The sequence below is a fragment of the Pseudomonas sp. IzPS59 genome (assembly GCF_014863505.1).
GTDB lineage: Bacteria > Pseudomonadota > Gammaproteobacteria > Pseudomonadales > Pseudomonadaceae > Aquipseudomonas > Aquipseudomonas kribbensis.
Window position 1 is genome coordinate 685,532 of record NZ_CP062251.1, and the last position, 57,671, is coordinate 743,202.

Consider the following 57,671-nt stretch of genomic DNA (forward strand, 5'->3'; position numbering starts at 1 on the left):
TCGCCGGGAATCATCAGTTCGCTCCTTGCAGGACTTTGTAATAGAGGGCCGTCGGGCGATAGGTGCCGTTCGGGTCGCAGGCGTAGTCGGGGATTTCCCCGGCGCGGGTGTAACCCAGGGCCTTGTAGAAATCTTCGGCCGGGGAGCCGGCCTCGGTGTCGAGGTAGAGCATGCCGCGCTTGTACTGGCGGGCCGTCAGTTCCAGCGCTTCCATCAACTGCTGGCCGAGGCCGCGCCGGCGGGCCTGTTCGCGCACCAGCAGTTTCTGCACTTCGGCGCGGTTCAGGCCGTTGGCCTTCTGGCACAGGCCCAGTTGCACACTGGCCTGCACTTGTTCGTCCTTGACCACCACCCACAGCAAGACGTTGCCCTTGTTCAGGTTGTCCTGCACTTCATCGAAATAGGCGCGGGCCTGAGCCGCATCGAGATCGGCCATGAAGCCGACGCTGGCGCCATAACCCACGGCGTCCAGCAGCAGCTCGATCAGGCCCTGACGATAGTGCGCAAAACTTTCGGCATTGACGCGTCGCAGTTGGGCGGGGTTCATCGGTGTCACTCCTTGTTGGCGGGCGGCGGCTCCGCGCCAGGATTGAGGGTCAGTTGCATAAACGTCAGGTCGAGCCAGCGGCCGAACTTGGTGCCGACCTGCGGCATCTGCCCGGTGGTGATGAAACCGGCGCGCTCGTGCAGGCGGATCGACGCCGCGTTGCCGCTTTCGATGGCGGCGACCATGACGTGCTTGCCACAGGTTTTCGCGCGTTCGATCAGCGCGGTCATCAATTGCGGGCCGAGACCGTTGCCGCGCTGGTCGCTGCGCACGTAGACCGAATGCTCGACGGTGTGACGGAAACCGTCGAACGGCCGCCAGTCACCGAACGAAGCGTAGCCGAGGGCGTTGTTGTCGGCGTCGACGATCACCAGGATCGGATAACCCTGAGCCTGGCGGGCGCTGAACCACGCCTGACGGTTGCCCAGATCGACGGCGGATTCATTCCAGATCGCCGTGGTGTTGAGCACGGCGTCGTTGTAGATGTCGCGGATCGCCGGCAGGTCGGCGTGCAGGGCATCACGGATGGTGTAAGTCATGGCGCGGCCTCAGACGATCGGTTGGTGGACGGTGACCAGTTTGGTGCCGTCGGGGAACGTCGCTTCGACCTGGATCTCCGGGATCATTTCCGGGATGCCTTCCATCACTTGATCGCGGGTCAGCAGGGTGGTGCCGTAATGCATCAGTTCGGCCACGGTCTGGCCGTCACGGGCACCTTCGAGCAGCGCCGCCGAGATGTAGGCCATGGCTTCCGGGTAGTTGAGCTTCACGCCACGGGCCAGTCGCCGCTCGGCAACCAGGCCGGCGGTGAAGATCAGCAGCTTGTCTTTTTCGCGTGGGGTCAGGTCCATCGTTTGAAATCCATTGTCGGCAGTTGAAGAAAATCAGGTGTTCCAGATTCGAGGAGGCAGGGCTTCGCGGCCAAGCAGCGCAGGCCTGAGCAATCGCCAGAGTTCGATCAGCCACGCCCGCGCCAGCAACGCTTCATTGGCCAGGCAACGGGCAACCAAAAGTCCGGGCAATTGCGTCAGATCCCCGCGCACTTCATGGCCCAGCGAGCGGCAGCGCTCCAGCAGTTCGGCATCGATTTCGCCGGTCACCAGCAACGTTGCAAACACCGGATGGCCGTCCAGTCCGATCGGCGAATCAAGCAAACCATCGTTGCCGACGATGCGCTGGCGCTCATGCCAGAGCAACCGGCCATCGCGACGAATATCCAGATGCGCCTGGAAATGCCCGAGGTCGAAACGCTCGCCACTGGCCGGGCGCCCGAGGGCCACCACGTCCCAGTAGAACAGCCGCGCATCGCCTTCAAGGTCGATCGAGGTCGAGAGTTCCGCCTGGGCGGCGCTGTAGACGATGGTTTCCTGGGGCAGCCACTCCAGTGTCGCGCCGGCGGCGACATGCAGGTTCAGCGACTGATAGGCGGGGCCCGCCGCGCGATACCACTTGGCGGCACCGGGGCTGGTGATTTGTGCCCAAGCGCCCGGTTCGACGCGGGCGCTGATGTTCAGCCGGTCACCGCCGGCAATGCCGCCCGGCGGGTGGACGATGATGTGCTGGCAGACCTCGGGCCCTTCGGCGTACAGATGCTTTTGCACCCGCAGCGGTCCGAGGTGTCGGCGACGGACAGGGCGCGTGCAATCGCCGAAGCGGGCGTAGGCCAGCTCAAGCTCCGCGTGCCAGCTCGGGGTAAACAGGGCAGTCGCTAAAGGTAGATTCATATTTTCTGATTATCGTTAGGACGCTACAGATTAGACCGTAACTTCAAATAGTCACCAGCCCGCGCACTCCTTCGGCTTCCATATTTTCTCCACGGCCCTGCTGCACGATCTCGCCCCGGGACATCACCAGGTACTGATCGGCCAGTTCGGCGGCGAAATCGTAGAACTGTTCCACCAGCAGAATCGCCATGTCGCCCCGGGCCGCGAGCTTCTTGATCACCGCGCCGATTTCCTTGATCACCGACGGCTGGATGCCTTCGGTGGGCTCGTCGAGGATCAGCAGGCGCGGACGACTGGCCAGTGCACGACCGATGGCCAGCTGTTGTTGCTGACCGCCGGACAGGTCGCCGCCGCGCCGCTGTTTCATTTGCAGCAGCACCGGGAACAGCTCGTAGATGAACGCCGGAACCTCTTTGGCTTCGCTGCCGGGGAAACGCGACAGGCCCATCAGCAGGTTTTCTTCCACGGTCAGCCGGCCGAAAATCTCCCGGCCCTGGGGCACGTAGGCGATCCCGGCGTGCACCCGTTGATGCGGCTTGTACGTGGTGATCGGTTTACCTTCCCAGTTCACCGCGCCTTCCTTGGCCGGTAGCAGGCCCATCAGGCATTTGAGCAGCGTGGTCTTGCCCACGCCGTTGCGGCCGAGCAGGCAGGTGACTTCGCCGACCTTCACGTCAAAGCTCAGGCCGCGCAGGATGTGGCTACCGCCGTAGTACTGGTGCAGCTTGTCGACTTGCAGCATGTTGGTATTCCTCTTCAGCGCCCGAGATAGACTTCGATCACGCGCTCGTTGTCCTGCACCTGTTCCAGCGATCCCTCGGCCAGCACGCTGCCCTGATGCAACACGGTGACGTGGTCGGCAATCGAGCCGACGAAGCCCATGTCGTGTTCCACTACCATCAGCGAATGCTTGCCCGCGAGCGACTTGAACAGCTCGGCGGTGAACTCGGTTTCCGCGTCGGTCATACCCGCCACCGGTTCGTCGAGCAGCAGCAGTTGCGGGTCCTGCATCAGCAGCATGCCGATCTCCAGAAACTGTTTCTGCCCGTGGGACAGCAGCCCGGCGGGGCGATTGACCGAGGTGGTCAGGCGAATGGTGTCGAGCACTTCGCTGATCCGGTCCTTTTGTTCTCCAGTCAGACGCGCCCGCAGGCTGGCCCACACCGACTTGTCGGTTTTCTGCGCCAGCTCCAGGTTCTCGAACACGCTCAGCGCTTCGAACACCGTCGGTTTCTGGAACTTGCGACCGATGCCGGCCTGGGCGATCTGCACTTCGCTCATCTGCGTCAGGTCGAGGGTTTCGCCGAACCACGCCTTGCCGTGGCTCGGCCGGGTCTTGCCGGTGATCACGTCCATCAGCGTGGTCTTGCCCGCGCCGTTGGGGCCGATGATGCAGCGCAGTTCGCCGACGTCGATGTACAGGTTCAGAGCGTTCAGCGCCCGGAAACCGTCGAAGCTGACGCTGATGTCTTCCAGGGTCAGGATCGTACCGTGACGGGTGTTCAGCCCAGGCTCCACGCGCTGGCCGAGACCGAGGGCATCACGGCTGGTGCCGGCATCCTTGTTCGGTTCCAGCGGTGGGAAGAAGGCCGGTTCCAGCATGAATTCAGCGCTCGCCGTGACTCTCATGATTCACCTCGTTTCTTCAGCAGACCGATCACGCCTTTGGGCAGGTACAACGTCACGACGATGAACAGCGCGCCGAGGAAGAACAGCCAATACTCGGGGAACGCCACGGTGAACCAGCTCTTCATGCCGTTGACCACACCGGCGCCGAGCAGCGGGCCGATCAGCGTGCCGCGCCCGCCAAGGGCCACCCACACGGCAGCTTCGATCGAGTTGGTCGGCGACATTTCACTCGGGTTGATGATCCCCACTTGCGGCACGTACAGCGCACCGGCCAGACCACACAACACCGCGCTCAACACCCAGACGAACAGCTTGAAGCCGCGCGGGTCGTAGCCGCAGAACATCAGGCGATTTTCCGCATCGCGCAGCGCGGTCAGCACCCGGCCGAACTTGCTGCGGGCCAGCCGCCAGCCGATGAACAGACTCGCCACCAGCAACAGCACCGTCGCCAGAAACAGCACCGCGCGGGTGCCGGGTTCGGTGATGCCAAAACCGAGGATCGTGCGGAAATTGGTGAAGCCGTTGTTGCCGCCGAACCCGGTCTCGTTGCGGAAAAACAGCAGCATGCCGGCGAAGGTCAGGGCCTGGGTCATGATCGAGAAATACACGCCTTTGATCCGCGAACGGAAGGCGAAGAAGCCGAACACCAGCGCCAGCAACCCCGGCGCCAGCACCACCAGGCACATGGCCCAGAGGAAGTTGCCGGTGCCGCTCCAGTACCACGGCAACTCGGTCCACGACAGGAACGTCATGAACGCCGGCAAGCCGTCACCGGCGGCCTGACGCATCAGGTACATGCCCATCGCATAACCGCCGAGGGCGAAGAACAGACCGTGACCCAGCGACAGCAAACCGGCGTAACCCCAGACCAGATCCAGCGCCAGGGCGACGATGGCGTAGCAGAGAATCTTGCCGACCAGCGTCAGGGTATAGGCCGAAACGTGCAGCGCACTGTCCGAAGGCAACAGCGACAGCAGCGGCAGGGCGATCAGTAGCGCGAGAACGACGGCACCGACAGCGAAGGTGACTTTGGGGCCGGCCTTTTGTGTGGCCGTAAGCATCAATGGCTGGTTCATCAGTCGATCACCCGTCCTTTCAGTGCGAAGAGGCCTTGCGGACGTTTCTGGATGAACAGAATGATCAGCGCGAGGATCAGGATCTTGCCGAGCACCGCACCGATCTGCGGCTCGAGAATCTTGTTGGCGATGCCCAGGCCGAAGGCGGCGAACACGCTGCCGGCCAGTTGCCCGACGCCACCGAGCACCACCACCAGGAACGAGTCGATGATGTAGCTCTGGCCCAGATCCGGGCCGACGTTGCCGATCTGGCTCAGCGCCACGCCACCGAGCCCGGCAATGCCCGAGCCGAGGCCGAAGGCGAGCATGTCGACACGCCCGGTGGGCACGCCGCAGCAGGCGGCCATGTTGCGGTTCTGGGTAACCGCACGCACGTTCAGACCGAGGCGGGTCTTGTTCAGCAGCAGCCAGGTCAGCACCACTACAAACAGGGCGAAGGCGATGATCACGATGCGGTTATATGGCAGCACCAGATTCGGCAACACTTGAATCCCGCCGGACAACCAAGCGGGGTTCGCCACTTCAACGTTCTGCGCACCGAACACTAACCGGACAAGCTGAATCAGCATCAGGCTGATGCCCCAGGTGGCGAGCAGGGTTTCCAGTGGGCGGCCGTAGAGGTGACGGATCACCGTGCGCTCCAGGGCCATGCCGATGGCGGCGGTGACGAAGAACGCCACCGGCAGCGCGATCAATGGATAGAACTCGATGGCCTGTGGTGCGTAGCGCTGGAACATCAACTGCACGACATAAGTGGAGTAGGCGCCGAGCATCAGCATCTCGCCGTGGGCCATGTTGATCACACCCAGCAAGCCGAAGGTGATCGCCAGTCCCAGGGCTGCAAGCAGCAGAATCGAACCGAGGGACATGCCGCTGAAGGCCTGGCCGAGCAGTTCGCCGATCAGCAGTTTGCGTTTGACCTGGGCGAGGCTGGTTTCGGCGGCGGTGCGCACGTTGGCATCGGTTTCGACACCGGACTCGAGCAGGCCTTCGAGGCGAGTGCGGGCCAGCGGGTCGCCGGTTTCACCGAGCAGACGCACGGCCGCGAGACGCACCGCCGGGTCCGCGTCGACCAGTTGCAGATTGGCCAGTGCCAGGCTCAGGGCGGCGTGGACGCTTTCGTCTTTTTCGCCAGCCAGTTGCCGGTCGAGGAATTTCAGCTGCGCCGGTTTGGCGCTTTTCTGCAATTGCTGCGCGGCAGTCAGACGGGTTTTGGCGTCGGCGGCGAGCAATTGGTGGCTGGCCAGTGCGGTGTCGATCAGACCCCGCAGGCGATTGTTCAGGCGCAGGGTCTTGGTTTGGCCATCGAGGGTCAGTTCGCCTTGTTGCAGGGCGTTGATCAGTTCGATGCGGGCCGGGTCGGGCTGCGCGGCCCAGGCTTCCAGCAGTTTTGCCTGTTGCGTCGGGTTGGCGGCGACGAAGTCTTCGGCGTCGCTGGCGTGGGCGGCCATCGGCAGCAAAAATGCGAGGGCCAGGATCAAGCGGTAAAGGGCAGTGGGCATGGAGAGTCGCCTTGCTTGGATGTCGATCGTTCCCACGCACAGCGCGGGAACGATCAGGTTGAGCGGGTTAACTCAGTTGCTCTTCACCGCATACTCCGGCTTCTTGTCATTACCCGGAATGAACGGGCTCCACGGCTGCGCACGAATCGGCCCTTCGGTCTGCCACACCACGTTGAACTGACCGTCGGCCTGGATCTCGCCGATCATCACCGGTTTGTGCAGGTGGTGATTGGTCTTGTCCATGGTCAGGGTGTAGCCGGACGGCGCAGCGAAAGTCTGGCCGCCTAGCGCTTCGCGGACCTTGTCGACGTCGGTGGATTTGGCTTTCTCCGCCGCCTGCGCCCACATGTGGATGCCGACGTAAGTGGCTTCCATCGGGTCGTTGGTCACGGCCTTGTCGGCACCCGGCAGGTTGTGTTTCTTCGCGTAGGCTTTCCAGTCATCGACGAACTTCTTGTTCACCGGGTTCTCCACCGACTCGAAGTAGTTCCATGCCGCGAGGTTGCCCACCAGAGGTTTGGTGTCGATGCCACGCAGCTCTTCTTCGCCCACCGAGAACGCCACCACCGGTACGTCGGTGGCCTTCAGGCCCTGGTTGGCCAGCTCTTTGTAGAACGGCACGTTGGAGTCGCCATTCACGGTGGAGATCACCGCAGTCTTGCCGCCGGCCGAGAATTTTTTGATGTTGGCGACGATGGTTTGATAGTCGCTGTGGCCGAACGGGGTGTAGACCTCTTCGATGTCTTTATCCGCTACGCCTTTGGAATGCAGGAACGAACGCAGGATCTTGTTGGTGGTGCGCGGATAGACGTAGTCGGTGCCGAGCAGGAAGTAGCGCTTGGCGCCGCCGCCTTCTTCGCTCATCAGGTATTCAACCGCCGGGATCGCTTGCTGGTTCGGCGCGGCGCCGGTGTAGAACACGTTCGGCGACATCTCTTCGCCTTCATATTGCACCGGGTAGAACAGCAGACCGTTGAGTTCTTCGAACACCGGCAGCACCGATTTGCGCGACACCGAAGTCCAGCAGCCGAACACCACGGCGACCTTGTCCTGGGTCAGCAGCTGCCGGCCTTTTTCCGCGAACAGCGGCCAGTTCGACGCCGGGTCGACCACCACCGGCTCCAGCATCTTGCCGTTCACCCCGCCCTTGGCGTTGATCTCGTCGATGGTCATCAACGCCATGTCCTTGAGCGATGTTTCGGAGATCGCCATGGTGCCGGACAACGAATGCAGAATCCCGACCTTGATGGTCTCGGCGGCCTGTACCGTCCAGGTCATGCCCATCGCGGCAATGGATGCCGTGAGTGTGAAAGCCTTGATCAAACTGCGACGCTTCATTGTGCGATCTCCACGAACGTTAAAGTTTTTTATGGTTGGCAGATGCGAACGACTGAAGGCTGTTTTGCAAGGGCTGTGCCCGGTCGGCTTCGGGCAGGGAAATGTCGGTTTAGAGCGGTCGCGTGCAGAGACGGCGCACCATGAAGGGACGTGTTGCAGGCAAGGGTGCAGCGGGGTGCGCCAGTTTGGGGCGCAACCCCGAGGGTTCAGCGGCGGCGCATCAGACCGATGAAAAACAGCCCGCCGAGGGCCGCGGTGGCGACGCCGATGGGCAGGTCTTCGGGAGCGATCAGCGTGCGTGCGGCGACATCGACCCACACCAGAAACACACTGCCGAGCAACACGCACACCGGCAGCAGACGCCGATGTTCCGCACCGATCAGACGCCGGGCGATGTGCGGCACCATCAGCCCGACAAAACCGATGGAGCCGCTGATCGACACCAGCACCCCGGTCATCAGCGAAGCAATCACGAACACCCGCAGACGCACCGCCCGGGCGTTCAGGCCGAGGGTGACGGCGGTCTGTTCGCCGGCCATCAAGGCGTTCAATGGGCGGGCCATGCCCAGCAGCAAAATCAACCCGAGCAAGACGCTGAACGCCGGCACCGCCAACAACTCCCAACGCGCCAGACCGAGGCCGCCGAGCATCCAGAACATCACCGCCGAGCTCGCCCGGTGATCGCCCATGAACAGCAGCAGATTGGCGACCGCCATCATCACGAACGACACCGCCACACCGCACAGCAGCAGACGATCACTGTCCAGCCGACCCTGACGGTTGGCGATGCCCAGCACCAGAAACATGCTCGACAACGCGCCGATGAACGCGGCGATCGGCAAGGTCAGCAGGCCGACGATTTCACCGACGTGCAGCACTACGATCACTGCACCGAGGGTGGCGCCGGAGGTGACGCCGAGCAGATGAGGATCGGCCAGCGGATTGCGCGTCACCGCTTGCAGCACCGCACCGATCAACGCCAGCCCGGCGCCGACCAGCGCACCGAGCAACATGCGCGGCACGCGGATCAGCCAGACGATGTGTTCCTGGCCGGCGCTCCAGTCCGGTACGCCGAGGCCGAACAACTTGTGCAGCAGAATCCGCCACACCACGTCCACCGGCACCCGCGCCGGGCCGAAGCCCAGCGACACCACGCACGACACCAGCAGCACCGCGCCGAGGGCGATCAGCAGCCAGGCGTAACGACGATTGATCATTCGCCGTGGAACCCTTTGGCCAGGGTTTCAACCGCCAGCACGTTGTCGATCCCTGGCGTGGCCTGTACGTAGGGAATGACGATGAAACGCTGGTTCTTGATCGCATCCACCGATTGCAGCGCCTTGTTCTTCAGCAGGAATTCAATCTTCTGCTCGGCGGTGATTTCGCTGTAGTCGACGATCACGATCACCTGCGGATTGCGCTCGACCACGGTTTCCCAGTTGACCCGGGTCCAGCTCGCTTCAACATCATCGAGAACGTTGCGCCCGCCGGCGGCGTCGATCAGCGCCTGCGGCATGCCGAGGCGGCCGGAGGTCATGGCGCGGTCTTCGCCGCTGTCGTACAGGAACACGCGCGGTTTTTCGGCGGGCAGGTCTTTGCGGATTTCCGCGACCTGATTTTGCATGTCGGCGATCAGCGCGTTGGCGCGGTCCTGCACGTCGAAGATCTTTCCGAGGTTGCGCAGGTCGTTGTAGGTGTCGTCCAGTGTGGCGGCCGGGCGCTTCATCACGAAGGCGCAGGATTCGGTCAGTTCATAGACATTGATGCCCAGCGGTTGCAGGGTTTGCGGGGTGAGGTCACCGCCGACGCGCATGCCGTAATCCCAGCCGGCGAAGAAGAAATCGACGTTGGCGTTGAGCAACGTTTCCACCGACGGGTACTTGGCTGCCAGCTCCGGCAGGCCATCGAGCAGCGACTGCATTTCCGGTGTCACCGACTTCCAGCCACTGACGCCGCTGTAGCCGGCCATCTTCGACTTGAGGCCGAGGGCGAGCATCATCTGGGTCATGTTGATGTCGTGGCTGACCGCGTGTTTCGGCGCTTCCTTGAAGGTCACTTCGCGGTTGCAGCTGTGGATCGTCAGCGGGTACTTCGTGGCTTCGGCGAAGGCGTGGGTGGTGCCCAGCAGCAGAGCAAGGCAAAGCAGGGAGCGCACAGTCATGGTCGGGTTATCCAGGTGATTCGCGGGTAGCCGTGGAGGGGGTGTGGATCGATCAATGCTTCGACGCCGAACACGTCGCGCAGCAATTCAACAGTGAGCACTTCTTGCGGCGTGCCGCTGGCGACGATGCGACCGTGGTTGATCACATACAACCGGTCGCAGAACGCGGCGGCCAGGTTCAGGTCGTGGATGCTCGCCAACGTGCCGATCTGCAAACGCTTGACCAGTTGCAGCAGTTCCAGTTGATAACGCGGGTCGAGGTGGTTGGTCGGCTCGTCGAGGATCAGCAGTTGCGGTTGCTGGGTCAGGGCGCGGGCCAGAATCACCCGCTGTTTTTCACCGCCGGACAGCGTGGCGAACGCGTGATCTTCGAAGCCATCGAGGCCCACGGATTTGAGGGCCTGAGTGGCGAGATTGCGGTCTTCCAGCGTGTCGCCGTCGAACAGGCCTTTGTGCGGCGTGCGGCCCATGGCGACCACTTCTTCGACGGTCAGGCCGAAGGCGTCGGGGAATTCCTGCAGGACCACGGCGATGCGTTGCGCGCACCAGCGCGAGGATTGCTTCCAGACATTGTGGTGCTCGAGTCTGACCTCACCGTGCTCCGGCTGACTGAAGCGGTAGGCGCAGCGCAACAGGCTGGTCTTGCCGCTGCCATTGGGCCCGATCAGCCCGACGAACTCACCGGCGGCCACGTGCAACGAAGCGTCACGCAGCTGGAACTGGTGATGGCAGTGGGCGTGGCCCAGGGGTGTCCAGGCGAGATCGGTGAGGGACAGCGAGGTCATTTCGTTCCTGTTCTAGAAGGTGTAGTCAGCCGTGACAAAGAACGAACGAGGCTCACCCAGAATCCACTGCTGGCCCTCATTGTATTGGCTTTGCGCGTAGGTCCGGTCAAACAGATTGTTCACCTGCAGACCCAGCGTGGTGTTGCGCAGGGCTTTCCACGACAGCGTCGCATCGACCACGGTGTAGCTCGGCAGCTCGTTACGGTTGGCCATATCGGCGTAGCGCGCATCGACATAACGCACACCGGCACCGGCCTTAAGGTCGTCGGTCAGCGTTTTGCTCAGCCACAGGTTGGTGGTGCGGCGTGGCACGTCCACCGGACGATTGCCATTGCGCGACACCGGCACGCCACCGACCACTTCTTCAAAATCGTCGTACTTGGCTTTGACGATGGCGGCGTTGGCTTGCAGTTGCCAGGCGTTCGGCAGTTGCAGATCGAGGCTGGCTTCCAGGCCGTTCGACGATTGCTGGCCGACCTGCTGCTTGAGCGTCGGGTTGCCCGGATCGTCGGTCAGCAGCTTCTTCTTCACGATGCGATACGCCGCCAGGGTGAACTCGCCACGCTGATCCCAGAACAGCTGCTTCAGGCCGATCTCGGTTTGCCGCGCGGTGGACAGGTCGTATTGCTGCTGGCTCGGGCTCAGGGAAATCAGCCCGCCGATGCCATCGGTGCTGGTGGCGACCTGGCCGTAGAACGAAGTGTCCTGGGTCAGCGCGAACACCAGGCCGGCCTTCCAGTTGTTGCCGGTCAGGGTCTTGTCGCTCTGGCTGTCGTCGACCAGATTGGTGCGATCCACGTGCACGTAGTCGCGTCGCACACCGGTCACCAGCGACCAGCGCTCGCTCAGTTGCGTGCGGTTTTCGGCGAATACCGACATCTGTCTGGTGGTGCTGTCGAACTGATCGCGATACGGGTTGGCGCTTTCGAAGTAACCCGGTTGCGGGTGATACAGATCCAGCGGCTGGCCGTTCGGCAATACGTCGTTGAATGGCGAGTTGCTGTCGAGCTGGAAGCGGATACGGTTGTAATCAACGCCGGTCACGGTCTGGCTGTCGAGGCCGAACAGCGAATGCTTGAAGGTGAAGGTCTGGCGGTCGCCGACCTGTTCCTGCTTGTGGCCGATGCCGAAGTAGCCGCTGCGGCTGAGTTGTTGGCTGCCGGCGTCGAAGTTGTAGTTCTCGGCGTTCTGCCAGCGGCGCTGGGCCTTGAGGTAGTACAGCTCGTTGCTGGCGCTGACCGCGTCGTTGATCCGCCAGTCCGTGGTCAGGCGCGTCCATTGATCGTTGTAGTGCTGCTTGTCGTCGCGCACGTTGTAGTTCTTGCTGCGCAGGCTGTCCTTCAACTGGCCGTTGATCAGTGGTGTGCCGAAGTAGTTCTGCGGGCGCTGGTCGCCGTAATCGTGGGCGAGGGTGAAGGTCAGATCATCGGTGGCCTGCCAGCGCAGGGCGGCACTGATGAAGTCGCTGGACGAATCACCGCGATCGACCCAGCCGTTGCTGCGCAGTCGATTGAGGTTGAGGCGATAGCTCAGGGTGTCGGTCAGCGAACCGCCGCTGTCGAACGCCTGCTGCTGGCGGTCGAATGAACCGTAACCGACGCGAACATGGTTTTCGATCTCGCCTTCGAACGGCTTTTTCGGGATCACGTTCACCACCGCGCCGGTCGCACCTTCGCCGTACAGCACCGAGGCCGGGCCGCGCAGCACGTCGACGCGCTCCACCGACCAGGTGTCGACCGGGAACGTCACGGTGCCCATGCCGGTGTACATGCGGTTGCCGTCATACAACTGCATCACCGAACTCTGCCCGGTAAATCCCCGGGCCTGCAACGAAGTGCCGCCATCGCCCGGCGTGCCGGTGCGGCTGATGCCGGTGCTGCGCGACACCGCGTCCTGCACGCTGCGATCACCACGGGCGCGGACCTGCTCACCGCTGAGGCTTTCGACGCTGGCCGGAGTTTCCATGGCGTTGAGGTTCAGACGCGAGCCGGCGCTGGTCGGCGTGGTCAGGCTGACGGTCTGGTCGTCATTGGCCAGGGCGGTGATGGTGCCGGTGGGCAACGTCAGCGGCACGCCGTCGGCATGGGCGCTGTTGTTCAGGGCGAACAGACAGAGGCTGGACAAGAGGTACTTGTTCATCGGGCGGTGAATCACTTCTTCAAATGAAAAGCCCGCAGGCTCATGACCATGCATGGCTGCGGGCAGAGCAGCAATCAGTGTTATACAGTAACACTAAAAATTGCCGGAGTTTAAGCCCCGGCAGTTTAAAGATCTGTCTAGGTCGCGCATCTCGCCTGTTTCATGATGAAGTTGAGGCAGATTCAGTTTGCCGGCCCAGACGCGACAACAGCAGCCGATCCAGCAACCACACCACCACCAGCGAAGCCCCCACCAGCGGAAACACCACCGCCAGCACCAGCATGATCGCCACCCCGGTTTTCCACTTCGGCAAATCGTGGCGCAGCGGTGGCACGCCGAACTTGCCCTGCGGGCGACGCTTCCACCAGATCACCACGCCGCTGACGGCGCTGAGCAGGATCATCAGGCAGATCAGCAGCACGATGATCTGGTTGAAGGTGCCGAACATCTTGCCTTCATGGAGCATCACGCCGATTTCCGTTGCCCGGGCCACGGCGCCGTAGTGCTCGAATCGCACATCGGCCAACACCTTGCCGGTGTACTGATCGACATGCAGCGTGGCGTCGTTGCGCGGGTCGTCGGCGAACACGGCGATGGTGAACACGCCGGTGGCGGTGGTCGGCATCGTGATGCTGTAGCCCGGCTCGACCTTGCGCTCGATGGCGATGTTCTGCACATCCTGCAGGCTGATGATCGGCGCGGCAGGGCCGTGCTGCATGCCGCCGTGGGCCATGTGTTCGGCGTGGTCGCCGGACATCGGCATCGGGGTATTTTCCATGGCCCACGGTACGGTCTGGCGGGCGGCGTTGTTGAGGCTGCCGGCCTCGACGTCGGAGGTCGGCACGTTATTCCACATCGCCGCCGGGAACACGTTCCACACCTGGGCGTACTGCTTGCCCCAGAAGCCGGTCCAGGTCATGCCGCTGAGCAGCATCACCAGCAGCAGCGCCGCGCCCCAGAATCCGGTAACGGCATGCAGATCACGCCACAGCACGCGACTGCGACTGTTCAGACGTGGCCACAGAATCCCGGCCGCCTGACCGCGCGGCCACCACAGGAAAACCCCGGACACCACCAGCACCACGCCCCAGCCGGCAGCGAGTTCGATCAGCCGGTCACCGACGGTGCCGATCATCAGCTCGCCGTGGATCGCCCGGGCGAGCGCTTGCAGGTTCTGCTTGGCATCCTGCTCGCCGAGGATGTCGCCGTGGTACGGGTCGACGAATATGTTCAGCTCATGGCCGGCATTTTTCACCACGAATTGCGCGCTGCGTTCGGCGTTCGCGGGCGGCAGGTACTGGGTGACCTGGCCTTGTGGATAAGCGCTTTTGACCTTTTGCAGCAGGTCATCGGCCGGTACGGTGTGATGCCCGGCCGGGACGTTCAGCAGGCTGCTGTACATCAGCGAATCGAGCTGCGGTTTGAACAGGTAAATGATGCCGGTCAGGGCCAGCATCACCATGAATGGCGCGACGAACAATCCGGCATAGAAATGCCAACGCCAGGCCAGGTTGTAGAAATTCGGTTTGGGCTGTTTCATCACGAGTGCTCCGCTTGGCTTGGATCTTCTAGTTGTCGGTTGTCACTCGCTCCCTCAAGGAGAGCGAGTGCCCTTGAGGGTTAGAAACTCATGTCCACCTTGGTCCAGAACGTGCGCCCCGGCTCGTTGATGGCTTGCGGGTCGTTGGCCGGGTAGCCGAACCCTGCGTTGCCCGCCAGGTTCAAGTGTTCGGCGTAAGCCTTGCCGAACAGGTTGTCGACGCCGGTACTGACCTTCCAGTTTTTGTTGATCCGGTAGGCACCGTTGAGCGAGAACACGCCGAAGCCCGAACTCTTGTCGTAATCCTTGCCGACCACGTTGCCCTTGTTCTGGTCGATCCGGTTTTGCGCGGCAACCACCCTCCACAGTGCGCCGGCGCTCCAGTTGTCTTCGCTGTAGGTCAGGCCGAAACGTGCATCCAGCGGCGGCATCTGCGGCAGGGCCTTGCCGTCGCTGCTGTTCTTGCCCCAGGCGTAGGCCAGGGTCGCATCGGCTTTCCAGTTGTCGGTGAGCTTGTAGGCTGCACCGAGTTCACCGCCCATGATCCGCGCGTCGATGTTCTCGGCGCGGGAGGTGCTCATGCCCATCATCGTCGGGGTGTAGTCGAACAGGATGTAGTCGCGCACCACGCCGATGTAGCCCGAGGCCCAGGCTTCGAGGTCGGCGTCCTTGTAGTTCACGCCGAAGTCGAGCTGGGTGGTCTTTTCCGGTTTGATCGAATCGAACGCATTGACCGAACCCGCCGGGCCGGACTTGGGCGAAAACAGCTCCCAGTAATCCGGGAACCGCTGCGCGTGGCCGAGGCCGGCGTAGAGCGTGGTCGGGCTGTCGGCCAGGTCATGCTCGTAACGCACGAAGCCGCTCGGCAGGGTGTCGGCGCGGGTATCGCCGGCAGTCGGATTCGGGCGGGACATCATTCCCGAGCCGGTCTTTTGCCGATAATCCTTGGCCGAGGCACGGTCGACCCGGGCGCCAGTGATCAGTCGGTCGCGATCGGCGGCGTACCAGGTCATCTCGCTGAACACACCGTAGTTATGGAAGTCAGCGTCCTTGGTGTACGGCTGATCCTTGTAGGTATCGATGCCCATGCCGCTGCGCTGACGGTGTTCGTTGGTCTGCGCATCGAGGCCGGTGATCAGCTGGATATCGGCCCAGCGCCAGGTGGCCTTGATCCGCGCGCCGAGGGTGCGGCGGTCGACGTTGGACGCCATGGGACCTGCCATCATCCCGGTGCCGGACGGCGTGCGCAGGGTGTAGTTGTCCATCACGTGGTCGGCGTAGTTGTAGTAGACCTGGGCTTCGAGCTTCTCCAGCACGTCGGTGATGTTGGATTTCTCGAAACGCAGGCCGAGGCTTTCGCGCAGGAATTGCGAGCCGTCCATGCCGCGTCCGGCGTAGCGCGCCTCGCCGTCGCCCTTGCCGGCGGTGAGTTCGATCAGGGTGTCGGCGTCCGGGGTCCAGCCCAGCGCCACGTCGCCGTTCCACTTGTCATAGCGCGAGGCGACGGTGTCGTTATTGCCGTCGCGGTAGTCGTCGGAGTGTGCGGTGTTGCCGATCACCCGCACGTAACCCAGCGGGCCGCCGGCCGCCGCATCGACGACTTTGTCGAAGCGCCCGTTGGAGCCGGCCAGCACGCTGGCGTTCACCCGGGTGCCGAGTTCGCCGAAGCTTTCCGGTTCACGGTCGAAGAGGATCGTGCCGGCGGATGCACCCGGTCCGTAGAGCACGGTTTGCGGGCCTTTGATCACGGTGAGTTTGTCGTAGGTCTCGGGCGAGATGTACGAGGTCGGCGCGTCCATCCGGCCGGGGCAGGCGCCGAGCATCATGCTGCCGTTAGTGAGGATGTTCAGGCGCGAACCGAACATGCCGCGCAGTACCGGATCGCCGTTGGTGCCGCCGTTGCGCACCAGGGCGAAGCCGGGAATGGTCTTCAGATAGTCGCCGCCATCGCTGGCGGGCACCGGTTGGCGCGGGTCTTTCGGGTTGGTGACGATGGTCAACGGCGAACTCGGGGCGATGGCGGTGATCACCGTCGGGCTCAGTTCCTCTGTGTGGCCGGCATGTTCATCGGCATGGACCAGCGGGGACAGCAGGACGCCGCAAAGGACGGCGGTAGCGTGCCTGAAACGGATGCGCGATTCGTTCAGGGCGAAGGACGCCGGGGCAGAACCCGAGCGTGGGACAGCAGAAAACCTGGACATGACAATTTCCATCAAACAGTCGTAAACGACACGGCCGGCAGCCTGAAGCTGTCTTCTCAACCGTGTGCAATCAGAGGTGGGTGTTTACGCTGCGACGGGCGGGGCGCGGCTGCGGGCGCCGGGGAAGAACGTCTGCCGGGCATGACCCAGACGTGGGGAGGGCGTGGTGAACGTATTGACGTGGGGGATGCTGAACGTGGCGAAACCGCCGCCGGTCAGTGCGGGGCAGTTGAACAGCAGGCTGCAATAACCGCATTTTTCCCACAGCACGTGGTGCGAGGATTGCGGCGGGCAGTGTTCGGCCGAGGGTTTTGCCTCATGCGCGGAATGATCCATGCCCGCCATGTCCATCGACATGCTCATTGGCATGGATGTCGAGGCGTGCTGATCCATCGGCATCGACTGAGAAATCAGCGGGCCGATGAAAATCATCAACATGGCGAACAGGGCGATCCAGCTGCCGCGTGTCAGGTGTTCGGTCTGACGGCGTTGCACGGACGACCTGGCGCTGCGCGGGCGCACGGGCGGAGTCTGCCGGAACGGTTATTGGGCGTGCGCGTGTTCCGGCATGTCCTGCGGTGGTTTCTTCTGCACGGCGACTTCGACGGTCACGTCACCGGCCTTCTCGAAGTGCATCGTCAGCGGGAAGCGCTTGCCGTCGGTCAGCAGGCTGCGGTCGGTCGGATTCATCAGCATCACGTGATAGGCCATCGGTGCGAAAGTCACGTTCTCGCCGGCCGGGATGGCCACGTTCGGCACCTGTTGCATCTTCATCAGATCACCCTGCATCACGTGTTCGTGCAGTTCGGCTTTTGAAGCGATGGGCGAGTCGACACTCAGCAGGCGGTCAGCGGTTTTGCCACCGTTGTGAATGATGAAATACGCGGCAACGGTCGGTGCGTTCGGCGGCAGTTCCTGCGACCACGGGTGGGCGATTTCCAGCTCGCCGGCCTTGTATTCGTGGGCATGGGCGAAGCACGCAGGTAGCAACAGCGCAGCGATGACGATGAATTTGTTCAACATGGCAGTTCTCCAGAACGATTTGAAACGCAGGTCAAATGCGGGAACAAATCAAACCAGAGGGGAAGCGCGGGGATTGAGGCTCGGCCATTGCTGGCGCGGTGTCGGGGTTTGCAGCAAGGCGGGCGCCACACTGCGATTGCTTTCGTATCGGGCGAAATACAGCTGCGGCGAATGCCCCGGCAACGCCACCACCGGCGCCGATCCGGAACAGCACCAGCAATGCTGCATGGTCGAGTGATTGTCACCGCTCTGCGGCGCTTTCTGATCGAGGCCGCCGATGTCGATCGCCACCATCTTCGTGCCGCTGCCGGTGCAGAAACTGCTCCACAGCAACTGCTCGGCCGGCGTCTGCGCCGCCTGCGCCATCGCTCCCGTCAACGGCATGGCGAGCATGTTGAACAGCACTGCGAAGCAGGCGATCCAGGCAAATGCGAGCCGGTGTCGGTTCATGGGACAGGTCCGTAGGGTGGGCGATCAGGCGCGGCTATTTAGCCTGATCAGGGCCGATAAGTAAAAAAGCGTCGTGCGGTTTGGTGTCGCAGCGCTACATGCAATTGTGCGAGCAGCATGCTTGCCAGTTGCGTCTCGCCGTTATGAAAGAGTGTAGCGGCTTCGATTCGCAATGCCTGTGCGAAATCCGGATCAGATTGAATTCTCAATCGGATGGTCTGCTTATAGTCTCGGAGCGCCACGCGGTTGAATCGCCCATCGCCTGAGTCCAGTTCCGAACATGCCTTGACGTAGTGCACCAGTTCAGCAGGCGTGTGGAGAAAGTCCTTGATGTCGAAGCGGGTGAATTTTCCGGTCATTGGAACGTGCTCACAAATTCGATGAAACGCTAAACGTAAGCCTGGGCAGCTCACGCAGATAGTCAGCGAATCTTTAAATTCTTGTGGGCAGTGTCCTAGCACTCAGTAGGACTTGAGCTTTTTGTTTTTCACGGTCGGACTTCGGCCGTTAGGGCAGCGATGGCTTCATCAATCGTCCAAAGCTCCCGATCAACCCCCGCCAACACCGGCCGCTTCAACACCATCACCGGCACCCCAAGCGCCCGCGCCACTTCCAGCTTCGGCTCGGTTGCGGTGCTGCCGCTGTTCTTGCTGATCAGCACGTCGATCTGCCGCCGTTCGAACAGCGCTCGCTCATCTTCCAGCAGAAACGGCCCACGGGCGCCGATGACTTCGCAGCGTTCGTTGCCGGGGTAGATGTCGAGGGCGCGCAGGGTCCAGAACTGGTGCGCGGGGATTTCATCGAGGTGTTGCAGCGGTTCGCGGCCGAGAGTGAACAAGGGACGGCGGAAGGGGGCGAGAGCGGTGATCAGTTCCGCCCAGTCGGCGACTTCGCGCCAGTCATCGCCCGGCTGTGGTTGCCACGCCGGGCGGCGCAGGGCCCAGCAGGGGATGCCGGTGAGTTGTGCAGCGGTGGCGGCGTTGTGGCTGATTTGTGCGGCGTACGGATGGGTTGCGTCGAGCAAAAGCGTGATGCCTTCATCACGAATGAACTGCGCCAGCCCCTCGGCACCGCCGTAACCGCCGACGCGGACCTGACACGTCAGGTCGGTCGGCACCCGGCCCACTCCGGCCAGGCTGTAAATGTGCTCCGGACCCAAAGTGCGCGCGATGGCCAAGGCTTCAGTCACGCCGCCCAGCAACAGAATCCGTTTCATGCAAAAGCCCCCGCATGGCCGACGATACCGCCCTGACGATCAATCGCAAACACCTCGACCTGCACCTGCGCGGGCACCACGCTGCGTGCGAATTCCAGGGCATGACGGCAGACCTCATCACCCAGCGCAACGCCCGCCGCACTAGCCATCGCCAACGCCTGCTGACTGGTATTCGCCCCGCGAATGGCTTGCTGCAAGGTGTCGTCGGCGCCAATCGCTGCGGCCCATTCGGCCAGTTGCGGCAGGTCGATGCTCGAATGGCGCGAGTGCAGATCCATGTGCCCGGCCGCCAGTTTGCTGATCTTGCCGAAGCCGCCGCACAGGCTGAGTTTATCCACAGGCACTTTGCGCAGGTGCTTGAGCACGGCGCCGACGAAGTCGCCCATTTCGATCAGGGCGATTTCCGGCAGGTCGTAGACCCGGCGCATGGTGTCTTCGCTGGCGTTGCCGGTGCAGGCGGCGATGTGCAGGTAGCCGTTGGTTTTCGCCACGTCGATGCCTTGATGGATCGAGGCGATGTACGCTGCGCAGGAAAACGGCCGGACGATGCCGCTGGTGCCGAGGATCGACAGCCCGCCGAGAATGCCCAGGCGCGGATTCATGGTTTTCAGTGCCAGGGCTTCGCCGCCCTCGACATTGACCGTCACCTCGAAGCCGCCGCGATAGCCGGATTCTTCGGCGAGCAGGGTCAGGTGATCGCTGATCATCTTGCGCGGCACCGGGTTGATCGCTGGTTCGCCGACACCCAGCACCAGCCCCGGCCGAGTGACGGTGCCGACGCCTTTGCCGGCGATGAAGCGGATGCCCGGCTCGGCCATCAACTGCACGCGGGAGTAGAGCAGGGCGCCGTGCGTCACGTCCGGGTCGTCGCCGGCGTCCTTGATGGTTCCGGCTTCGGCGCCGTTCTCGGTCAGCCGACAGAACTCCAGACGCATCTGCACCTGCTTGCCCTTGGGCAACACGATCTGCACGGCATCCGCCACCACTCCGCCGAGCAGCAGGCGTGCGGCGGCGAGGCTGGTGGCCGTGGCGCAACTGCCGGTGGTCAGGCCGCTGCGCAGGGGCGCGGGTTGTTCGGCGGTTTCGTCACGCATCGAGGGGTTTGACCAGATCAAGCAGGGTGATCGGCAGGGCCTGACGCCAGGTGTCGAACTCGCCCAGCGGTTGCGCCTGGGCGATGTGGATGCGGGTCAGTTCGCCGCCGTGGCGTTCGCGCCAGCTCATCAAGGTCATTTCGCTTTGCAGGGTTACGGCGTTGGCCACCAGTCGGCCGCCGGGTTTGAGTTGTTCCCAGCAGGTTTCCAGCACGCCTTCACGGGTCACGCCGCCGCCGATGAAAATCGCGTCCGGACGTTCCAGCCCGCCGAGGGCCTGCGGGGCACTGCCACGGATCAATTGCAGGCCGGGTACGCCCAGTGCGTCGCGGTTGTGTTCGATCAGTTGCTGGCGACCATCGTCGGCCTCGATGGCCAGGGCGCGGCAACTCGGGTGAGCGCGCATCCATTCGATGCCGATCGAACCGCTGCCGGCGCCGACGTCCCACAGCAGTTCGCCGGGTGTCGGCGCGAGGCGGGCGAGGGTGATGGCGCGCACGTCGCGTTTGGTCAGTTGTCCGTCGTGCTGGAAGGCCGAGTCCGGAAGACCGGCGAGGCGCGACAGGCGCGGTGTCTGCGGATCGGCGAGGCACTCGATGGCGATCACGTTGAGATCGGCAATGACCGGGTTGTTCCAGTCGTTGGCGGTGCCATCGATCCGGCGTTCGGCGCTGCCGCACAGATGTTCCAGAACACTCAGGCGACTGGCGCCGAACCCGCGTTCGCGCAGCAATGCCGCAACGGCGGCCGGGCTCTGCCCGTCATTGCTCAGCAGCAACAGGCGCACGCCGCTGGACAACTGACCATTGAGGGCCGCCAGCGGGCGGGCCACCAGCGAAAGAATGCTGACCTCCTGCAACGGCCAGCCCAGCCGGGCGGCCGCCAGCGAGCAGGAGGACGGCGCCGGCAGAACCAGCATCTCGGCCCCCGGCACCTGCCGCGCCAGGCTTGCGCCAACGCCGTAGAACATCGGATCACCGCTGGCCAGCACGCACACCGCTTCGCCGCGACGCTCGATCACCGGGGCCAGGGAAAACGGGCTCGGCCACAGCTGGCGCTCGCCACGGATGCACACCGGCAACAGATCCAGCTGACGCTGACCGCCGATGATCCGCGAGGCGCCCATCAAGGCACGCCGGGCATTTTTGCCCAGGCCCTTGAAGCCGTCTTCACCGATTCCCACTACTGTCAGCCAGACCGTCATGCCGTTCCTCAATTCGTGCGCGCGTACCAAGGCTGCATGATAACGCGGCGGCTGTTCTCTCGCGCTGGTCTGTTGCCGATCCCGGAAACTTCCTGTCGTTGAACAGGAATTGTCGGATTGGGTGTGTTTGTTATGGTTCCGATCAACTCAAACAAAAGCCAGGATTGGCAGGAAGACATAGGGATATGAATTTGAAAACAGGAACGCTCACCCATCATGCGACGCTGGTAGGGGATATTTTGCTGACAGGGGTAGGAGGGCAATCGAAAGAAGATTATGACTTCGCATTGAACTGTACTTACATCGCAAAGAAAGAAGCGGATAAACAGTACAACAGCAATACGCAACCCGGGCCCTGGATCGATTATTTCGCCGACCTGCTGTATTCGTATTTCTGGAAGAAGGACGAGATGGATATCGAATACGTCCAGCCGAATTTTTCGGGAACTGTCGGCGAGGTGTGGATGAAACTGGCAAGACCCTGGCTCAGCCCTGAACAGGTCAGTGGTGTGAATTCGGGATTGTCGAGTCTGGAAGCGGAGGTTGATCTGCTGAAAACAATCAGGGGACTGAGCGGAAAGGCCTTCGATTTCAAACTGATCCCCGTCAGTTATAACGCGAACGGAGATATGGAACTTGTCATTACCAATGTCAGGTTCATCAAGTCCACACTGACGACCAGTTACCTGTTCTGGAAAGTTCATCAGCCAATGAGTCAACTGGATATCCGGGCTCGACGCGTGTCGATGAGCCGTCGCGCGATCGAAGTTCGTCGGCCATTGGTGGAAAAGGCAATAAAAGGGATGTCGTTCGACTTTGCTCATTACGAAATATAGCCGTCGAGGGGACAGAATATCGGGCGTTCATGATTATTCCGACCGGCAGGCATTTTCATGCTGTCGGGCAAAGCAGGCATAATGGCGACCTTTCGCCCATCCTGGCGCTGCCCGTCAGCCGGTCATCCCTTGAACGAACGTCCTCTAACCACTGCCATACGCCCCTCGGCCTGCCCGGGGTTGCTGCGTATCGTCCAGGCGCTGGATGGCGGTATCTGCCGGATCAAGCTCGATGGCGGTTCGATCACGGCCGATCAGGCCGATGCGGTGGCCAATGCCGCCGAGCGATTTGCCGGCGGGGCTATCGAAGCGACCAACCGTGGCAATCTGCAGATCCGCGGCATCGGCGACCAGTCCGCCGCGCTGATCGACAGCCTGCTGGCCGCCGGTCTCGGGCCGCGAACCGCCGCGGGCGACGACGTGCGCAACCTGATGCTCAGCCCGGCTGCCGGCATCGACCGACAGATGCGCTTCGATACCCGTCCATTGGCCGGGGAAATCCTGGAAACCTTGCAAAGCCATCCGCGCTTCCATGAGCTGAGCGCCAAGTTCGCCGTGCAACTGGATGGCGGTGAAGCGCTGGCGATGCTCGAACATCCTCATGATCTGTGGTTGTCGGCATTCGATGATTGCGGCGACACGCTGCTGGCGTTCGGTCTGGCGGGTTGTCCGACGGATCGACCGCTGGCCGCTGTGGCGCTTGCGGACGGACATGCGCTGGTGGTCGCGGTGCTGGAATTGTTCCTCGAACTGGCCCGACCGGAGCAGACGCGGATGCGTCATCTGCTGGATGAATGCCCGGCGCCGGTGTTCCTGGAAAAGCTCGGTCAGCGGATCAGTCTGCAAATCGTCGGCGAGTGGCAGCGTGAAGCAGTGCCGGAAGGTTTGCACCTCGGCATCGATCCTCAGCAAACAGCAGGTCAAGTGTATGTCGGTGCCGCACCGGCGCTCGGCCGCCTCGATCCGGCCATGCTGCGTGGCGCCGCGCAACTGGCCAGAACCTTTGGCGATGGCAGCCTGCGTTTCACCCCATGGCAAAGTCTGTTACTGCCCAATGTGCGGGAAACCGACGCGGTTCAAATGCTCGATGTTCTGGGCAAGCTGAACCTGCTGACCCGAACCGAAGATCCGCTTTCACACCTGATCGCCTGCACCGGCTCCAACGGTTGCGGCAAAGGCCTGGCCGACACCAAACACGATGCCCGGCTTCTGGCTACGCTGTTGCCACACGCCGTGGATGTGCACCTGTCCGGCTGCCCGCGCTCCTGCGCCGCTGCACACCGGGCTGCAGTGACTTTGCTGGCGGTCGCTCCCGGTCATTACGATCTCTATTTTCGCGATGCAGCACAGCCCGGTTTCGGCGCGCTGCACGCTCACAACCTTACTATCGAAGCGGCCGCGACCCTGCTCGCCGCCCGCTCACGGAGCCCCCTTGATGCTTGATTACATCCGCGACGGTCAGGAGATCTATCGCAACTCCTTCGCGATCATTCGCAGCGAGGCCAACCTCTCGCGCATCCCGGCCGACCTGGAAAAACTCGCGGTGCGGGTGATCCACGCCTGCGGCATGGTCGAGGCCATCGACGGGCTGCAATTCTCCGAAGGCGCGGGCAAGGCCGGGCGCGATGCGCTGGCTGCGGGCGCGCCGATTCTGTGCGATGCGCGGATGGTTTCCGAAGGCGTGACCCGTGCGCGCCTGCCGGCCAACAACGAGGTGATCTGCACCCTGCGCGACGACAGCGTGCCGGAGCTGGCGCGCGAGCTGGGCAATACTCGCTCGGCAGCAGCGCTGGAACTGTGGCGTCCGCATCTGGAAGGCAGCGTGGTTGTGATCGGCAATGCGCCGACTGCGCTGTTTTATCTGCTGGAAATGCTCGACGCCGGCGCCCCGAAACCGGCGCTGATCCTCGGCTTCCCGGTGGGCTTCGTCGGTGCTGCCGAATCCAAGGCCGAACTGGCCGCCAACAGCCGTGGTGTGCCGTTCGTGATCATGCAAGGTCGGCTCGGCGGCAGCGCCATGGCCGCCGCTGCAGTCAATGCACTCGCCACGGAGATCGAATGATGCAGGCCAAAGGACGTTTGATCGGCCTGGGCGTCGGCCCCGGTGATCCGGAACTGATTACCGTCAAGGCCCTGCGCCTGCTACGCGAGTCGCCGGTGGTGGCGTATTTCGTGGCCAAGGGCAAGAAGGGCAACGCGTTCGGCATCATCGAGGCGCACCTGCAGGACGCGCAGAATCTGCTGCCGCTGGTGTACCCGGTGACTACCGAAGTGCTGCCGGCGCCGCTGTCCTACGAACAGGTGATCAGCAATTTCTACGATGACGCGGCAGAGGAAGTGGCTGCGCATCTGGATGCCGGTCGCGACGTGGCGGTGATTTGCGAGGGTGATCCGTTCTTCTACGGCTCCTACATGTACCTGCATGATCGCCTCGCCAGCCGTTACGAAGCCGAAGTGGTGCCGGGCGTCTGCTCGATGCTCGGTGGTGCTTCGGTACTGGGCGCGCCGCTGGTGTATCGCAATCAGAGCCTGTCGGTGCTGTCCGGTGTGCTGCCTCACGATGAGCTGAAGCGCCGACTGGCGGATGCCGATGCGGCGGTGATCATGAAGCTGGGGCGCAATTTCCCTAAAGTGCGTGACGTGTTGGCAGAGTTGGGCCTGGCCGAGCGCGCGCTGTACGTCGAGCGCGCGACCATGGCCAACCAGAAGATCGTGCCGCTGGACGAGGTCGAGCCGATGTCGTCGCCGTACTTCTCGCTGATCATTGTTCCTGGCGAACGGTGGCAAGGCTGATGACTCACTCCACACCGGCCATTGTCATCCTCGGCCAAGGCGCGCTGGCCACGGCCCGTCGCCTTCAGCAGGTCTATCCGGGCGCGCAGATTCACGGACTGAAAGGACGCGTCGAAGGTGTCGACCTGACTTACAGCGAATTCGGCGCAACCCTGCGCGAGCTGTATCAGCAGGACACGCCGATCATTGCCCTGTGCGCGGCCGGCATTGTCATCCGTACACTGGCGCCGCTGTTGCTGGAGAAAGGCGTCGAGCCGCCGGTGCTCGCCGTGGCTGAAGACGGCAGTGCCGTAGTGCCGCTGCTTGGCGGCCTGGGTGGGGTGAATGTCATGGCCCGTGAGATGGCGGCTGCGCTTGAAGTGGCGGCGGCGATCACCACCAGTGGCGAGTTGCGCTTCGGCACCTGCCTGCTCAACCCGCCCGGCGGTTATGCCCTCGGCGATCTGGAGCAGGGCAAACGCTTTGTCTCCGACTTGCTCGCCGGTCACAGCGTGCGCATTGATGGCGAGGCGCCGTGGCTTGAGCAGGCGCAGCTGCCGGAAGATCCACAGGCACAGCGCTCGATTCATGTGGGCAGCGATGCTCGCGTGGCGAGCGCCAGTGAGCTGCTGATTTATCCGCGCAGCGTGGCGGTGGCGGTCGGTTCAGACGTGCCCGATCTGCCAGGTACGATTCGCGATGCGTTGCTGCAGGCCGGTGTGGCGATTCAATCGCTGGCCTGTCTGGTGGCGGCTGATGTTCAGATGGCCAGCCCGGCATTGCGTGAAGCCGCGCTTGAGCTGGCGGTACCGCTGCGCTTTGTTGCACCGGCAAGTGCCATCGGTGAACTGGCTCGCGATGCAGTCCCCGACGCTCGAATCATCACAACAGCCCACGACCTTGCCATCGCCGTGGCCGAACGGCCGTTGGACGTTTCGCAGGTCGGTCGTCCGCGCGGTCGTCTGGCCGTCATCGGCCTCGGCCCGGGTGCCGCAGAGTTGATGGTGCCAGCGGTGAAAGCAGAACTGGCCCGTGCTACCGATGTGCTGGGTTACGAAACCTACGTGCGCATGGCCGGTCCGTTCCGCGACGATCAGGTGCAGCACTGCACCGATAACCGCGAAGAAATGCAGCGTGCTCGGCATGCTTTCAGACTGGCTGCTCAGGGCCGTTCGGTGATCGTGGTTTCTTCCGGTGATCCGGGCGTGTTTGCCATGGCGGCGGCGGTGCTTGAGGCATTGCACGAGTCGACGGATCCGGCGTGGCACAGCGTCGATCTGGAGATACTTCCGGGTGTCTCCGCCTCGCTGGCCACCGCTGCTCAGGCCGGTGCACCGCTGGGTCACGACTTCTGCGTGATGTCCCTGTCGGATAACCTCAAGCCTTGGTCGATCATCGAAAAGCGTCTGGATCTGGCCGCCGAGGCCGATCTGGCGCTGGCCTTCTACAACCCGATCTCCCGCGCCCGTCCGTGGCAACTGGGGCGAGCGCTGGAAATCGTCGCGCTGCACCGTGCGCCGCAAACACCAGTGGTGCTGGGGCGTGATATCGGTCGTCCGGGACAGACGCTGCGGGTGACGACACTCGGCGCATTGGCACCGGATCAGGTGGACATGCGCACGATGGTGCTGATCGGTTCGTCAACCACCTGCACGTTCCCTCGCAGCGAGGGCGGTGAGTGGGTGTATACGCCGCGTTGGTACGGGGAAAAACCGGTCAGTTGATAACGGTGTAGTTGCCAATTGTTGCAACCGCTTATGACCCCATACAAAAAAAGAAAGGCCGCGAATGAAAGTTTGCGGCCTTTCTTTTTTTTGTGCGGGAAAGTTCTGCTGGTTTGTATTTGGTTAAAGTAATAAATGTTTTATTGGTGTTGTCGGATGTTTCGGCTGACATTGTTTGAATGGCTTCGCTTTTGTCTTTGGAGAGGTGTTGTACTAGTTTTGCTTGAAAGGTTTTTTCTCGATTTATTCACCATTTCGACTTGTCCGGAAAAGGCGTTGCTCTTTTTGGTTGAGTAACTGTTTGTGAACTTTTTCGTGCGTATGTAATCGGGTTTTTCAAGGAAGGTAGTTTATGCAAGATATGAAGTTGAAGGCGGTCGATGGCCTAAATTGGAAGTTTGTCAGTCTGTTTAAGCTGACGGATCTTGAGCAGGCACTCTTGCCCTACAAAAATACCCATCAATATGACGCCGTTTTCCGTTATTACTTTGCCTGCATCGGTTTGCTAGATTCACCCCGGTTGCAGCACCCGCTGGCACTGTTCAGGCAGGCGCTGGGAGCGTTGGTGCAGCATCGTGTACGCCGCGAAGTGGAGCAGGATCCCGCGCCAGGCCCCGATGAAGAGGCGGCGCCCGGTCTGACGCAGATCCTTGGAAGAGTGCATGATTTCGAAACGCGACTGCAATACGGCGTCGAACTGATGAAGACTCCGGCGACGCAGGTGCCGAAGATACTGCACTTTGTCTGGGTCGGAGGCGGCATCGGAGATATACAGCGTGATTACATCAATATATGGAAACAGGTACTGGCAGGGCACGATTACACAATCAATCTCTGGTACGACAGCGATGCGCTACTGGCCCATCAAACCAACCGTTTGATAGTCGAGGCCGCCAAAGCGGATGCGATGTTGCAGGGGGGGGGCGACAGTATGTCTGAGCGGGTACTGGGTGAATCGTATGTCGCCCGCGTCATTGTTCTGAAACAACAGATGTACGACTACATCAATGATGCAACTGCTCGTGGCGAATCGGCCGATGGCGCGAGAACTCATTTGCTGGCGCGTGCTTATGGGCAAAACGCAGAGGATTTACAACAGCTGAGGAGCCGAAATCGTGAAAGTGTGTCGGCCTTGCTTGATAGTGGCTTGCGAGTGCGCGACCTGGCGGCTGCTGAAACACCTTTGCAGTTGCGAGATATCTACGAACGCGAAATGCGTCTGCGCGGCAACTTCGCCGCAGCGTCAGACATTGTCAGAGTTGAAGTCTTGCATCCGGAAGGCGGTATTTATTCCGATGTCGATAACTTGCCTCCGTTACTGCGAGAGATCGGTGGAGTCGACATCAGCGGCTTCACCAGCGATGCGCGACTGGGCGTGTTGCAGTTGCTGCTGGATCACAATCCCCACTGGATGCCTGGCCGCGAAGCAGTGCGCACTCGATACACCGATTACACGGTGCAGATTCCAGAACAGCATCGTTCAAAACTGCAAGCGTTCGCCAGCAGCCGGCCAAGCCTCATTCAAGTGTTCCAGCCTCCCCAGGACCTTCTCGCCCGACCTTACGCATTAAGGGCGGTGTCTGTGGGTTCCACGATCAGCAATGCCTTCATGGTGGCCCATCCCGGTTCGAAGGTCATAGAGTCCGTGCTTGATCGCTTCCGGTTCAATTATCGGTTGGTTGAAGACACTGCCCGACTGGCCGTTCAGAAAGGCGTCAGACTTGAAGATTCAGAGGTGATGTCTGCACTGGCGAACGAGGTGCTGGAAAAAGCCTACGGGCCCTTCATTGACCTGCCAGCCATGGAGTCGATTTTCGCCGCCTTTCTTGCGGACGCTGCCGCCAATTACCACAACGACGGCATCCGCCCGCAAGGTGAGGGAACGATCTATTTGACCGGGCCGGTCGGCATCAAGGACGGTACGAGTGATTTCGAAAAGGCTTTGTTAACGTCTCGCGGCGCAGAAGCTTCTCGTGCGGAGATGGCAATAGATCCCCTGACGACAGTCAATTACTCGACCGAAGAGGAGCAGGATCACTCCTGGAAAGACAATGAAACCGACTTTGACAAGTGGGTGGAGACCGAGAAAAAGAACTGGCGCGGCGGTCGGTACAAGACCCGCTACGCCGGCAACATCGAAGAGCTGCTGAAACACTCGACCGTCGAATTCGAACTCGGCTGGCCGCTCATCGAAGGACGTCATGTTCTGAATACCGAGCTGTTGCAGCGCATGGCCGAACGCCTCGGTGAAGCGTTTATCAAGGCGATGATGAGCGGCCACGACGGCCCGGTCGTGTTTGCTGAAAGGTTGCCGCTGAGCTTCGATGATCGTCAGGCCATCCGCAATCAGGACACCCGCCAGCGAGCACCGTCATTCCCCAAAAAACAGCTCGCGCAAAATCTTGCGCTGGATGAACTCTTGATCGGTCTGGGTGCCGGTTCCTGGCAACTCGAACAGCTCAACCCATTGCAGCGTTTGACCCTTGGAGCAGTGCTTGGCGCCGAGTCACTGGACAGTCAGAGCTTTTCCACCCTGAGCAGTGCGCTGGACAATCTGATCAACAGCGTCAGCGAGCGCGGGGCGTCCGGGCGTTACGCGGTCATCGAACAGCATCTCTATCAGCATCGGGCACCCGCGTTCCTGGCGGGGATGGCGAGTGCGGAGGATGGCTTGCCGGCGAACTCGGTCACCGCCCTGAGCCTGAAAAAACACGCGCTGGCCAACGCCGTGACGCTGTTTGACTGGGGGCGCCAGGTGGCGCAGATCCAGCGGCTCGCCACTCAGGAGCACCGTGAAAGGGTGCAGGAGCGGGTGGAGCAGGTGCTCAATCAGTTTGAGGCCGGAACCGCCAAACTGGTGCCTCAGGATCTGTTGATGCACGGGCCGGGTGATACCGCAGCCGGGCGCTGCTTTCCGCTGGTGTTGGCAATGAGTGCTGCCCTCACGCGAGGCGACGTAGCGACCCGCCGGTTACGCGAGCGGTTTTTCCTCGCGGTACTTGAGCCGGAGCAATCGGACTCGGCTGCATTTCTCGGTGCACTGGAGGAAATGCGTGGCGTGAACGTCGCAGAAGTGGGCACGAGCCTGGGGCGGGTCGATCTGGACAAGGTAGTTGCGACCCTTGAGGACTCCGCCGGCCCCCGGACCTTGATGCTCAACTCGGACAACCACTCGATGCTGGTCGCCCGAACAGTAAACGGGGCAGCAGACGTCTATCACTTCTACGATCCGAACTTCGGCCTGTTCGAATTCGACAGCCCCGCGATTTTCAGAATGGCCCTGAAGAAATTCTTCCAGGACACGGACATGGCTCAGCATTACGCCGTATATGGCAAGGCTGGCAAGCCGCAGTTCGATCTGATCGATGTTCAGGGTGAGCAAGTGGCATCTCTGGATCTGTCGAGAAGCTTCACGGTGGCCGGGTTGCTCAGGGATGAGCCGCTGCCAGGCAAACCGTTCAGGCCCGTTCGCCAGCGGGTAAACAGTGCTCACGGGCGATCGCTGATGGATAATTCGCACCTGGGCAGTGCACTGCTGTCGGCAGACAATGACTGGTGGGCGGAGCAGATCGCCGGCGCGACTTCGCGCTTGCAGGAAGGCCATGATTCGGCGAAGCCACTGGTGCCGTTGTTCGATTCGCTGGAGGTGACGCCCGAGGGAGGCTATCGGGTGGGCATGATCGATCCGCAGAGTGGTGATCTGGTAGCCAAGGTCACCAGTCGGGACGAAAGCCTGCTGCGAATCAGGAATTACCTGACAGAGATGTTTTCGACCCTGGGACGCAAGCGTCAAGTCGGTGCTGTGGTGGATCCGACCGATGCCGCCGCAGTGCACACACTCAATGCCGGGTTCGCGGTGCAGGCGCTGATGAATGCGTTGCGCGGGCGTGAAGGCGAAGATCGTACATTGACCACTGCAGTGCAGTGGCATGCCTACGTCAACTACGCACAACTGGTGCATGGCAACGTAGTCGATGTGGCAGGACTTATCGGTCTGGTGAAAGCCGCGTTGCGCGATGAGAAACTGATTGCCCGCACCAGTGCACAGGTGGTCGGTGAAGCGCTTGAGCCGTTGACAGGCAGTACGCTCGGCGCTGTGGCCGGGCATGTGGCCAACGAGGGGGTGGGTGCCGTGCTGGGGCTGGCCAATGTCGGCTTTGATATCTATCAGTTGGCGAATGCCCGTAACGATGTCGAGATTGCCACTTTCGCAACCCAGCTCACCTTTGACGCCAGCAGTCTGGTTCTGACCGGCGCCGGATTTGGCGCCGCAGTCGCGGGGGCGGGAACGGCTGCGGCAGTGCTGGGAGGTGCCGGAGTGATTCTGGGAGGGTTGGCGGTCGGTGTGACGGCATTGGCGCAGAACTTCGCAACCATCGCAGAAGAAGCAAAAGCGATCGGGCTGTTTTTCGCGGATCTGGAGCAGGCGCACCAGAGTGCCGGATACCAATACAGCGGTAAGCAGGGGGCCTGGTTACCGCAACCGTCATTGATTATCACGGGTATGGATTTGAGTAACGGCAAACTGTTGCTCGACAGTTCCCGTCTGTATCCGCTGCGCGATCATTTCGGCGTTCCGGATTTCGATGTCGACTACTCACGGGCCATCCACCTCAGCAACGAACTGGGCTACCCGGCCGAGATGACGTTCGCTTCTCCGGCCGAACAAACCATTGTCCTGCCGTGTACGCCGCTTACCTGTTACCGCTACGAGTACCAGATCCTGCCGTTCTCATCGCAGCGCCACGACAAGGGCTTCGACATCGCCCGGCGTCTGGAGAAGAAGAAAGCGGATGGTCAATGGTTGTTCCTGTTTTCGTTCTACTCGTTCCCCAGCCACTTCATCGTCCATCGTATGTACCCGGACTATCGGCCGACCGAGATCAGCGTCACGCTAGATGGGCAGGCACGCAAACTGGTCGTGCCGGTGATTCCAAAGCCCTGGCACGAGCAAATCAGCTATCGGATCGAGGGTGGAGGAGGCACCTGCACGCTGGTGCTCAACCCCGGCGTGAACGTTGAGCTGGTGTCAGTGGGTGTGCAACAGAATCGCTGGGTCATCGTCGCTCCCTGGGCAGGCGAGCGGGACATTGTGTTCGGCGGTGACGGGCGGTTCAGTGTCAAGGGCAGCCAGTTCAAGGTGACGGCGGCTACTGCACCGACGATTTCACTGTTGATCGAAAATGGCCGGCTCTTCCGGGTCTCCGACGACAAACGGTATCAATTGGACTTACTGCAAGAAACCGCGCCCGAAGGACTGGACGACCAGCTTCTGCAAGACCATCTGCAAGCGCTGGCACGGGCTCATCGATTGGCGCTGCGCTATACGCCCATACACAATTATCTGATTCCGTTCGAGAACATCAAGGCGCCGCGTTACACCAACGGTTGGTACGACGCTGCGCAGGACCGGATTCTCTACATCCGCAACGATGATGTGCTCTACGATGAGGGTCGGCTGTCGGCGGTGGTCGGTGGCTCGGCGTTTTTCCATGATCCGGACGCATTCGATATCTGCCAGGTCGATGTCGACACGGGGCTGATCAGTCATCGTTATCGTTTGATGTTGCGACTTACGGGTACCAGCACGATTCGTAGCGTTGAGGCCGATGCTCAGGGAGTCGTGCATGTGGTGCAGGAGTATGTCCATGAGGACGGCATGTTCGAACGTCTCAACTACCTGATTCACGAAGGTGAGCTGTGGCTGAGTTCAGTCACCCGTGCACTTGAGCCGACATTCGATTCATTGCTCGACAACAGAGCGCCCCTGACTGACTGGGCTCTAATACTGGGTCAGTGGGTGGTACGCAAGCCGGACTCTGCCGACAACGGCTATGCAACGATCGACTGGCAGTTTGCGCCTTATGTTTCAATCTGCTGGACGATTGAGCTACGTAGCCGGGATATGGCCTGGATTCGTACCCGTGACAACCTGATCGTGCGTCCGGTACCGCGCCGTCACCATGCCCGAGGTTGGTCTGACTCTATCCAGAACCTGAATGAACTGATGCTGCTGACGCTGGCCGATGACTGCGACGTGTTTGTCATCTACGACCGTCAGTTCCAGAGACTTTGCCGGCTGCGGCGGACCGGGACGCAGGAGCGGAGCCAATGGTCGCACCGCTGGGTGGACCCTGTCGGTTTGAAGCAGGTCACGACCGACTACAAGGGTTACCAGGCGCGGACAGAGGACGGAATGTCGTTCGAAATCGGCGTTGACGGTGAAGTTCGCTTTGTCGGGCTGACCGAATCATGGCTCAAGGGGCGAGAGCTATGGTGGCTGTCGCTTGAAGGTGTCGCCCGGAAATACAACGTTGAACAGTTCCTGATTGTCGGTGTAGCCGATGCCGGGGGCGAGGGGCGCTTGCACGCGTGGTTCGTGGACGACCGCTTATTACTGTGTGAGGCGCAGCAGACGCAGGTCCGTTTGCTCGGCATGGCGCCGGACAAGCAGTCGGCGTGGCTGTTCGAGCCCGGGAGCGGCGAGATCTGGTGCCAGACCTTTATCGATAAAGAGCAACTCGAACAGGCCTTCGGAAAGGGCGCGCAATTGTTGCAGGCCTCGTTGCTTCCCAAACCGGAGCGACAGTGGGCTGTACAGCGTTATGTCGATGTGCGGGTCGAGGGAACCGGACTGGTGGGTACGACGCAGGAAGGGGTGGTGGTGCAACTGGAGCATCGGGAACCACCGCAGATCATTGGCGTGCAGCACGATTGGCTGGCAGCCCATGGCGACAATCTGATCGGCAACTTGCAGGCCTTGCTGGCGAAGGAGGCGCATCGTCCATTTATTTCCGTCGCTGCACAGGATGCCAGTGTTCAGTGGTACATCGCCGACAGCGCACGGCTGATCCAGATTCCCGCTGCCGATCTGCCGGAGGATTTCGAGCTGCTTGGAACCCGTCGACATACGGAAATCCTGCTTCATGAACCGCAGGAGCTAGTTGTTCAGAGCTACCCGAGCCGTCGTCAGATCAAACCACTGGATTATGTCCGGCGCACGGGTGATGTGCTGGTGGTCGAAGGGCAGCTGGATGCCTACGATCTTCTGCCACTGGTTCCGGACGATGTGCGCACGCTGGTTCTGCGGGTGGGGCGTGGTTCGATGAGATGGCAGCTGTCCGAGGTGCTCATGCGCAAGCTCGACTCGCTGGTGGTCGACTGTCGTTATCCGCTGGGGGATCGTCCATCGGTCATGAGCCGCCTGATCTGGACTCCGGCCAATCCGCAAAAGCTTGAGGTGGCGATGGTCGACGATCATCTGGTGATCATCGACCCCGACAGTGAGCACTGTGTACTGGTTCGAAATGCAGGGGGGAATGACCCGCTGTTGCGCGGTGATGCCATGCTTGAGGTCAAGGGACTGAGCCCGTGCCAGGTGTCGAAACTGGTGCGAGGGTCAAGGGAGCAAAAGGAGGGTGTCGACGGCGTGACGTTGAAAGCGCTGATCGAGCAGGCAAACGCGAAGAAAGCCGTCGAGCCTGCAGGTTGAAGCATTACGGGCACTGACGAAAAAAGACCGCCGACGTTGCCGTCGACGGTCTTTTCGTTTCCGGGTTCAAGGCACCAGATAGCCTTTGACCCCGGTAAAGATGATCTGCGCAGCCAGTGCACAGACAAACAATCCCATGAGCCGGCTGACGATCTGCAAACCCTGATCGCCAAGAATCCGCTCAATCCGATTCGACAGATACAACACCACGCCGACGGTAAAACTGGCGAGCGCGATGCTCATGATCGCGATCAGCTTGTCATCCCAATGCGGCTGGCTGACGCCCATCACCAGCAGCGCACCGATGGTGCCGGGGCCGACCGTCAGCGGGATGGTCAACGGGACGATGGTCACGTCCTGCTGCACATTGTCGGCCTGCACCGCCGACTTGCCCTGGGCCATGCCCAGCGCCGAGATGAACAGCACGCTGCCGGCGCCGATACGAAAAGCATCCACCGTGATGCCGAACACATCAAAAATGATCCGTCCGAACAGATACAGCAACACGCTGGAAACCAGCGTGGCGATCGCCACTTTCCACGCCAGGCGCCGTTGCTCCTTGCGCGAGTAGCCACGGGTCAGACTGATAAAACACGACAACACGAAGAACGGGCTGTAGAGCACCAGCATCTTCAGGTAAACGCTGAACAACACATGGAGCATGGTTAGAACTCGCGCGGGCGGAAGTTGAAAGGAGTCTATCAGGCGCCGCACAGTCTGTGGGCAAGATCGTTATGGATAAGTGAGTGGAAGTTTTGAAGTTGCTGTTGTTTGTTTTAAGGCGAGTGCTGTTGTGACTTTATGTTGTTATCTATTGGTAATGGTTGTTGGCTTGTTAGTTGGTTTTCTGTTGTGTAGTTTTGTTTTGCGGGCTCAGGAAGGGCTCGCTGAAAAAATTAAATTAAGGATGTAAGTAATGGAAAATAATGCTGTTGTTACCATCGCCGATCGTCTGGAGCGTCTGAGTTCTTATGATGTAACGCCAGAAAAGATCATTATCAACTCTCGCAGTGCTTCCGCTGTGATGGCTTTTGATATTGAAGAGCCGAGTCGGGCTTCGGTGGTGGGTGATGCGATTCTGTCTTTTGTTTCGGGGATGTCCGATCAGAATCGTGCAGATGTGCTCAATACTTATCTGTTTGCATCGCTGGCGGCGAACAAGAAGTACCCCGCCGATAATCAGGGCAAGGAGTGGTATCAAACGTTCCTTACGGTCATGCAGGACGCTGGCTGGATCGTCCTGAAGCGTTACTACGACTCGACCAGCGCCTCGGGTAAAAGCTTTACCATGGACCAGTTGGCCCTGAAGATCCTGAGTTCGGCAGTCGCTGCAGCTGCTGTGCCGGGGCCGACGTCGGCACTGTTGCTGAAAGTCGCCGGCGATGCGATGGCCTCGCTGCAAAGTTCGGATAAACCATTGAAAGTATTCGATCAGAACATTAAAGAAAAAGGCACTGGCGGTTTTGCCGTGGGCTCTTGCCTTGAAACCGATGGTCAGGAAGTTGTTTTGACATTGGGTTCTGTTCGATTTATCAATCGTACCAATCAGACCAAGGTGCTGTTCGTTAATTGGGATAGCAGTTCCGTTGATCTGTACCGTGGTGAGTCGCATATGACCATGGTGCCGTCAATCATTGAAAAGACTCGCGCCATTATTGCTGGAAAGTTGGGCGATCGTGCGGTCAAGCAGATCAGCGAGTGGGAAATCTGATTCAATAAAAACAGATGGCGGTGTGAATCATCGCCATCTATTTCCTGTGCCGGAGGTATGGATGAACACGCAATACTTGGCTTATGCCAATGCGGGCGCACTGGTTTTGCTGCCGTCAGGAATGTCCGCCCAGGAACAGCAAGACGTTCAGCACTCCGTCTTGTTTGCACAATTGGCAGCCACCCGGAAATGGCTTCAATCCAGCCCGGTCGATTGGTATTCGATCTGGCAGCAAGTTTTGAAAGACAGTTGGTTGCAGCGGAAAGTGGCATGGGACACCTTCGCCCCGCCGGTGGGCGCCACGGCGTCGGCCATGGACTGGATGACCTTGCTGCTGGAGAAGTCGCTCGATGATGTCGATGCCCGTGAATGGCTGCCGCTACTGCAGGGCATTGCCGGTTTACCGGCGGCAGATCCGCTGATCGGGTTTCTTCGGGAGAGGATCCAGCAACCTGTACCGGCAGCGGATGACGAGGCCGGGCCGGTTGACCTGCTCCGTTTTCTGGTCGTTGTTGCGCAACCGGGGCCTCGTCTGAACGCGGTGTACATCACCCTGAAGTCTTCAGAGGGCGGTGCAGTCAATCCGTTTTCCAGGGTCTTCACATCGGCCGATGTGCAGGGCGTCGTCGAACAAAAGTTTTTCCAGGCGGATATGTCGGCCGTACTGCAGGAGCCGATCCGAAGCGTGCTGGAAAAGCGCCTGGAGCCGTTCGCTGAGCTGATCCGGCCAATGCCCGGGAAGCCAGGGGCAGAGGTCGGCGTCAAGCGCTGATCAGGACGTCCGTGCGGTGCTGCGATTTTGCTGATCACGCTGGGCCACCCAGTGCTCGATCAGCTCGCGCAGTTGCGACAGTTCCACAGGTTTGGCCATGTGCCCGTCCATGCCGGCCTGGCGCGCACGCTCCTTGTGTTCGGCGAGGATGTGCGCGGTCAGTGCGACGATCGGCGTACGGATGCGCTGATTGCCGACTTCCCAGGCCCGCAGTTGCTGGGTGGCGGAGAAGCCATCGAGGATCGGCATTTCGCAATCCATCAGCACCAGGTCGTAGCGCTGGGCCTTCATGGCCTGCAAGGCTTCTTCGCCATTGCTGGCGGTGTCTGGCTGCAGGTTGAGCTTGCCGAGCATGCCGCGAATCACTTTGGTGGAAATCGTGTTGTCTTCGGCGACCAGAATGCGGAAATCGCTCGGGACCTTGACGGTCGTGGCCGGGCCGGTCGGTTGCGGCTGGAATACGGCCTGGCCGCGGTTGCGCTGGTTCAGTTCGTCGGCCAGCGTGGTCTTGAGGGTGTAGCCGGCCACCGGTTTGGCCAGGATGCGTTTGATCCCCGAGTTGCGTGCGATGATCTTGCTCGGCGCATTGCTGATGCCGGTGAGCATGATCAGCAGGATGTCGTGGTTCAGGCTCGGGTCTTCCTTGATCTTGGCCGCCAGTTGCATGCCGGTCATGCCAGGCATGTTCTGGTCCAGCAGGACCACGTCGAAATAGTCGCGCAGGTGCGCCTTGGTGCGCAGCAGGGCCAGCGCTTCCTTGCCCGACGGCACCGCACTGACGTTCAGGCCCCAGGCGCTGCACTGTTGCACCAGCACTTTGCGGCAGGTGTCGTTGTCGTCGACCACCAGTACCCGCGCGCCCTGCAGCGGACTGTCGAGATCGGAGGTCGGATGCTCCAGGCGATCGGGGTCCAGCGGCAGGGTCAGCCACAGCGTGCTGCCCTGGGTGGCGCCGCTCTTGATGCCGAACTCGCCCTGCATCAGGCGAATCAGTTGCCGTGCGATCACCAGCCCGAGATTGCCGCCCAGCCGGTTGGCCGACAGGAAGTGCTTGCTGTGCAGCTCGGCGTGCATCAGCGCATCACGTTCTTCCTGGTCCATCGGCTGGCCGCTGTCCTGCACGGCAATGCGCAGGCGTGGTTTGGTGCTGCGCTCATCGAGGGCGACCACCACCAGCACTTCGCCTTCTTCGGTTTTCTTCAGGGCGTTTTCCAGCAGGCTCAGCAGTGTCTGTCGCAGACGGGTCGGGTCACCGCTGATGACCCGTGGCACTTGCGGCTGGATGAAACTGATCAGCTCGACGTTCTGCTGTTCGGCCTTGGCGCGATAGATGCTCAGGCAGTCGTCGATCAACGCGTTGAGGTCGAACTGCACGTCGTCCAGCTCGATCTGCCCGGACTCGAGGCGAGAGATGTCGAGGATCTCGTTGATCAGGGTCAGCAGTTCGTTGCCGGCGCTGTGAATGGTCTGCACGTAGTCGCGCTGCTTGACCGACAGCGGTGTGCCGAGCAGCAGTTCGGTCATGCCCAGCACGCCGTTCATCGGGGTGCGGATCTCGTGGCTGATCTTGGCCAGGAACTCGGCCTTGGCATTGATCTCGGCGTTGCTCGCGGCGAGGTCGCGGCTGATGCTGAAACGGCTTTCGGTGATGCTGCGCTGGCGTTCGCCGAGGGCGATGCTCATCAGCAGGCCACTGATGCAGATGAAACCCATCAGGGTCATGATCAGGCCTTGCGGCGCCACGAGGGTCAGCCCCAGCAAGGCCGGGAGGATGATCAGCGTGCCGATGTTGAACACCACCATGGCGGCGACGAACAAGCGGGCAGGGCGGTAGCCTTTCTGCCAGTGATAGAACGCCACCAGCAACATGCTCAACCCGGCCAGGGCCACCAGCGCGTAGGTGATGATGTTCAGCGGCAGGGTGTTGACGAACAACAGCAGCAGGCTGCAGATCACGATGAACAGGATGTCGCCCAGCAGCAGCTTGTTCAGCGGATGAGGGCCGAGCGGGGCAAAGAAGCGGTAGGCGAACATCAGGCCGGCCGGTGCGGTCAGCAGCAGGGCCAGGTAGGCGCCGGGGGTCTGGATCGCATGCCAGTTCGGCAGCCAGGGGCCGGCGAGGTTGAGCAACAGCAACAGGCTCAGGCTCAGCAGGCTTTCACACACCGCCAGCCACAGGCTGCTGCGCGAACGGGTGTAGGCGTAGCGGATCAGGTTGTGCAGGATCAGCATGGCGAGGCAGCCGAACAGCAAACCGTAGATCAGCGTCTGGTTATGGTTGGCCGCGCCCATCACCGCCGATTGCAGGGTGATGTACGGGCGTAACTGGTGGTCGGAGACCAGTCGCAGATAGACGTCGAGAGACTTGTCACTTTGCGGTAACGGCAACAGGAAGTCGCTGCTGGGCAGCGGCCGTTCGGCTTGAGCCTGGGTGGTGCCGGTTTCCCGCTGTTCGATCAGCCGGTCGCCGTCGAGCACATACAGGTTGAGGTGTGACAGGTCGGGGGCGAAGATCCGCAGCACTTGTTCGTGCTTGCCGGGGGCCAGTCTGAAGCGCAGCCATAACGCGCCGTCGGGTTCGGCCGCGGTGAGACGGTCAAGCTCGATGGGGCTGAATTGATTGGTGTAGCGGGCGGAGCGGATGTCGCTCAGCTGGAGGTTGCCCTGATCGTCGAGCAATACCGACCAGCCACTGCCTTGCGCGGCCTGGGCCGGGAGCATGCAGAGCAAGGTCAACAGTGTGACGGTGAAACCTATGGCAATCCTGAGCCAGCGCACGGCGAAATCCCTTCGTAGGTTGATGCCAGAATATAACGATGCGCAGCGTCGGAACAGTCCGGCAAGGACCAAGGGCCCTTGCCGGAAACACAGCGTAGCTTATTAGCGGTTTTCGCCGCGTTCACGGGCAATGGCACGGTAGCCGATGTCGGTGCGGTAGAAGCAGCCTTCCCAGTCGATGGCCTTGGCCAGCTTGTAAGCCTGCTCCTGGGCAGCACCCACGCTGGCGCCCATGGCGGTAGCGCACAGGACCCGACCACCGGCTGTCACGACATTGCCGTCCTTGAGCGCGGTGCCGGCGTGGAAGACCTTGCCTTCCAGTGCGGCGGCTGCGTCCAGACCGTTGATCGGCGCGCCTTTGGCGTAGTCGCCCGGGTAACCGCCGGCCGCCAGCACGATGCCGACGCTCGGACGTGGATCCCACTGCGCTTCGACCTTGTCCAGCGCCTGGGCCAGGGCCGCTTCGACCAGCAACACCAGGCTCGACTGCAGGCGCAGCATCACCGGTTGGGTTTCCGGATCGCCGAATCGGCAGTTGAACTCGATGACCTTCGGATTGCCGGCCTTGTCGATCATCAGACCGGCGTACAGGAAACCGGTGTAGACGTTGCCTTCCTCGGCCATGCCACGCACGGTCGGCCAGATCACCTGGTCCATCACGCGCTGGTGCACGTCGGCGGTGACAACCGGAGCCGGGGAGTAGGCACCCATGCCGCCGGTGTTCGGGCCGCTGTCGCCGTCGCCGACGCGTTTGTGGTCCTGGCTGGTGGCCATCGGCAGGACGTTCTTGCCGTCGACCATGACGATGAAGCTGGCTTCTTCGCCATCGAGGAACTCTTCGATCACGACGCGGGAACCGGCGTCGCCAAAGGCGTTGCCCGCGAGCATGTCGCGCACGGCGTCTTCGGCTTCGGCCAGGGTCATGGCGACGATCACGCCTTTGCCGGCGGCCAGGCCGTCGGCCTTGATCACGATCGGCGCGCCTTTTTCACGCAGATAAGCCAGGGCAGGCTCGATCTCGGTGAAGTTCTGGTAGTCGGCGGTCGGGATCTTGTGGCGAGCCAGGAAGTCCTTGGTGAAGGCTTTCGAGCCTTCCAGCTGCGCGGCACCGGCGGTCGGACCGAAGCAGTCCAGGCCACGGGAGCGGAACAGATCGACGACGCCGGCAACCAGCGGTACTTCCGGGCCGACGATGGTCAGGGAGACGTTCTTCTCGGCGAAGTCAGCCAGTTGCTCGAGAGCCAGCACGTCGATGGCGACGTTTTCGCACTTGGCTTCAATCGCGGTGCCGGCGTTGCCCGGGGCGACGAAAACCTTCTGCACGCGCGGATCCTGAGCCACTTTCCAGGCCAGGGCGTGTTCGCGGCCACCGCTGCCAATGATCAAAACATTCATTTCAAAAACCTCGGATGACGCTAATTCTGTTGAGCGCCGCGGGGGCGCTTTTCTGTGGGAGCTGGCTTGCCAGCGATGCAGGCGACTCGGTTCATCAGTCAAACCGAGGGGATGCTATCGCTGGCAAGCCAGCTCCCACATTTGAATCGGTTTATCAGTGACGGAAGTGGCGCATGCCGGTGAACACCATCGCGATACCGGCTTCGTCAGCAGCAGCAATCACTTCAGCATCGCGCATCGAACCGCCTGGCTGGATCACCGCAGTGATACCGACCTTGGCCGCATTGTCCAGGCCATCGCGGAACGGGAAGAACGCGTCCGACGCCATGACCGAACCGGCAACTTGCAGACCTGCGTGTTCAGCCTTGATCGCGGCGATACGCGCCGAGTTCACGCGGCTCATCTGGCCGGCGCCGACACCGATGGTCTGACGGTTCTTGGCGTAGACGATGGCGTTGGACTTGACGAACTTGGCCACTTTCCAGGCGAAGATCAGGTCGTGGATTTCCTGTTCGGTCGGGGCGCGCGTGGTCACCACTTTCAGGTCGTCGGCGCCAATCATGCCGATGTCGCGGCTCTGGACCAGCAGGCCGCCGTTGACGCGCTTGTAGTCCCAGGCCGGAACGCGATCCGCCGACCACTCGCCGCAGGCCAGCAGGCGCACATTGGCCTTGGCAGCGACGATTTCGCGGGCTTCTGCGCTGACGCTCGGTGCGATGATCACTTCGACGAACTGACGCTCGACGATCGCCTTGGCGGTTTCGGCATCCAGCTCACGGTTGAAGGCGATGATGCCGCCGAACGCCGATTCGGTGTCGGTGGCGTAGGCCAGTTCGTAGGCCTGACGGATGCCGCCTTCGGCGTCCGGGCTCACGGCCACGCCGCACGGGTTGGCGTGTTTGACGATCACGCAGGCCGGTTTGACGAAGCTCTTCACGCATTCCAGCGCGGCGTCGGTGTCGGCCACGTTGTTGTACGACAGCTCTTTGCCTTGCAGCTGGGTGGCGGTGGCGATGCCGACTTCGGCAGGCTTGGCCTCAACGTAGAACGCCGCGCTCTGGTGCGGGTTCTCGCCGTAGCGCATTTCCTGGGCCTTGATGAACTGGCTGTTGAAGGTGCGCGGGAATTCGCTGCGGCCTTCGGTGCTCAGGGTTTCGGCAGCCTGGTTCACGGTGCCCATGTAGTTGGCGATCATGCCGTCGTAGGCGGCGGTGTGTTCGAACGCCTTGAGCATCAGGTCGAAACGCTGGGCGTAGGTGAGGCCGCCGGCCTTGAGGTTTTCCAGGACGTTGGCGTAATCGCTGGCATTCACCACGATGGCCACGTCTTTGTGGTTTTTCGCCGCCGAACGGACCATGGTCGGGCCGCCGATGTCGATGTTCTCGATGGCGGTCGGCAGGTCGCAGCCTGGCTTGCTGATGGTGGCTTCGAACGGGTACAGGTTGACGGCTACCAGATCGATCGGCTTGATGCCGTGCTCGTTCATGATTGCGTCATCGATACCGCGACGACCGAGGATCCCGCCGTGGATTTTCGGGTGCAGGGTTTTCACCCGACCGTCCATCATTTCTGCGAAACCGGTGTAATCCGCGACTTCCACTGCGGCCACGCCGTTGTCCTGCAGCAGTTTGAAGGTCCCGCCGGTGGAAAGGATTTCCACGCCCAGGGCTTCCAGCTCCCTGGCGAATTCGAGGATCCCGGTCTTGTCGGAAACACTGATCAAGGCGCGGCGGATCGGCAGGCGGGTAGTCTGGTCGGTCATCTCAATTTCCATCAAAAGCAAGGGAAGTCAGCAAAAAAGGCGACCGGTTTTACGCGGGCGCCTTTCTGGTTGGATTGAATGCTTACAGCAGATCGTACTGCTTGAGTTTCTTGCGCAGCGTGCCGCGGTTGAGTCCGAGCAGCTCGCTGGCCTTGGTCTGGTTGCCCTTGACGTAGTTCATCACGCTTTCGAGCAGGGGAGCCTCGACTTCGGAGAGCACCAGGTTGTACACGTCCGTGACGGCTGCGCCCTCAAGGTGGGCGAAATAATTGTGCAGCGCCTTCTCGACACTCCCGCGAAGGGTCTGGCCTTCTTCGCTCGGGGTATTGAGGTGCTGTTTCAAATTCACGTTGTCGCTCACGGGTGTTGTTCCACTCACTAAAGTCTCGGTCATCATCGTCATGCGGCCACCCCTTCTCCGTCCCCTGTCAGGCTCTTGTAACGTTCGGCGAAGAACTCCCGAACGTTGGCGCATTGTGTTTCCGTACCATCCAAACGATTGAAACGGGCGCGAAACTCCTTGGCGCCCGGCAAGGTTGCGAGATACCAGCCCACATGCTTTCGGGCAATGCGTACGCCCATCACGTCCCCATAAAAGGCGTGGAGGGCAGCCAGATGCTCAAGCAGAATGCGTTCCACCTCGGACAGCTCCGGCGCCGGCAGTTTTTCGCCGGTACGCAGGAAGTGTTCGATCTCACGAAAAATCCACGGCCGCCCCTGGGCGGCCCGGCCGATCAACAGGCCATCGGCACCGGTCGCGTCGAGCACGTAGCGGGCCTTTTCCGGCGATACGATGTCGCCGTTGGCAAAGACCGGAATCGACACCGCCTGCTTGATCGCGGCAATGGTGTCGTACTCGGCCTCGCCGGTGTACAGGTCGGCGCGGGTGCGGCCATGCACCGCCAGCGCCGTGATCCCGGCCTGCTCGGCGATCTTCGCCACGGTCAGGCCGTTCTTGTTGTCGCGATCCCATCCGGTGCGGATCTTCAGGGTTACCGGCACATCAACCGCAGCCACCACGGCGCGCAGGATCTCGGTAACCAGTGCTTCATCCTTCAGCAACGCGGAGCCGGCGGCCTTGTTGCAGACCTTTTTCGCCGGGCAACCCATGTTGATATCAATAATCTGTGCGCCCAGTTCGACGTTGGCCCGGGCCGCATCCGCCAGCATCTGCGCGTCGCCACCGGCAATCTGTACCGAGCGTGGCTCGGGATCGCCTTCGTGGATCATGCGCATGCGTGACTTGCGGGTGTTCCACAGGCTCATGTCGCTGGTGACCATTTCCGAGACTACAAGCCCTGCGCCCAATCGCTTGCACAACTGACGAAAGGGCTGGTCGGTGACGCCCGCCATGGGGGCGAGGATCAAGCCGTTCTGCAATGTATATGGGCCGATGCGTACCGCCGACATAGGACTTCCCTGAAGTGGGGCCGGATCATGAGAGTTCGAAAAAGGGTTGGCATGATACCCGCTCTCGATGACTGGATAAAGGCTGAATTGAACAAAATCTGAACAGTCATTTCGTTATTGCCTGCGGTTTGGTCGTGCAGGGCAAAGTCAGAAAACTGCCGTCAATCCTGGAGCGGTGAAGTGTTTCACTCGGGGGAGTGGAAACTCAGACTGTAGTTCACCGCTTTCGGTCCCGGATCGAGGATGTCCAGAGCGATGTGGATGGGCGTCTGCGGCGGCATTTCCGCCATGCCCTCGAGATCGCCGTTGAGGTATTCACCGGGTTTGAAGCGGCGACTGGCGATCAGGTGGCCGTTGAGGTCGGCAAAGCGCAACTCCAGCAGCGGAAACGGTTGCGAGAACGGGGCGCGGTTGTAAATGATCGCGTCCACCACCAGCGCACCGCTGAATTCCGGGTGGCTGCGCACTACCAGGTTGCTGCTCTTGATCTTGGCGATATCGACCTTGGACGGCACCGTGCAGCCAACTTGTGGGCACAGTTGCTGGAACCACGGGCGGTACTGGTCCTGGCGGGCCAGTTCGTCGAAGTGATAGGCGATGTACTGGCCGGCGAGACCGGCGGCAGCCAGCAATACCAGCAACAGCCACAGCAGGCGTCGGCCCCAGGGCGAGCGGCGTTTTTGCCAGTCCAGTTGCAACGGATCGTCGGTCAGGTCCTGCAGAACCTCGGCGCGCACGCCGGGTTCGTCACGTTCGCGCTTTTTGCGTGGAGGTTCGATTGCAGGCAGATCGTCGTCGACGTCTTCACTGGCCGACAGGCGCTCATGGCGGGCAGAAGGATCGATCGGATCGTGCAGGCGCAGTTGCGGAATGGGAGGCTCGTCGTCGAGGTCTACCGGTTCCAGCGACAGCGAAGGCTCGGTGCGTTCCGGTTTTGCCGGTTCGAAGTCGACCGTTTCGGCTGTGTGTTCAGACTCGATGGTCCGCTCGTCCGCCGGTTCGCTGAACAGGCTGCCTGACCATGGCTCGTCTTCCGGTTCATGGCTGTCGCGGCGAGCACTGAGGGATTCCTCGCGTGCACGGCCGAATTCGGTGGTCGGCTGGATTTCCCGCTGCTCGAGGCGGGCCAGTTCTTCGTCCAGATCAAGGCTGTCGAGATCCAGCTCGGCCGCGCTCCACTGCTTCTGGCTGATGGCGCGAGGTTCGGGCGGTTCGATTGGCTCGGGTTCCCTGGCGACGACCGGCGCTTCGATAAGCGGTGCCGGTTCGACAATGGCTGGCGCTACCGGCGTGACTGCTTCCTTGCCTGCGCGTTGCTCAAGCAGCTGTTTGGCGGCGTTGAACACTTGCAGGCAGGAGCCGCAACGAACCACCCCGCGGGCCACGCTCAATTGAGTGTGGCTGACGCGGAAACTGGTTTGGCAATGCGGGCACTGGGTGACGAAGCTGTCGGTCATGCGGCGATCCGGATTGAGCAGGCGGTCATTCTAGCGCCGACGGCCAGTGATGCGCACCCAGCCATCACGATTGGCGATCGGGTCAAGATCGAAGTCCTGCGCATAGGCGGCGGCGACTTCTTCGCCCTGCTCGGCGAGAATCCCGGACAGCGCCAGACGGCCACCGGACTTGACCAGACCAGACAGTTGCGGTGCCAGGGAAACCAGCGGGCCGGCCAGGATGTTGGCCACCAGTACGTCGGCTTTGACCTGTGGCAGATCTTCCGGCAGATACAGCGGGAACAGCTCGTCGGCAATGCCGTTGCGACCGGCGTTGTCGCGGGAAGCTTCCAGCGCCTGCACGTCGATGTCAGTGCCGACCGCTTCTTTCGCGCCGAGCAGCAGGGCGGCAATGGCCAGAATCCCCGAGCCGCAGCCGAAGTCCAGCACGTTGCAGTCTTTCAGATCCTGGCCGTCCAGCCATTCCAGGCACAAGGCGGTGGTCGGGTGGGTACCGGTACCGAACGCCAGGCCCGGATCCAGCAGCAGATTGACTGCATCAGGCTGCGGCGCGGCGTGCCAGCTCGGCACGATCCACAGGCGCTGGCCGAATTGCATCGGCTGGAAACCGTCCATCCAGCTGCGTTCCCAGTCCTGGTCTTCGATGACTTCGCTGTGATGCTCGGGCAGAGGGCTGCCGGTCAGCAGTTCCAGATGGGCGAGTACCGGGGCGGCTTCGGTGCCACCCTCGAACAGGGCCAGCAGGTGGGTGTGCGCCCACAGCGGGGTGGTATTGAGTTCCGGTTCGAAGATCGGCTGATCTTCGGCGTCCATGAAGGTCACCGAAACGGCGCCCACTTCAAGGAAAGCGTCTTCGTAGGTTTCGGCTTGTTCTGGGCTGATGGCGAGACGGACTTGCAGCCAAGGCATGGCGGGCACCTGTGAAAAAGATTGATTGCAGCCTAGCGGCCTGCGAGAAGCGCGCAAGTTTACGCGAGCGCGACGGTTTTGTGGGAGCGGGGAATGTGTGAGCAGATGAAACCTGCAGAAACAACAAGGCCGCCCGAAGGCGGCCTTGTCATGTGCGGGCTTGAGCTTAGTGCTTGTCGCCAGCCAGCTTGTGCTCAAGGTAGTGAATGTTCACGCCCCCTTTGCAGAAGCCTTCGTCACGGGTCAGATCACGGTGCAGCGGGATGTTGGTCTTGATCCCGTCAACCACGATTTCGTCCAGGGCATTGCGCATGCGTGCCATGGCCTCGTCGCGGGTGGCGCCGTAAGTGATCAGCTTGCCGATCAGCGAGTCGTAGTTCGGCGGAACCGCATAACCGCTGTACAGGTGCGAGTCGACGCGAACGCCGTTGCCGCCTGGAGCGTGGAAATGCTTGACCGTACCCGGGCTCGGCATGAAGGTCTTTGGATCTTCAGCGTTGATCCGGCATTCCAGCGAGTGACCGCGGATAACCACGTCATCCTGAGTGAACGACAGCTTGTTGCCAGCGGCGATGCTGAGCATCTCCTTGACGATGTCGATACCGGTGACCATTTCCGAAACCGGGTGCTCCACCTGAACACGAGTGTTCATTTCGATGAAGTAGAAACGACCGTTCTCGTACAGGAACTCGAAGGTGCCGGCGCCACGGTAGCCGATGTCGATGCACGCCTTGACGCAGCGAGCGAGGACTTCCTTGCGCGCGTTCTCGTCGATACCCGGTGCCGGCGCTTCTTCGAGAACCTTCTGGTGGCGGCGCTGCAGCGAGCAGTCACGGTCGCCCAGATGGATGGCGTTGCCCTGGCCGTCGGACAGAACCTGCACTTCGACGTGACGCGGGTTGGTCAGGAATTTTTCCAGATAGACCATCGGGTTGCCGAACGCCGCGCCTGCTTCGGAGCGGGTCAGTTTGGCCGAGGCGATCAGGTCTTCTTCCTTGTGCACCACGCGCATGCCGCGACCACCACCGCCGCCGGCGGCCTTGATGATCACCGGATAGCCGACTTCGCGACCGATGCGCAGCGCCGTTTCTTCGTCTTCCGGCAACGGGCCGTCAGAGCCTGGAACGGTTGGAACGCCCGCTTCGATCATCGCGTGCTTGGCCGATACCTTGTCGCCCATCAGGCGAATGGTCTCGGCTTTCGGGCCGATGAAAGCGAAGCCGGAGTTCTCGACCTGCTCGGCAAAGTCGGCGTTTTCCGCGAGGAAACCGTAGCCTGGGTGAATGGCGGTAGCGCCAGTCACTTCAGCAGCCGCAATGATTGCCGGGATGTGCAGGTAGGAGTGCGCGGCAGAAGCCGGGCCGATGCAGACGGATTCGTCTGCCAGACCCAGGTGCATCAGCTCTTTGTCGGCCTTGGAGTAAACGGCGACGGTCTTGATGCCCATCTCTTTGCAGGCACGCAGAATCCGCAGGGCGATCTCACCGCGGTTAGCGATCAGAACTTTTTCCAACTTCGCAGTCATCAAAGGCTCTCCGCAGTTCAAACGATGGTGAACAGCGGTTGGTCGTACTCAACCGGCTGGCCGTCTTCGACGAGGATGGACTCGATCACACCGCTGGTTTCAGCTTCGATGTGGTTCATCATCTTCATGGCTTCGACGATGCACAGGGTGTCGCCTTTCTTCACGGTCTGGCCGACTTCAACGAAGGACGGCGAGGTTGGCGAAGATTTGCGATAGAAGGTGCCGACCATCGGCGAACGGGCAACGGTGCCGTTCAGCGCTGGAGCAGCAGCGGCAGCTGGAGCAGCGGCTGCAGCGGCAACCGGAGCGGCAGCAGCGGCAGGTGCGGCGGCCGGAGCCTGCATCGGAGCCGGTGCGTAGTACTGCTGCGCCGGAGTCTTGCTGTGACGGCTGATGCGTACGGACTCTTCGCCTTCCTTGATCTCGAGCTCGTCGATGCCGGACTCTTCCAGCAATTCGATCAGTTTCTTAACTTTACGGATATCCATGAATCATCAACTCCCAAGGGTCGGTCAGGGGCGTATAGCTTGTTGTTCAAGCTGCTCTAGTGCAGCCTCCAGGGCCAGTCGGTAACCGCTGGCGCCAAGGCCGCAGATCACTCCCACCGCTACGTCGGAGAAGTAAGAGTGATGGCGGAAAGGTTCGCGTTTGTGCACGTTGGACAAATGCACTTCGATGAATGGGATGCTCACTCCCAGCAGCGCGTCACGTAATGCGACACTTGTGTGCGTAAAAGCTGCCGGATTGATAAGAATGAAGTCCACGCCTTCGCTGCGCGCGGCATGGATACGGTCGATCAATTCGTATTCGGCATTGCTTTGCAGGTGCAGCAGGTGATGGCCGGCTTCACGGGCGCGGCGTTCCAGATCCTGATTGATCTGCGCCAGGGTGGTCGACCCGTAGGTCCCGGGTTCCCGGGTGCCGAGCAGGTTCAGGTTGGGGCCGTGCAGCACCAGTAGCGTTGCCATCTGCGTGTTCCTTGTTATGGGTGAGCCTCGTCAGAACCCGGCGACTATGCCGCAAAGACTTTGTGACTGTCCAGTTCTCTGCAATAGCCAGCACGATCTCCGATGTTTGCGCGAAATATGTGACTGAGTGATCAGATCCGGTCATTCACACCGCCAAACCCGTCACAATCGCGATCAGACGCGGAATGCCTGCACCGCTGTATGCAGTTGCCCGCCCAATACCAGCAGATTCTCTCCCTGTTCGCGTCCTTCACCGATGCGCAGCAGGTTATCCCCACCCAATTGGTGAATCCGTTCGCTGTGATCGCGGATTTCGCTGACCGCGCCGCTTTGCTGCGCGGTGACATCGGCAATGCGCACCGCCGTGTCGGAAATGGTCTGGATTGCACCGACGATCTTGTCCAGCGCACCGTCCGCCGATTGCGCCTGATTGGCCGTGGCTTCGGCGTGTTCGACCTGGGCGCGCATGCCTTCGACCGATTGTCGGGCGGCGGTTTGCAGGCCGGCGATCAAAGTCTGGATTTCTGCGGTGGCGCCGGCGGTACGTTGCGCCAGTGAGCGGACTTCTTCGGCCACCACGGCAAAACCACGACCCATTTCCCCGGCGCGAGCGGCTTCGATTGCCGCGTTCAGCGCCAGCAGGTTGGTCTGATCGGCAATCGAGCGGATCACCGTCAACACGCCGCCGATGGTGGCTGACTCTTCCGCCAGATGCTCGATCATCTGCGCGTTGCCTTGCACTTCTTCTACCAGTGCATGCAGGCCGGTGAGGCTCAGGCCGATGACTTTTTGCCCATGTTCGACAGCCTGTCCCGCGTGATGGCTGGCATCCGCAGCCTGACGCGCATCGCCGGCCACTTGCTGGATGGTTGCTTCCAGTTCGCTGAGGGAGTCGCGGATCAGCGCCGTATCGCCGGCCTGATGTTCGGCGCCGCTGTGCAAGTCGTTGCTCAGTTCCGCCAGGGTGCGGCTGCTGCCCGCCACTTGTTCGGCATTGCCGCGAATCGTCCCGACGAGATCCACCAGATAGGCACGCAGGCGATTGAGCGAGGCTTCGATGTCGTGCAATTCGCGGTTGGTCTTGCCCAGATGGATATCGCGGCTGAAGTCGCCTTCGGCCCAGGTCGACAGGGCCGGAGCAAGATTGGTCAGAGTACGGGCAAGACGTCGCTGCAAGGTGTCGATCAACAGGGCGATCAACAGGATCAGGCCGATCATCACGCCTTGCATCAGACGCACTTCGCTCTGGATCTGGCCATGCTGGGCGCGCACCACCGGTTCGAGTCCGGCGATGGCTTGTTGTACGGCAGCGATTTTCTGGTGGGTCGCGGTGCTGAGGTCGGTGCGTTTCTGGATCTGGTCGCGGGTACGTGCCAGTTCCGCCGGGTAGCGATTGAGCAGACTGTTGAGGTCGCGTTTGAGGCCGACGCCGGCGTCTTCGGCGACTGCCTTTTCAGTGCTTTCAATGCCCATCATCGAAGCGAAATCGTCGTTACCGGATTCGCTGCTGGCGACCACGCCGAGCAAGGGCAGGGCGTCGATTGCCTGGGCCTGGGTGCGGATGTTGGTGACTTCGCGTTCGACATCGGCGGCCAGCTCGCTGCGCCCGCTGCTGACCAGTTTGTCCCGGGCCAGCGACAGCTTGCCCAAATGCTGAGACGCGGCGAGCAACGGTGTCAGGTACGCCACGTTGCCGCCGGCATAAGTGCTGAGCTGATCGAGGCTGGCACTCAGTTCGCGCTCGGCCTGCAGCAGCAACGCCTGAGGATCGCCGGCCAGTTTGCCGGCAGCGAGGAGGTCGGTCTTGCTGAATTCTTCGAGGCCCGACAGGCTCGGACGCAGCGTCTCGGCCAGCGCCGGTGGCAGTTCGCCGAGTTCTTTCTGCAAGCTGTCGATGGCCTGGCTGGCACTGCTCAGGCGCAAGGCATCGCCGCTGCCGAGGTAGTCTTCGACATTACGCGCGACTTCATTCTGAAATTGCTGGGACAGCCCGAGGTAGCGCTCCATCAACAGATACGGGCGTTCGAGAGCTTTTTGCGACCACCATAGTGTGGCGCCGAGGGCCACGCAGACGGCGACCAGCAACAGCGTGTTGAGATTGGTGAGCAACTTCAGGCGCATGACGGCTACCAACGGCAGTAATGGTAAGCGCCTGAATTTATTGCGGTTCTGTTACAGGGTTATGACCGAATCGGTGGATTCCGGTGAAAAAGTGGCACTTTGCTTTGAGTCCCGCGCGGTCTGCACCCGATTGCGGCCTTCACCTTTGGCGCGGTACAGCGCCTCGTCGGCCTGGCTGGCCATCATCAGGCTGTCGGAGTCGTCGTGCATCTCCACCACCCCGGCGCTGAACGTGCACCACAGATCCTGTGGCTGGGCCGGGTAGTGAATCTCGGCAAAGCGCTGGCGGATTTCGTCGAGCACTTTGTGTGCGGCTTCTATATCGGTGTCGGGCATGACGATGGCGAATTCTTCGCCGCCGTAACGGCCGATGAAATCGGTCTTGCGCAGTCGTTGCTTGAGGAACAGCGCCAGGCTCTTGATCACCCGGTCGCCCATGGGATGGCCGTGGCTGTCATTGACCCGTTTGAAGTGGTCGATGTCGAGCATCGCAAAACTCAACGGCTTGTTTTCGCGGCGGGCGCGGAACGAGCAGTCTTCCAGCAACTGAAGAATGTGTGTGTGGTTGTACAGGCCGGTGAGGCTGTCGCGCACCATCCTTGCCTTGAGATTGCGCGCCCGTGCCGCGCGGTTGCGCACAGTGGTGATCAGGTGGCGCGGCTTGATCGGTTTGGTCAGGAAATCGTCACCGCCCTCGCTCATGGCGTCGAGCTGCTTGTCCAGATCGTCTTCGGCCGACAGATAAATGATCGGCACGCTGACATAACGGTCGTTGTGACGGATGACCTTGGCCAGTTCGGTGCCGGTGCAGGCCGGCATGTACATGTCGAGGATGATCAGGTCCGGCTGGAAGTCCGCCAGCTCGGCCATCGCCTGAATCGGTTCGATCAGTGTGCGGGTGACGATCCCGGCGCTGTTGAGCAGGCGCTCGGTGTGCATCGCCTGGGCGCGGGAGTCGTCGATGATCAGCACTTTATAAGGTTCGTACTGGGCAACGCAGGTCAGGACTTCGATTTTCTCCAGCAGGCTCGAGGCTTCGAGGGTGCCGGTGAGAAACTCCTGACCGCCGGCGCGCACGGCGGCGAGGCGAGTCGGGGTGTCGGTTTCGTGCAGGCTGAAGAACAGCAGCGGCAACGGTTCTTCCAGACCTTGCTGGGCTTCGGCCGCGAGTTTCAGGCCGACGCCGGCGCCGCTGAAGTCCACGTCCATGACGATCGCGGCCGGCAGACGCTCGACCATCGACGAGCGGAATGCCGACACACTGTCCAGCGCCTGGGCGCTGAGACCGAAAAATTCCAGTTGTTTGGCCAGCCGTTCGGCGCGGTCGTGATCCTGAAGCATCACGTAGATCGGTTTGCGCAGGGGCGGCAGAAAGGTCTGGTCGAGCTGGTCACCATGGCGCAGGCCGGTGCGCGACAGGCGCTGCATCAAACGGTTGAGGTCGGTGATCAGGCCGCTGCTCAGGCGCCCGCGATTGGCATCCACCGCTTCCAGCGACTGGCTGATGTGGTGGGCGAGTTGGGTGTGCTCGGGCTGTTCGAAGCGCTCGGCAAAACGCAGCAGGCGCAGATTGGCCTCGCTCAGTTCGGCGAGGTCGGCAGTGGACCACTCACTGCGTTGCAGGCGCTGCCATATCTCAAGAATCTGACGTGCCTGATGAATTACCCGCTGGGCAAAGTGGTGCTTGAGGCGCTCACGGCTGGGGTCTTCTGGCTCGGTCATATCCTGACTACTAGTTAGGGTGCATGCTGAGATCGACTGGTGGCTCTATGCTAGCACCTCTTTCCGGTTACATGAGTGTCGTACGTCAATAATCTGCGGTGCGTCACCATTCAGTTTCTGACCGATGGGTTTTTATTGGAACCCTGGCGTCGACGAAGTCCCCGTGAAACGGGGGTGTTCAGGACCTTTCCCATTCTTTGTGAAGAAACTTCATGCAATTTGAAGGGTGGATTCTGTCGGGGATTTCTGATTTTTCGCTGAGCCGGTTTTGAAGGGATCTCCGGCTGATAGGGTCAGGGAAACCCCTACGAGATATTTGCCCGGACATGACTCAGTGTTTCAACGAACACCCCAGCGACGGTCTGCGTCTGAATCACAACACCACGCCTGTTGCCGACTGTCAGTGCAACGAAGAAGTGTTGTACGGCGAGAAGGTGCGGGTGACCGAAGTGCCGGTGCTGACCTGTCAGTGCGTCTGGCGCCGCTTTCAGCAAGAGGCCGAGAAGGTCGTTGCCCCTGACGGGATGCTGATTGCCGATCCGGTGCAGCGCAATCGGGCGATCAACGCCGCTTATGCCCGGCTGTGGCTGCATGATTCGCGGTTCCAGTGGGCGGGGCTGGCGGCGTTCGCTTCCAAGCAGGTCGGCTGTGGACTGCTGCATGCGTCAAACAGCATCGAGCTGATCCGGCAGGAGCATGAGGCGCGGCAGCAGGTACGGGACGGGCGCCGTGAGTCCGGGCTGTTGACCCCGGACAAAATTCCCGATCAGGCCGAGGCCTGGAAAGAATACGAACAGGCGAGGGGGCGCAATCCCGTGCCTTCGCTGGACTTTCGCGCGCCGGGTGAAGAGCTGTCATTGGTGCAGCAACAGTACCGGCATGTGTACGACATGATGGCGATGGGCAATACCACGCTGTTTCTGGATGTTTATCCGCTGCATCAGTTTTATGCTGTGCGTGGGTTGGCGGAGTTGAAGAAGTGTCTTGAGTACCGGAAGGACATTTATGGGCATGCACGACTTCCGGTGCTTTGGCCGGTAGAGGAAACAGTGCTTCCTTTTGGTTTGGCGACCAAAGAAATCCTGAAAGGTTTTGAGGCGATAGAGGCTGGCAACATTGCCGATAGTGTCGAGCATCTGGCGTTTCACGAGCAGCGAAATGTGCTCCAGCCCGCCATTTATGAAAATCGGCAGCTGGCGGCACTTTTACGGGGTAATCACTTTTCTTACGTCACCGGCTTTCCGTCTGGTGTGGCCCAGGCGATCGAGCTGACCCTCACCAGCCAATGCCAGCGCATCGATGGTCGCACTATCGATTTTGGCAGCAACCCACTGGCAGATTTGTCCGATATCAATCAGCGAATGGAATTCGTACTGCGAGCGGCCTTCCGTTTCGACCAGATGCTCAATGACGGCAACAGGGATGCCCTTGTGCAATCCATCCTTGAGATCGCCGCCATGAAGGGGGTCTGATGCGCTGGCGGTCCCGTTTTTTCAATTGGCGTCGTTGGGCGTGGCTGACGCTTGCTTCTGTGTTGGCAGTGCTCGTCGCACGCCAGCTAACACAGCCCTTGTGGGACGAGCCTGTGGTTACCTTGAAACTGGGGGAAACCTACGACTATTTGCGCGAGCACTCCACGGCGCCCTTCAGCCCGTTGATCCGTGGACACATCTGGGGCGGGATGCCGAAGACTGATGCGCGAATGCGATTTGTCGATCCTCAGTACGGATTTGAAACGCCGCTGTCCCGGTTTCTCTCGGTCGGCTTCAACGACAACGTAATAGATGACGTGCGCATGTCCCCGCAAGTCGAGCCATTGTTGATCGACGATGCCATGAAAGTCGTACTTGATCTGCAAGCTCAATGGTGCGCGGCGGGATGGAAACCAGTTGGCCTGCCACGCCGTCCTACCATGGCTGACACGCCCGAGTGGCGGGCATTTCTCGGTCCAGGGAGGCGCGCTGGATACTCCTATTGGCAGGCCGGCGACAAATATCAGGTGATGTTGGTCCTTTCGCGCTTTCGAGACTCCAGACACCCCGACCAAGAACGCTATCTCATCACCCTCGCCGTTGCCGAGCCGTGGATACCCTTCGAGGACATGGAAGATCTTTACGAAGAACCCCACCCCTTTCCCCCGCCTCAACCGCAAAAAGGAGCGATTCCATGCCAACCCCGGCCTTCATGACTATCCACGGCAGCCGCCAGGGCCTGATCAGCGCCGGTGCCTTCACCGAAGCATCGGTGGGCAACAGCTATCAGACCGGGCGCGAAGACCAGATCATGCTCCAGTCCCTGAGTCATGGCATTGTCGTGCCCAGGGGCGCCGGTGCCGGGCGACGGCTGCACAAGCCTCTGGTCATCACCAAAACCCTCGACAAGGCTTCGCCGTTGATCCAGATCGCAATGTGTTCCGGTGAACTGCTGAGCAAGTGTCGTGTGGAGTTGTATCGCACATCGGCCCACGGCACTCAGGAGCACTTCTATACGATAGAGCTGGAGGACGCGCTGATCGTCAGTGCCGAAGTATTGATGCCGGATTGTCAGGACCCGGGCGTTTCCCACCTGACGCAACGGGAAAAGGTCCAGTTCAGCTACCGACGCATCTACTGGAGGCACGAGATCAGCCGGACGATGGGCTCCGATGAATGGCAGAGCGAGGGGCAGGCGTGAGGCTGGTTCATCGTTCGCAGGTTACCCAGCTTGAGCGCCGGCAGGTTTATCCGGTGGATCAGGCGCTGGAGCGGGTATGCAAAGTGTTGCTTGACCGGCAACCGCTCGAAGGTCTGGATCAGTTGCGGGCCGGCCTTGCGATCGATCTGGACAGCGAAGTGCTGGAGCAGGTCGAACAGGGGGAATGGCTGTTGCTCATGGTCGACGCAGAGACTGGCGACTGGCCGGTCGCCGCGGCAGTCTTCGATCAGGCGGTGCTGGATCTGATGAACAATCCTCCGCCCCAGCCGACCCGAACCCCGCGGATCTTTCGCCTGGTCGACAGCATGACAGGCGAACCCCTGGCACAGCAGCCGTACATTGCAACGGTTGACGGGGTTCCCACCCAGCGCCGCACTGACGCCTCGGGCATTGCACATCTATTTACGGCGGATGATGTCCGGCAGATTTCGATGCGGATCTTCAACATCTGAAGCGTGCGTCTATCCTTTCGCTCACCGGCGGTGTCCGGTTGTTTCAATTCGATGCCCAATCGTGGGTGCCGGGTCGAGGCACGTTGTTGTATGGTTGCTGTCGAACCGTTGAACCCAAGATTGAAAGGATATCGCCATGCTGGACTGGAAGAATCGCGCGGGCAGCGCGCCCGAACGTGCCGCCGAGCCGAAATCCGCCGCCCGCAGCTATGTGGGCGGCCTGTTGTTCAGCCGCGCGCTGGCCACGCTGGTTGGTATTTATCTGTTGGTGACCATCGCCCTTGGCTGGTACTGGAGCGAGGAGCCGGCCCTGTTCCCCGTGGCGCAGAACGCCCAGCTGGCCGCCGAGAAGGAAGGCAAGCAGATGGTGGTCGGCTACACCACCGTCGAAACCCTCAAGACCGTCGCCGGCACCCTGCTGAACAAGCCGGGTGGCTACATTTCCAACGACCGCTTCCCGCCGGGCCTGTGGATGGACAACATGCCGAGCTGGGAATATGGCGTGCTGGTCCAGGTGCGCGACCTGACCCGTGCCCTGCGCAAGGACTTCGCCCGCTCACAGTCGCAATCGGCTGAAGACGCCGATCTGGCCAAGGCCGAACCGCGCTTCAACTTCGACAACAAGAGCTGGATCCTGCCGTCCAGCGAGTCGGAATACCAGGAAGGCATCAACTCCCTGAGCCGTTATCAGGCACGCCTGTCTGACCCGACGCAAAAGAATGCGCTGTTCTACGCCCGCGCCGACAACCTGAACAACTGGCTGGGCGACGTCGGTACGCGTCTCGGATCGCTGTCGCAACGGCTGTCGGCCAGTGTCGGTCGCGTCAAACTGAACACCGCGCTTAAAACCGAAGTCCCGGCGGTGGGCGAAGTGCCGCAGGTCGACGAAGAAGTCGTCGAGACCCCGTGGATGCAGATCGACAACGTGTTCTATGAAGCCCGTGGCCAGGCCTGGGCGCTGTCGCACCTGTTGCGTGCCATCGAAGTCGATTTCGCCGACGTGCTGGCGAAGAAGAACGCCACGGTCAGCGTGCGTCAGATCATCCGTGAGCTGGAGGCTTCCCAGGAAACCGTCTGGAGCCCGATGATTCTCAACGGCAGCGGTTTCGGCATTCTGGCCAACCACTCGCTGGTGATGGCCAACTATATTTCCCGGGCCAACGCCGCCGTGATCGATCTTCGTCAACTGCTCAACCAGGGCTGAGTCATGAGCGACAACGCCAGAGAGGCGGCCCACCGCGCCGCCTCGGACGCCGAACAGATCGCCTGGGTCGACGAGCAGGACAACCTGCTCGGATCCCTCGTCCGTTCCGACTTGCGCGAGCGCGGGCTGATCGGACGCGGCACCTACATCATGCTGTTCAACTCCGCCGGTGAACTCTGTGTCCATCGGCGGACCCTGAGCAAAGCCATTTATCCCGGCTACTGGGACGTGGCGGCCGGCGGCATGGTGCAGGCAAACGAGACATACGCCGAGTCGGCGGCCCGTGAGCTGGAAGAAGAGTTGGGGGTGAGCGGCGTCGAACTGACGGCCCATGACCA

General features: G+C 61.3%; 50 protein-coding genes (2 of these 50 running past the window's edge). 14 read left to right on the plus strand and 36 right to left on the minus strand.

The genetic code is table 11. The features are described 5' to 3' along the window. From IF189_RS03000 to cbiE, 23 genes are all read right to left on the minus strand, one after another. Positions 1-14: the 5' portion of an urease subunit beta gene (locus IF189_RS03000; RefSeq protein WP_096819774.1), read on the minus strand. The gene continues 292 nt to the left of window position 1, outside the view; only the first 14 of its 306 coding nucleotides appear in the window; the start codon lies at positions 12-14; its stop codon lies beyond the left edge, outside the window. Further along, positions 14-547 carry a GNAT family N-acetyltransferase gene (locus IF189_RS03005; protein WP_119429414.1) on the minus strand — a complete coding sequence of 178 codons (534 nt, stop codon included), beginning with the start codon at positions 545-547 and terminating at the stop codon, positions 14-16. Before IF189_RS03005 ends, IF189_RS03000 begins: the two co-directional genes overlap by 1 nt. 5 nt (positions 548-552) lie before the next feature. Continuing rightward, on the minus strand, positions 553-1,086 hold the full coding sequence (locus IF189_RS03010; RefSeq protein ID WP_134825316.1) for a GNAT family N-acetyltransferase: 534 nt from the start codon (positions 1,084-1,086) through the stop codon (positions 553-555). A 9-nt stretch (positions 1,087-1,095) separates the two neighbouring features. Next, positions 1,096-1,398 carry an urease subunit gamma gene (gene ureA, locus IF189_RS03015; RefSeq protein ID WP_039766748.1) on the minus strand — a complete coding sequence of 101 codons (303 nt, stop codon included), beginning with the start codon at positions 1,396-1,398 and terminating at the stop codon, positions 1,096-1,098. A gap of 33 nt (positions 1,399-1,431) precedes the next feature. Continuing rightward, positions 1,432-2,271 (minus strand): urease accessory protein UreD, encoded by an 840-nt coding sequence (locus tag IF189_RS03020; protein ID WP_134825317.1) that lies wholly within the window; start codon positions 2,269-2,271, stop codon positions 1,432-1,434. A 43-nt stretch (positions 2,272-2,314) separates the two neighbouring features. Then, a complete protein-coding gene (gene urtE, locus IF189_RS03025) occupies positions 2,315-3,013 on the minus strand; it encodes an urea ABC transporter ATP-binding subunit UrtE (RefSeq protein ID WP_134825318.1) in 699 nt (232 codons plus the stop codon). Between the two features lie 14 nt (positions 3,014-3,027). After that, a complete protein-coding gene (gene urtD / locus IF189_RS03030) occupies positions 3,028-3,900 on the minus strand; it encodes an urea ABC transporter ATP-binding protein UrtD (protein WP_134825319.1) in 873 nt (290 codons plus the stop codon). Further along, positions 3,897-4,976: an urea ABC transporter permease subunit UrtC gene (urtC, locus tag IF189_RS03035; RefSeq protein WP_134825320.1), complete on the minus strand. Its 1,080-nt coding sequence runs from the start codon at positions 4,974-4,976 to the stop codon at positions 3,897-3,899. Before urtC ends, urtD begins: the two co-directional genes overlap by 4 nt. Then, a complete protein-coding gene (urtB, locus tag IF189_RS03040; protein ID WP_134825321.1) occupies positions 4,976-6,478 on the minus strand; it encodes an urea ABC transporter permease subunit UrtB in 1,503 nt (500 codons plus the stop codon). Before urtB ends, urtC begins: the two co-directional genes overlap by 1 nt. Positions 6,479-6,550: 72 nt before the next feature. Next, the gene (gene urtA, locus IF189_RS03045; protein ID WP_085711205.1) at positions 6,551-7,816 is read right to left on the minus strand and encodes an urea ABC transporter substrate-binding protein; all 1,266 of its coding nucleotides are present in this window, start codon (positions 7,814-7,816) and stop codon (positions 6,551-6,553) included. Between the two features lie 206 nt (positions 7,817-8,022). Further along, complete coding sequence (locus IF189_RS03050; protein ID WP_134825322.1) at positions 8,023-9,033, minus strand: FecCD family ABC transporter permease; 1,011 nt, start codon at positions 9,031-9,033, stop codon at positions 8,023-8,025. Then, positions 9,030-9,977, minus strand: a complete 948-nt coding sequence (locus tag IF189_RS03055) for an ABC transporter substrate-binding protein (RefSeq protein ID WP_192552790.1) — start codon at positions 9,975-9,977, stop codon at positions 9,030-9,032. The genes IF189_RS03050 and IF189_RS03055 overlap by 4 nt, the downstream gene beginning before the upstream one ends. Further along, on the minus strand, positions 9,974-10,762 hold the full coding sequence (locus IF189_RS03060; protein ID WP_192552791.1) for an ABC transporter ATP-binding protein: 789 nt from the start codon (positions 10,760-10,762) through the stop codon (positions 9,974-9,976). Before IF189_RS03060 ends, IF189_RS03055 begins: the two co-directional genes overlap by 4 nt. A gap of 12 nt (positions 10,763-10,774) precedes the next feature. Then, positions 10,775-12,901 (minus strand): TonB-dependent receptor, encoded by a 2,127-nt coding sequence (locus tag IF189_RS03065; RefSeq protein ID WP_192552792.1) that lies wholly within the window; start codon positions 12,899-12,901, stop codon positions 10,775-10,777. A 160-nt stretch (positions 12,902-13,061) separates the two neighbouring features. After that, positions 13,062-14,441 carry a PepSY-associated TM helix domain-containing protein gene (locus tag IF189_RS03070; RefSeq protein WP_192552793.1) on the minus strand — a complete coding sequence of 460 codons (1,380 nt, stop codon included), beginning with the start codon at positions 14,439-14,441 and terminating at the stop codon, positions 13,062-13,064. An 80-nt stretch (positions 14,442-14,521) separates the two neighbouring features. Next, on the minus strand, positions 14,522-16,642 hold the full coding sequence (locus IF189_RS03075; protein ID WP_134825327.1) for a TonB-dependent copper receptor: 2,121 nt from the start codon (positions 16,640-16,642) through the stop codon (positions 14,522-14,524). 84 nt (positions 16,643-16,726) lie between these two features. Beyond that, positions 16,727-17,164 carry a DUF2946 domain-containing protein gene (locus IF189_RS03080; RefSeq protein ID WP_192552794.1) on the minus strand — a complete coding sequence of 146 codons (438 nt, stop codon included), beginning with the start codon at positions 17,162-17,164 and terminating at the stop codon, positions 16,727-16,729. Positions 17,165-17,185: 21 nt separating this feature from the next. Beyond that, a complete protein-coding gene (locus IF189_RS03085; protein ID WP_085711213.1) occupies positions 17,186-17,665 on the minus strand; it encodes a copper chaperone PCu(A)C in 480 nt (159 codons plus the stop codon). 48 nt (positions 17,666-17,713) lie between these two features. Further along, on the minus strand, positions 17,714-18,115 hold the full coding sequence (locus IF189_RS03090) for a DUF2946 domain-containing protein (RefSeq protein ID WP_119429399.1): 402 nt from the start codon (positions 18,113-18,115) through the stop codon (positions 17,714-17,716). 47 nt (positions 18,116-18,162) lie between these two features. Further along, a complete protein-coding gene (locus IF189_RS03095) occupies positions 18,163-18,474 on the minus strand; it encodes a hypothetical protein (RefSeq protein WP_134825329.1) in 312 nt (103 codons plus the stop codon). Positions 18,475-18,602: 128 nt separating this feature from the next. Beyond that, a complete protein-coding gene (locus tag IF189_RS03100) occupies positions 18,603-19,331 on the minus strand; it encodes a cobalt-precorrin-6A reductase (RefSeq protein ID WP_134825330.1) in 729 nt (242 codons plus the stop codon). Continuing rightward, positions 19,328-20,425 (minus strand): cobalt-precorrin-5B (C(1))-methyltransferase, encoded by a 1,098-nt coding sequence (locus IF189_RS03105; protein ID WP_192552795.1) that lies wholly within the window; start codon positions 20,423-20,425, stop codon positions 19,328-19,330. The genes IF189_RS03100 and IF189_RS03105 overlap by 4 nt, the downstream gene beginning before the upstream one ends. Next, the gene (gene cbiE, locus IF189_RS03110) at positions 20,418-21,629 is read right to left on the minus strand and encodes a precorrin-6y C5,15-methyltransferase (decarboxylating) subunit CbiE (RefSeq protein WP_192552796.1); all 1,212 of its coding nucleotides are present in this window, start codon (positions 21,627-21,629) and stop codon (positions 20,418-20,420) included. Before cbiE ends, IF189_RS03105 begins: the two co-directional genes overlap by 8 nt. A gap of 185 nt (positions 21,630-21,814) precedes the next feature. Between cbiE and IF189_RS03115 the strand changes: the two genes are divergently transcribed. The 6 genes from IF189_RS03115 (at position 21,815) to IF189_RS03140 (ending at position 34,453) form a co-directional block, all read left to right on the plus strand. Next, the gene (locus tag IF189_RS03115) at positions 21,815-22,465 is read left to right on the plus strand and encodes a hypothetical protein (RefSeq protein ID WP_134825333.1); all 651 of its coding nucleotides are present in this window, start codon (positions 21,815-21,817) and stop codon (positions 22,463-22,465) included. Between the two features lie 129 nt (positions 22,466-22,594). Next, positions 22,595-23,908, plus strand: a complete 1,314-nt coding sequence (cobG, locus tag IF189_RS03120; protein WP_276323652.1) for a precorrin-3B synthase — start codon at positions 22,595-22,597, stop codon at positions 23,906-23,908. After that, positions 23,901-24,527, plus strand: coding sequence for a precorrin-8X methylmutase (locus IF189_RS03125; RefSeq protein WP_114881270.1), 627 nt, complete (start codon positions 23,901-23,903; stop codon positions 24,525-24,527). Before cobG ends, IF189_RS03125 begins: the two co-directional genes overlap by 8 nt. Next, positions 24,524-25,258, plus strand: a complete 735-nt coding sequence (locus IF189_RS03130; protein ID WP_413038512.1) for a precorrin-2 C(20)-methyltransferase — start codon at positions 24,524-24,526, stop codon at positions 25,256-25,258. The genes IF189_RS03125 and IF189_RS03130 overlap by 4 nt, the downstream gene beginning before the upstream one ends. Then, positions 25,258-26,961 (plus strand): precorrin-3B C(17)-methyltransferase, encoded by a 1,704-nt coding sequence (cobJ, locus tag IF189_RS03135; protein WP_134825335.1) that lies wholly within the window; start codon positions 25,258-25,260, stop codon positions 26,959-26,961. The genes IF189_RS03130 and cobJ overlap by 1 nt, the downstream gene beginning before the upstream one ends. 352 nt (positions 26,962-27,313) lie before the next feature. Beyond that, positions 27,314-34,453, plus strand: coding sequence for a TcdA/TcdB pore-forming domain-containing protein (locus IF189_RS03140; protein WP_192552797.1), 7,140 nt, complete (start codon positions 27,314-27,316; stop codon positions 34,451-34,453). Between the two features lie 66 nt (positions 34,454-34,519). Here the strand turns inward: IF189_RS03140 and IF189_RS03145 are convergent, their stop codons facing one another. Further along, on the minus strand, positions 34,520-35,116 hold the full coding sequence (locus IF189_RS03145) for a MarC family protein (protein ID WP_134825337.1): 597 nt from the start codon (positions 35,114-35,116) through the stop codon (positions 34,520-34,522). Between the two features lie 253 nt (positions 35,117-35,369). On the opposite strand from IF189_RS03145, the gene IF189_RS03150 reads away from it, so the two are divergent. Both IF189_RS03150 and IF189_RS03155 read left to right on the plus strand, forming a co-directional pair. Then, complete coding sequence (locus tag IF189_RS03150; protein ID WP_134825338.1) at positions 35,370-36,164, plus strand: hypothetical protein; 795 nt, start codon at positions 35,370-35,372, stop codon at positions 36,162-36,164. A gap of 61 nt (positions 36,165-36,225) precedes the next feature. Then, positions 36,226-36,936 carry a hypothetical protein gene (locus tag IF189_RS03155; RefSeq protein ID WP_134825339.1) on the plus strand — a complete coding sequence of 237 codons (711 nt, stop codon included), beginning with the start codon at positions 36,226-36,228 and terminating at the stop codon, positions 36,934-36,936. Here IF189_RS03155 and IF189_RS03160 read toward each other — a convergent pair whose 3' ends face one another. The 12 genes from IF189_RS03160 to gcbA form a co-directional block, all read right to left on the minus strand. Then, positions 36,937-39,714, minus strand: a complete 2,778-nt coding sequence (locus tag IF189_RS03160; protein ID WP_192552798.1) for a hybrid sensor histidine kinase/response regulator — start codon at positions 39,712-39,714, stop codon at positions 36,937-36,939. A 102-nt stretch (positions 39,715-39,816) separates the two neighbouring features. Then, positions 39,817-41,109 carry a phosphoribosylamine--glycine ligase gene (purD, locus tag IF189_RS03165; RefSeq protein WP_192552799.1) on the minus strand — a complete coding sequence of 431 codons (1,293 nt, stop codon included), beginning with the start codon at positions 41,107-41,109 and terminating at the stop codon, positions 39,817-39,819. Positions 41,110-41,263: 154 nt separating this feature from the next. Continuing rightward, positions 41,264-42,871, minus strand: coding sequence for a bifunctional phosphoribosylaminoimidazolecarboxamide formyltransferase/IMP cyclohydrolase (gene purH / locus IF189_RS03170; RefSeq protein ID WP_192552800.1), 1,608 nt, complete (start codon positions 42,869-42,871; stop codon positions 41,264-41,266). 82 nt (positions 42,872-42,953) lie between these two features. Next, positions 42,954-43,274, minus strand: coding sequence for a DNA-binding transcriptional regulator Fis (gene fis, locus IF189_RS03175; RefSeq protein ID WP_003186237.1), 321 nt, complete (start codon positions 43,272-43,274; stop codon positions 42,954-42,956). After that, complete coding sequence (dusB, locus tag IF189_RS03180; RefSeq protein WP_134825342.1) at positions 43,271-44,281, minus strand: tRNA dihydrouridine synthase DusB; 1,011 nt, start codon at positions 44,279-44,281, stop codon at positions 43,271-43,273. The genes fis and dusB overlap by 4 nt, the downstream gene beginning before the upstream one ends. 185 nt (positions 44,282-44,466) lie before the next feature. Further along, entirely contained in the window at positions 44,467-45,738 is a 1,272-nt protein-coding gene (locus tag IF189_RS03185; RefSeq protein WP_134825343.1) for a DUF3426 domain-containing protein, read from the minus strand. 30 nt (positions 45,739-45,768) lie between these two features. Beyond that, positions 45,769-46,647, minus strand: a complete 879-nt coding sequence (gene prmA / locus IF189_RS03190) for a 50S ribosomal protein L11 methyltransferase (protein WP_085732735.1) — start codon at positions 46,645-46,647, stop codon at positions 45,769-45,771. 166 nt (positions 46,648-46,813) lie between these two features. Next, on the minus strand, positions 46,814-48,172 hold the full coding sequence (accC, locus tag IF189_RS03195; protein WP_085711231.1) for an acetyl-CoA carboxylase biotin carboxylase subunit: 1,359 nt from the start codon (positions 48,170-48,172) through the stop codon (positions 46,814-46,816). A gap of 17 nt (positions 48,173-48,189) precedes the next feature. After that, positions 48,190-48,660: an acetyl-CoA carboxylase biotin carboxyl carrier protein gene (accB, locus tag IF189_RS03200; protein WP_064379210.1), complete on the minus strand. Its 471-nt coding sequence runs from the start codon at positions 48,658-48,660 to the stop codon at positions 48,190-48,192. Positions 48,661-48,684: 24 nt separating this feature from the next. Continuing rightward, positions 48,685-49,140, minus strand: a complete 456-nt coding sequence (aroQ, locus tag IF189_RS03205; RefSeq protein WP_065260261.1) for a type II 3-dehydroquinate dehydratase — start codon at positions 49,138-49,140, stop codon at positions 48,685-48,687. 174 nt (positions 49,141-49,314) lie between these two features. Continuing rightward, positions 49,315-51,261, minus strand: coding sequence for a methyl-accepting chemotaxis protein (locus tag IF189_RS03210; protein ID WP_134825344.1), 1,947 nt, complete (start codon positions 51,259-51,261; stop codon positions 49,315-49,317). A 51-nt stretch (positions 51,262-51,312) separates the two neighbouring features. Further along, on the minus strand, positions 51,313-52,983 hold the full coding sequence (gene gcbA / locus IF189_RS03215) for a diguanylate cyclase GcbA (RefSeq protein ID WP_085711233.1): 1,671 nt from the start codon (positions 52,981-52,983) through the stop codon (positions 51,313-51,315). 326 nt (positions 52,984-53,309) lie between these two features. Between gcbA and IF189_RS03220 the strand changes: the two genes are divergently transcribed. The 6 genes from IF189_RS03220 to IF189_RS03245 all read left to right on the plus strand — a co-directional run. Then, the gene (locus tag IF189_RS03220) at positions 53,310-54,455 is read left to right on the plus strand and encodes a DUF2515 family protein (protein ID WP_134825345.1); all 1,146 of its coding nucleotides are present in this window, start codon (positions 53,310-53,312) and stop codon (positions 54,453-54,455) included. After that, entirely contained in the window at positions 54,455-55,171 is a 717-nt protein-coding gene (locus tag IF189_RS03225; protein ID WP_134825346.1) for a hypothetical protein, read from the plus strand. Before IF189_RS03220 ends, IF189_RS03225 begins: the two co-directional genes overlap by 1 nt. Further along, positions 55,150-55,656, plus strand: a complete 507-nt coding sequence (locus tag IF189_RS03230; protein ID WP_134825347.1) for an Hcp family type VI secretion system effector — start codon at positions 55,150-55,152, stop codon at positions 55,654-55,656. The genes IF189_RS03225 and IF189_RS03230 overlap by 22 nt, the downstream gene beginning before the upstream one ends. Before the next feature lie 53 nt (positions 55,657-55,709). Further along, complete coding sequence (locus IF189_RS03235) at positions 55,710-56,129, plus strand: hypothetical protein (protein ID WP_318780487.1); 420 nt, start codon at positions 55,710-55,712, stop codon at positions 56,127-56,129. Positions 56,130-56,265: 136 nt separating this feature from the next. Beyond that, complete coding sequence (locus IF189_RS03240; protein WP_085711234.1) at positions 56,266-57,333, plus strand: DUF2333 family protein; 1,068 nt, start codon at positions 56,266-56,268, stop codon at positions 57,331-57,333. A 3-nt stretch (positions 57,334-57,336) separates the two neighbouring features. Next, positions 57,337-57,671, plus strand: the 5' portion of a protein-coding gene (locus IF189_RS03245) for an NUDIX hydrolase (protein ID WP_114881278.1). 223 nt of this gene lie beyond the right edge of the window; the window shows 335 of its 558 coding nt (coding positions 1-335); it begins with the start codon at positions 57,337-57,339; its stop codon lies off the right edge, out of view.

Bases quoted from the DNA above. Each gene is read 5' to 3' on its own strand.
- urtB (WP_134825321.1), bottom strand. From the start codon at position 6,478: ATGCCCACTGCCCTTTACCGCTTGATCCTGGCCCTCGCATTTTTGCTG.
- IF189_RS03075 (WP_134825327.1), bottom strand. From the start codon at position 16,642: ATGTCCAGGTTTTCTGCTGTCCCACGCTCGGGTTCTGCCCCGGCGTCC.
- IF189_RS03100 (WP_134825330.1), bottom strand. From the start codon at position 19,331: ATGAAACGGATTCTGTTGCTGGGCGGCGTGACTGAAGCCTTGGCCATC.
- IF189_RS03085 (WP_085711213.1), bottom strand. From the start codon at position 17,665: ATGTTGAACAAATTCATCGTCATCGCTGCGCTGTTGCTACCTGCGTGC.
- IF189_RS03145 (WP_134825337.1), bottom strand. From the start codon at position 35,116: ATGCTCCATGTGTTGTTCAGCGTTTACCTGAAGATGCTGGTGCTCTAC.
- purH (WP_192552800.1), bottom strand. From the start codon at position 42,871: ATGACCGACCAGACTACCCGCCTGCCGATCCGCCGCGCCTTGATCAGT.
- fis (WP_003186237.1), bottom strand. From the start codon at position 43,274: ATGACGATGATGACCGAGACTTTAGTGAGTGGAACAACACCCGTGAGC.
- IF189_RS03070 (WP_192552793.1), bottom strand. From the start codon at position 14,441: ATGAAACAGCCCAAACCGAATTTCTACAACCTGGCCTGGCGTTGGCAT.
- accC (WP_085711231.1), bottom strand. From the start codon at position 48,172: ATGACTGCGAAGTTGGAAAAAGTTCTGATCGCTAACCGCGGTGAGATC.
- cbiE (WP_192552796.1), bottom strand. From the start codon at position 21,629: ATGACGGTCTGGCTGACAGTAGTGGGAATCGGTGAAGACGGCTTCAAG.
- IF189_RS03185 (WP_134825343.1), bottom strand. From the start codon at position 45,738: ATGACCGACAGCTTCGTCACCCAGTGCCCGCATTGCCAAACCAGTTTC.
- IF189_RS03065 (WP_192552792.1), bottom strand. From the start codon at position 12,901: ATGAACAAGTACCTCTTGTCCAGCCTCTGTCTGTTCGCCCTGAACAAC.
- urtD (WP_134825319.1), bottom strand. From the start codon at position 3,900: ATGAGAGTCACGGCGAGCGCTGAATTCATGCTGGAACCGGCCTTCTTC.
- dusB (WP_134825342.1), bottom strand. From the start codon at position 44,281: ATGTCGGCGGTACGCATCGGCCCATATACATTGCAGAACGGCTTGATC.
- IF189_RS03155 (WP_134825339.1), top strand. From the start codon at position 36,226: ATGAACACGCAATACTTGGCTTATGCCAATGCGGGCGCACTGGTTTTG.
- IF189_RS03125 (WP_114881270.1), top strand. From the start codon at position 23,901: ATGCTTGATTACATCCGCGACGGTCAGGAGATCTATCGCAACTCCTTC.
- IF189_RS03090 (WP_119429399.1), bottom strand. From the start codon at position 18,115: ATGAACCGACACCGGCTCGCATTTGCCTGGATCGCCTGCTTCGCAGTG.
- IF189_RS03060 (WP_192552791.1), bottom strand. From the start codon at position 10,762: ATGACCTCGCTGTCCCTCACCGATCTCGCCTGGACACCCCTGGGCCAC.
- urtE (WP_134825318.1), bottom strand. From the start codon at position 3,013: ATGCTGCAAGTCGACAAGCTGCACCAGTACTACGGCGGTAGCCACATC.
- IF189_RS03020 (WP_134825317.1), bottom strand. From the start codon at position 2,271: ATGAATCTACCTTTAGCGACTGCCCTGTTTACCCCGAGCTGGCACGCG.
- IF189_RS03010 (WP_134825316.1), bottom strand. From the start codon at position 1,086: ATGACTTACACCATCCGTGATGCCCTGCACGCCGACCTGCCGGCGATC.
- IF189_RS03130 (WP_413038512.1), top strand. From the start codon at position 24,524: ATGATGCAGGCCAAAGGACGTTTGATCGGCCTGGGCGTCGGCCCCGGT.
- cobJ (WP_134825335.1), top strand. From the start codon at position 25,258: ATGACTCACTCCACACCGGCCATTGTCATCCTCGGCCAAGGCGCGCTG.
- accB (WP_064379210.1), bottom strand. From the start codon at position 48,660: ATGGATATCCGTAAAGTTAAGAAACTGATCGAATTGCTGGAAGAGTCC.
- IF189_RS03210 (WP_134825344.1), bottom strand. From the start codon at position 51,261: ATGCGCCTGAAGTTGCTCACCAATCTCAACACGCTGTTGCTGGTCGCC.
- IF189_RS03230 (WP_134825347.1), top strand. From the start codon at position 55,150: ATGCCAACCCCGGCCTTCATGACTATCCACGGCAGCCGCCAGGGCCTG.
- IF189_RS03150 (WP_134825338.1), top strand. From the start codon at position 35,370: ATGGAAAATAATGCTGTTGTTACCATCGCCGATCGTCTGGAGCGTCTG.
- IF189_RS03105 (WP_192552795.1), bottom strand. From the start codon at position 20,425: ATGCGTGACGAAACCGCCGAACAACCCGCGCCCCTGCGCAGCGGCCTG.
- IF189_RS03225 (WP_134825346.1), top strand. From the start codon at position 54,455: ATGCGCTGGCGGTCCCGTTTTTTCAATTGGCGTCGTTGGGCGTGGCTG.
- IF189_RS03055 (WP_192552790.1), bottom strand. From the start codon at position 9,977: ATGACTGTGCGCTCCCTGCTTTGCCTTGCTCTGCTGCTGGGCACCACC.
- IF189_RS03095 (WP_134825329.1), bottom strand. From the start codon at position 18,474: ATGACCGGAAAATTCACCCGCTTCGACATCAAGGACTTTCTCCACACG.
- purD (WP_192552799.1), bottom strand. From the start codon at position 41,109: ATGAATGTTTTGATCATTGGCAGCGGTGGCCGCGAACACGCCCTGGCC.
- urtA (WP_085711205.1), bottom strand. From the start codon at position 7,816: ATGAAGCGTCGCAGTTTGATCAAGGCTTTCACACTCACGGCATCCATT.
- prmA (WP_085732735.1), bottom strand. From the start codon at position 46,647: ATGCCTTGGCTGCAAGTCCGTCTCGCCATCAGCCCAGAACAAGCCGAA.
- IF189_RS03140 (WP_192552797.1), top strand. From the start codon at position 27,314: ATGCAAGATATGAAGTTGAAGGCGGTCGATGGCCTAAATTGGAAGTTT.
- urtC (WP_134825320.1), bottom strand. From the start codon at position 4,976: ATGAACCAGCCATTGATGCTTACGGCCACACAAAAGGCCGGCCCCAAA.
- gcbA (WP_085711233.1), bottom strand. From the start codon at position 52,983: ATGACCGAGCCAGAAGACCCCAGCCGTGAGCGCCTCAAGCACCACTTT.
- IF189_RS03005 (WP_119429414.1), bottom strand. From the start codon at position 547: ATGAACCCCGCCCAACTGCGACGCGTCAATGCCGAAAGTTTTGCGCAC.
- IF189_RS03115 (WP_134825333.1), top strand. From the start codon at position 21,815: ATGAATTTGAAAACAGGAACGCTCACCCATCATGCGACGCTGGTAGGG.
- ureA (WP_039766748.1), bottom strand. From the start codon at position 1,398: ATGGACCTGACCCCACGCGAAAAAGACAAGCTGCTGATCTTCACCGCC.
- IF189_RS03220 (WP_134825345.1), top strand. From the start codon at position 53,310: ATGACTCAGTGTTTCAACGAACACCCCAGCGACGGTCTGCGTCTGAAT.
- IF189_RS03050 (WP_134825322.1), bottom strand. From the start codon at position 9,033: ATGATCAATCGTCGTTACGCCTGGCTGCTGATCGCCCTCGGCGCGGTG.
- IF189_RS03240 (WP_085711234.1), top strand. From the start codon at position 56,266: ATGCTGGACTGGAAGAATCGCGCGGGCAGCGCGCCCGAACGTGCCGCC.
- aroQ (WP_065260261.1), bottom strand. From the start codon at position 49,140: ATGGCAACGCTACTGGTGCTGCACGGCCCCAACCTGAACCTGCTCGGC.